Annotated in this window: 51 protein-coding genes, 3 tRNA genes and 1 other RNA gene (2 of these 55 cut by a window edge); 20 read left to right on the forward strand and 35 right to left on the reverse strand. The window is 67.2% G+C overall.

The features are described 5' to 3' along the window. Positions 1–472 carry the 3' portion of a phosphatase PAP2 family protein gene (locus tag ABV606_RS00250; protein ID WP_353987918.1) on the forward strand. 278 nt of this gene lie to the left of the window's left edge, so only the last 472 of its 750 coding nucleotides appear in the window; its start codon lies beyond the left edge, outside the window; it ends in the stop codon at positions 470–472. 19 nt (positions 473–491) lie between these two features. On the opposite strand, the gene ABV606_RS00255 is transcribed toward ABV606_RS00250, so the two are convergent. Continuing rightward, positions 492–3,419, reverse strand: a complete 2,928-nt coding sequence (locus ABV606_RS00255) for a bifunctional [glutamine synthetase] adenylyltransferase/[glutamine synthetase]-adenylyl-L-tyrosine phosphorylase (protein ID WP_353987919.1) — start codon at positions 3,417–3,419, stop codon at positions 492–494. A gap of 27 nt (positions 3,420–3,446) precedes the next feature. After that, on the reverse strand, positions 3,447–4,784 hold the full coding sequence (locus ABV606_RS00260) for a glutamine synthetase family protein (protein WP_281487758.1): 1,338 nt from the start codon (positions 4,782–4,784) through the stop codon (positions 3,447–3,449). Between the two features lie 58 nt (positions 4,785–4,842). Here ABV606_RS00260 and ABV606_RS00265 point away from each other — a divergent pair, with 58 nt between their 5' ends. From ABV606_RS00265 to gdhA, 3 genes are read left to right on the forward strand one after another with little or no spacing between them, the layout of a single operon-like run. Then, positions 4,843–6,564, forward strand: coding sequence for an NAD+ synthase (locus tag ABV606_RS00265; protein ID WP_353987920.1), 1,722 nt, complete (start codon positions 4,843–4,845; stop codon positions 6,562–6,564). 10 nt (positions 6,565–6,574) lie between these two features. Continuing rightward, the gene (gene panB / locus ABV606_RS00270; RefSeq protein WP_353987921.1) at positions 6,575–7,390 is read left to right on the forward strand and encodes a 3-methyl-2-oxobutanoate hydroxymethyltransferase; all 816 of its coding nucleotides are present in this window, start codon (positions 6,575–6,577) and stop codon (positions 7,388–7,390) included. A gap of 35 nt (positions 7,391–7,425) precedes the next feature. Next, positions 7,426–8,772, forward strand: a complete 1,347-nt coding sequence (gene gdhA / locus ABV606_RS00275; protein ID WP_353987922.1) for an NADP-specific glutamate dehydrogenase — start codon at positions 7,426–7,428, stop codon at positions 8,770–8,772. Between the two features lie 33 nt (positions 8,773–8,805). Here the strand turns inward: gdhA and ABV606_RS00280 are convergent, their stop codons facing one another. Further along, the gene (locus ABV606_RS00280) at positions 8,806–8,982 is read right to left on the reverse strand and encodes an SPOR domain-containing protein (RefSeq protein ID WP_281487754.1); all 177 of its coding nucleotides are present in this window, start codon (positions 8,980–8,982) and stop codon (positions 8,806–8,808) included. 32 nt (positions 8,983–9,014) lie between these two features. Between ABV606_RS00280 and map the strand changes: the two genes are divergently transcribed. From map to ABV606_RS00300, 4 genes are all read left to right on the forward strand, one after another. Further along, the gene (map, locus tag ABV606_RS00285) at positions 9,015–9,881 is read left to right on the forward strand and encodes a type I methionyl aminopeptidase (protein ID WP_353987923.1); all 867 of its coding nucleotides are present in this window, start codon (positions 9,015–9,017) and stop codon (positions 9,879–9,881) included. 52 nt (positions 9,882–9,933) lie between these two features. After that, positions 9,934–10,704: a polyphosphate--glucose phosphotransferase gene (gene ppgK / locus ABV606_RS00290; RefSeq protein ID WP_353987924.1), complete on the forward strand. Its 771-nt coding sequence runs from the start codon at positions 9,934–9,936 to the stop codon at positions 10,702–10,704. A gap of 41 nt (positions 10,705–10,745) precedes the next feature. After that, positions 10,746–11,115, forward strand: an RNA gene (rnpB, locus tag ABV606_RS00295) — RNase P RNA component class A. 321 nt (positions 11,116–11,436) lie between these two features. Continuing rightward, entirely contained in the window at positions 11,437–12,615 is a 1,179-nt protein-coding gene (locus ABV606_RS00300; RefSeq protein ID WP_353987925.1) for an NAD(P)-dependent malic enzyme, read from the forward strand. Positions 12,616–12,763: 148 nt separating this feature from the next. Here the strand turns inward: ABV606_RS00300 and ABV606_RS00305 are convergent, their stop codons facing one another. The 7 genes from ABV606_RS00305 to ABV606_RS00335 form a co-directional block, all read right to left on the reverse strand. Then, positions 12,764–13,174, reverse strand: coding sequence for a reverse transcriptase-like protein (locus ABV606_RS00305; RefSeq protein ID WP_353988743.1), 411 nt, complete (start codon positions 13,172–13,174; stop codon positions 12,764–12,766). A gap of 5 nt (positions 13,175–13,179) precedes the next feature. Continuing rightward, entirely contained in the window at positions 13,180–13,920 is a 741-nt protein-coding gene (locus ABV606_RS00310; protein WP_281487749.1) for a zinc ribbon domain-containing protein, read from the reverse strand. Between the two features lie 61 nt (positions 13,921–13,981). Beyond that, positions 13,982–14,812 (reverse strand): Nif3-like dinuclear metal center hexameric protein, encoded by an 831-nt coding sequence (locus ABV606_RS00315; RefSeq protein WP_353987926.1) that lies wholly within the window; start codon positions 14,810–14,812, stop codon positions 13,982–13,984. A 9-nt stretch (positions 14,813–14,821) separates the two neighbouring features. Beyond that, entirely contained in the window at positions 14,822–15,895 is a 1,074-nt protein-coding gene (locus ABV606_RS00320) for a glycosyltransferase (RefSeq protein WP_353987927.1), read from the reverse strand. Further along, entirely contained in the window at positions 15,892–18,036 is a 2,145-nt protein-coding gene (locus ABV606_RS00325) for an amylo-alpha-1,6-glucosidase (RefSeq protein ID WP_353987928.1), read from the reverse strand. The genes ABV606_RS00320 and ABV606_RS00325 overlap by 4 nt, the downstream gene beginning before the upstream one ends. A 205-nt stretch (positions 18,037–18,241) precedes the next feature. Next, positions 18,242–18,315, reverse strand: a tRNA-Val gene (locus ABV606_RS00330). 72 nt (positions 18,316–18,387) lie between these two features. Then, complete coding sequence (locus tag ABV606_RS00335) at positions 18,388–18,885, reverse strand: peroxiredoxin (RefSeq protein WP_353987929.1); 498 nt, start codon at positions 18,883–18,885, stop codon at positions 18,388–18,390. 168 nt (positions 18,886–19,053) lie between these two features. On the opposite strand from ABV606_RS00335, the gene aceE reads away from it, so the two are divergent. The 6 genes from aceE (at position 19,054) to fabF (ending at position 26,619) form a co-directional block, all read left to right on the forward strand. Continuing rightward, positions 19,054–21,780, forward strand: a complete 2,727-nt coding sequence (aceE, locus tag ABV606_RS00340; RefSeq protein ID WP_353987930.1) for a pyruvate dehydrogenase (acetyl-transferring), homodimeric type — start codon at positions 19,054–19,056, stop codon at positions 21,778–21,780. A 2-nt stretch (positions 21,781–21,782) separates the two neighbouring features. After that, complete coding sequence (locus ABV606_RS00345) at positions 21,783–23,012, forward strand: PucR family transcriptional regulator (RefSeq protein ID WP_353987931.1); 1,230 nt, start codon at positions 21,783–21,785, stop codon at positions 23,010–23,012. Between the two features lie 80 nt (positions 23,013–23,092). Continuing rightward, on the forward strand, positions 23,093–24,007 hold the full coding sequence (locus ABV606_RS00350) for an ACP S-malonyltransferase (RefSeq protein WP_353987932.1): 915 nt from the start codon (positions 23,093–23,095) through the stop codon (positions 24,005–24,007). Beyond that, positions 24,004–25,008: a beta-ketoacyl-ACP synthase III gene (locus tag ABV606_RS00355; RefSeq protein WP_353987933.1), complete on the forward strand. Its 1,005-nt coding sequence runs from the start codon at positions 24,004–24,006 to the stop codon at positions 25,006–25,008. Before ABV606_RS00350 ends, ABV606_RS00355 begins: the two co-directional genes overlap by 4 nt. Positions 25,009–25,049: 41 nt before the next feature. Next, positions 25,050–25,298, forward strand: a complete 249-nt coding sequence (locus ABV606_RS00360; protein ID WP_281487740.1) for an acyl carrier protein — start codon at positions 25,050–25,052, stop codon at positions 25,296–25,298. Positions 25,299–25,377: 79 nt separating this feature from the next. Continuing rightward, positions 25,378–26,619 (forward strand): beta-ketoacyl-ACP synthase II, encoded by a 1,242-nt coding sequence (gene fabF, locus ABV606_RS00365; protein WP_353987934.1) that lies wholly within the window; start codon positions 25,378–25,380, stop codon positions 26,617–26,619. A gap of 117 nt (positions 26,620–26,736) precedes the next feature. Here fabF and ABV606_RS00370 read toward each other — a convergent pair whose 3' ends face one another. Beyond that, a complete protein-coding gene (locus ABV606_RS00370) occupies positions 26,737–27,240 on the reverse strand; it encodes a DUF3145 domain-containing protein (protein ID WP_281487738.1) in 504 nt (167 codons plus the stop codon). Between the two features lie 179 nt (positions 27,241–27,419). On the opposite strand from ABV606_RS00370, the gene ABV606_RS00375 reads away from it, so the two are divergent. Continuing rightward, positions 27,420–27,935 (forward strand): PadR family transcriptional regulator, encoded by a 516-nt coding sequence (locus ABV606_RS00375; RefSeq protein ID WP_281487737.1) that lies wholly within the window; start codon positions 27,420–27,422, stop codon positions 27,933–27,935. Here the strand turns inward: ABV606_RS00375 and ABV606_RS00380 are convergent. Continuing rightward, a complete protein-coding gene (locus ABV606_RS00380; RefSeq protein ID WP_353987935.1) occupies positions 27,917–29,617 on the reverse strand; it encodes a bifunctional 3'-5' exonuclease/DNA polymerase in 1,701 nt (566 codons plus the stop codon). The genes ABV606_RS00375 and ABV606_RS00380 overlap by 19 nt on opposite strands. A gap of 106 nt (positions 29,618–29,723) precedes the next feature. Here ABV606_RS00380 and rlmN point away from each other — a divergent pair, with 106 nt between their 5' ends. Further along, positions 29,724–30,932, forward strand: a complete 1,209-nt coding sequence (gene rlmN / locus ABV606_RS00385; RefSeq protein ID WP_353987936.1) for a 23S rRNA (adenine(2503)-C(2))-methyltransferase RlmN — start codon at positions 29,724–29,726, stop codon at positions 30,930–30,932. Positions 30,933–30,946: 14 nt separating this feature from the next. On the opposite strand, the gene ABV606_RS00390 is transcribed toward rlmN, so the two are convergent. Beyond that, positions 30,947–32,167 (reverse strand): MFS transporter, encoded by a 1,221-nt coding sequence (locus ABV606_RS00390; RefSeq protein WP_353987937.1) that lies wholly within the window; start codon positions 32,165–32,167, stop codon positions 30,947–30,949. A gap of 105 nt (positions 32,168–32,272) precedes the next feature. Between ABV606_RS00390 and ABV606_RS00395 the strand changes: the two genes are divergently transcribed. After that, positions 32,273–33,259: a phosphodiesterase gene (locus ABV606_RS00395; RefSeq protein WP_353988744.1), complete on the forward strand. Its 987-nt coding sequence runs from the start codon at positions 32,273–32,275 to the stop codon at positions 33,257–33,259. Between the two features lie 77 nt (positions 33,260–33,336). Here ABV606_RS00395 and ABV606_RS00400 read toward each other — a convergent pair whose 3' ends face one another. Then, complete coding sequence (locus tag ABV606_RS00400; protein ID WP_353987938.1) at positions 33,337–34,938, reverse strand: stealth family protein; 1,602 nt, start codon at positions 34,936–34,938, stop codon at positions 33,337–33,339. Positions 34,939–35,262: 324 nt separating this feature from the next. On the opposite strand from ABV606_RS00400, the gene ABV606_RS00405 reads away from it, so the two are divergent. After that, complete coding sequence (locus ABV606_RS00405) at positions 35,263–35,568, forward strand: hypothetical protein (RefSeq protein WP_281487732.1); 306 nt, start codon at positions 35,263–35,265, stop codon at positions 35,566–35,568. Between the two features lie 190 nt (positions 35,569–35,758). Here ABV606_RS00405 and ABV606_RS00410 read toward each other — a convergent pair whose 3' ends face one another. The 4 genes from ABV606_RS00410 to ABV606_RS00425 all read right to left on the reverse strand — a co-directional run bounded on the left by ABV606_RS00410 (position 35,759) and on the right by ABV606_RS00425 (position 38,875). Further along, positions 35,759–36,580 (reverse strand): hypothetical protein, encoded by an 822-nt coding sequence (locus tag ABV606_RS00410; protein ID WP_353987939.1) that lies wholly within the window; start codon positions 36,578–36,580, stop codon positions 35,759–35,761. Between the two features lie 16 nt (positions 36,581–36,596). Next, positions 36,597–36,673: transfer RNA gene (locus ABV606_RS00415), tRNA-Ile, on the reverse strand. Continuing rightward, positions 36,664–37,875, reverse strand: coding sequence for a glycosyltransferase (locus ABV606_RS00420; RefSeq protein ID WP_353987940.1), 1,212 nt, complete (start codon positions 37,873–37,875; stop codon positions 36,664–36,666). Before ABV606_RS00420 ends, ABV606_RS00415 begins: the two co-directional genes overlap by 10 nt. A 94-nt stretch (positions 37,876–37,969) precedes the next feature. After that, positions 37,970–38,875, reverse strand: a complete 906-nt coding sequence (locus ABV606_RS00425; RefSeq protein ID WP_435415154.1) for a DMT family transporter — start codon at positions 38,873–38,875, stop codon at positions 37,970–37,972. 40 nt (positions 38,876–38,915) lie between these two features. Between ABV606_RS00425 and def the strand changes: the two genes are divergently transcribed. Then, complete coding sequence (gene def, locus ABV606_RS00430) at positions 38,916–39,500, forward strand: peptide deformylase (protein WP_353987941.1); 585 nt, start codon at positions 38,916–38,918, stop codon at positions 39,498–39,500. Between the two features lie 36 nt (positions 39,501–39,536). On the opposite strand, the gene ABV606_RS00435 is transcribed toward def, so the two are convergent. Beyond that, a complete protein-coding gene (locus tag ABV606_RS00435; RefSeq protein ID WP_353987942.1) occupies positions 39,537–40,064 on the reverse strand; it encodes a ferritin in 528 nt (175 codons plus the stop codon). A 116-nt stretch (positions 40,065–40,180) separates the two neighbouring features. Here ABV606_RS00435 and ABV606_RS00440 point away from each other — a divergent pair. After that, positions 40,181–40,253 (forward strand) — tRNA-Asn (locus ABV606_RS00440). A gap of 97 nt (positions 40,254–40,350) precedes the next feature. On the opposite strand, the gene ABV606_RS00445 is transcribed toward ABV606_RS00440, so the two are convergent. From ABV606_RS00445 to recO, 16 genes are all read right to left on the reverse strand, one after another. After that, positions 40,351–41,346, reverse strand: coding sequence for a D-isomer specific 2-hydroxyacid dehydrogenase family protein (locus tag ABV606_RS00445; RefSeq protein ID WP_353987943.1), 996 nt, complete (start codon positions 41,344–41,346; stop codon positions 40,351–40,353). Further along, positions 41,343–42,164, reverse strand: coding sequence for a dipeptide/oligopeptide/nickel ABC transporter ATP-binding protein (locus tag ABV606_RS00450; RefSeq protein ID WP_353987944.1), 822 nt, complete (start codon positions 42,162–42,164; stop codon positions 41,343–41,345). Before ABV606_RS00450 ends, ABV606_RS00445 begins: the two co-directional genes overlap by 4 nt. Positions 42,165–42,168: 4 nt before the next feature. Continuing rightward, a complete protein-coding gene (gene dnaG / locus ABV606_RS00455) occupies positions 42,169–44,166 on the reverse strand; it encodes a DNA primase (protein WP_353987945.1) in 1,998 nt (665 codons plus the stop codon). Between the two features lie 53 nt (positions 44,167–44,219). Continuing rightward, complete coding sequence (locus tag ABV606_RS00460) at positions 44,220–45,467, reverse strand: deoxyguanosinetriphosphate triphosphohydrolase (RefSeq protein WP_281487724.1); 1,248 nt, start codon at positions 45,465–45,467, stop codon at positions 44,220–44,222. Continuing rightward, the gene (gene dusB / locus ABV606_RS00465; RefSeq protein WP_281487723.1) at positions 45,460–46,611 is read right to left on the reverse strand and encodes a tRNA dihydrouridine synthase DusB; all 1,152 of its coding nucleotides are present in this window, start codon (positions 46,609–46,611) and stop codon (positions 45,460–45,462) included. Before dusB ends, ABV606_RS00460 begins: the two co-directional genes overlap by 8 nt. Positions 46,612–46,686: 75 nt before the next feature. Further along, positions 46,687–46,821, reverse strand: a complete 135-nt coding sequence (locus ABV606_RS00470) for a hypothetical protein (protein ID WP_281487722.1) — start codon at positions 46,819–46,821, stop codon at positions 46,687–46,689. Beyond that, entirely contained in the window at positions 46,818–47,549 is a 732-nt protein-coding gene (locus ABV606_RS00475) for a DsbA family oxidoreductase (protein ID WP_353987946.1), read from the reverse strand. Before ABV606_RS00475 ends, ABV606_RS00470 begins: the two co-directional genes overlap by 4 nt. Positions 47,550–47,650: 101 nt before the next feature. Next, positions 47,651–49,036 (reverse strand): glycine--tRNA ligase, encoded by a 1,386-nt coding sequence (locus ABV606_RS00480; protein WP_353987947.1) that lies wholly within the window; start codon positions 49,034–49,036, stop codon positions 47,651–47,653. Between the two features lie 109 nt (positions 49,037–49,145). Further along, positions 49,146–50,276, reverse strand: coding sequence for an aminotransferase class V-fold PLP-dependent enzyme (locus ABV606_RS00485; RefSeq protein ID WP_353987948.1), 1,131 nt, complete (start codon positions 50,274–50,276; stop codon positions 49,146–49,148). After that, positions 50,257–51,447 carry a cysteine desulfurase family protein gene (locus ABV606_RS00490; RefSeq protein ID WP_353987949.1) on the reverse strand — a complete coding sequence of 397 codons (1,191 nt, stop codon included), beginning with the start codon at positions 51,445–51,447 and terminating at the stop codon, positions 50,257–50,259. The genes ABV606_RS00485 and ABV606_RS00490 overlap by 20 nt, the downstream gene beginning before the upstream one ends. Positions 51,448–51,454: 7 nt before the next feature. Continuing rightward, positions 51,455–52,393, reverse strand: a complete 939-nt coding sequence (gene nadC, locus ABV606_RS00495; protein ID WP_435415159.1) for a carboxylating nicotinate-nucleotide diphosphorylase — start codon at positions 52,391–52,393, stop codon at positions 51,455–51,457. After that, complete coding sequence (gene nadB, locus ABV606_RS00500) at positions 52,393–54,057, reverse strand: L-aspartate oxidase (RefSeq protein WP_353987950.1); 1,665 nt, start codon at positions 54,055–54,057, stop codon at positions 52,393–52,395. The genes nadC and nadB overlap by 1 nt, the downstream gene beginning before the upstream one ends. A 69-nt stretch (positions 54,058–54,126) precedes the next feature. After that, positions 54,127–55,389: a quinolinate synthase NadA gene (gene nadA, locus ABV606_RS00505; RefSeq protein WP_353987951.1), complete on the reverse strand. Its 1,263-nt coding sequence runs from the start codon at positions 55,387–55,389 to the stop codon at positions 54,127–54,129. Further along, positions 55,386–56,177, reverse strand: a complete 792-nt coding sequence (locus ABV606_RS00510; protein ID WP_353987952.1) for an NUDIX hydrolase — start codon at positions 56,175–56,177, stop codon at positions 55,386–55,388. The genes nadA and ABV606_RS00510 overlap by 4 nt, the downstream gene beginning before the upstream one ends. Positions 56,178–56,306: 129 nt before the next feature. After that, positions 56,307–57,104, reverse strand: a complete 798-nt coding sequence (locus tag ABV606_RS00515; protein WP_353987953.1) for an isoprenyl transferase — start codon at positions 57,102–57,104, stop codon at positions 56,307–56,309. Beyond that, positions 57,101–57,545, reverse strand: the 3' portion of a protein-coding gene (gene recO, locus ABV606_RS00520) for a DNA repair protein RecO (protein ID WP_353987954.1). Its footprint extends 317 nt past the window's final position; only the last 445 of its 762 coding nucleotides appear in the window; its start codon lies off the right edge, out of view — the gene reads right to left on this strand; its stop codon occupies positions 57,101–57,103. The genes ABV606_RS00515 and recO overlap by 4 nt, the downstream gene beginning before the upstream one ends.

A 57,545-nucleotide genomic window follows, 5' to 3' on the forward strand; every position in this document is an offset into this window, starting at 1 on the left:
GATTGCCGTCGCGACCGCCGTCGCGGCAGCGACGCGCGACATCGCTCGCGCTGCCACCTTCGCGCTCACCGTGCTCGTCTCCTGGCGGACCGGTGAACTGGTGAAGCTCCTCGTGCAGCGCGCCCGTCCTGACGTGCTCGACAACGGGCACTCGCATGCCGACCTCGTGAGCTCCACCGCGTATCCGAGCGGACACGTGGGGTTCGCCACGGCGCTCAGCATCGGCATCCTGGTGCTTGCACGCGACCACCGTCGGCGATCGACGATCGTCTCGCCCGCGTGCGTTCTGTTCGTCGCGGTCGTCGCCTACTCGCGCATGTATCTGGGGCTGCACTACCCCACGGATGTGCTCGCGGGCGCAGTGCTCGCCATGTGCGTCGCCGGCGTGTTCCTGGCCTGGTGGCTGAATCGCGCACTCCCGGTGCTCACGATGGCGGCAGGGTGGCTCCGGCCGCCGTCATGGCGACCCTGACCGCTGAACCGCGGACCAGTCACTCGCCGTAGAACTCCCGCTCGAAGACGCGGCGGGCGAGCCGGGTGGCGCGCAGATAGTCGTGCTCGAGCTCTGCCGCGTGGCCAGGCGGGTACCCCATGACGCGAGCCACACCCTCGAGCTCATTCCAGTCGATGGGCAGGATGTCGGATGCGGCCCCGCTCCAGAGGGTCGTGGCCGACCGCGCGCGGGTGGCGATCATCCAGGCATCACGGAGCACGTCGGCATCGGCGTGCTGCACGAGACGCGCGTCAAGAGCCGCGCTGAGGGCATCGAGCGTGCTGGTCGTGCGAAGCGCGGGGAGCCCGTGCCCGTACTGGAGTTGCAGCAACTGCACGAACCATTCCACATCGCTGAGCGATCCGCGGCCGAGCTTCAAGTGACGCGACGGGTCTGCCGCCTGCGGAAGGCGCTCCGCCTCCACACGAGCCTTCACGCGCTTCACCTCGCGCACCTCGTGCTCCGTCAGTCGCGCCGGGTAGCGAACCTCGTCTGCGAGAGCCTCGAAGTCGTCGATCAACTCCTGGTCTCCTGCGACGCCACGGGCGCGCAGCAGCGCCTGAGCCTCCCAGGTGAGCGACCAGCGCGCGTAGTACGCACGATACGAGTCGAGCGAGCGGACGATGGGGCCGTTCTTCCCTTCTGGTCGCAGTGATGCGTCGAGGTCGAGCGGCAAGCGCAAGTCGTCGCTCGCCTCGACAAGCGCGCGCACCAGTCGCTCCGCCATTCGGCGGCTGCCGGGGCCGTCCGCTCCGTCACCGCTGCCGGAGACTTCCGAGCGATACACGTACATCACATCGGCGTCCGACCCGAAGCCCAGCTCTGCCCCGCCGAACCGACCCATGGCGATCACCGCGAACTGGATGCCGTCGACACCGCGCCTGGCGCTCGCGAGTGCGCCCTGCAGGAACGCGGTGTTGATGTCAGCGATCGCGCGGCCCACCTCCTTCGTGCTGATCACGCCGAGCAACGAGGCCAGGGCCACCCTGAGCATCTCTCTTCGTCGAGCGGCGCGAAGGGCGTTCACGGCCGCCCCAGACGACTCGTGCCTCGCGGTGGTGGCCAGCGCTTCGTCGAGCAGCGACTGCGCGGCGCGGGGGCGAAGCTCGCTGTCGTTCTCGAGCCATGCGGCGGCATCCGGCGTTCGCTCGAGCAGTCTCGTGGCGTAGCGCGACCCTGAGAGCACCTGCGCAAGGCGGTGCGCCGCGGCAGTCGAATCGCGCAGCATCCGGAGATACCAGTACGCCTCTCCGAGGTCTTCGCTGACCCTGCGGAAGGCGAGGAGCCCGTGGTCAGGGTCGGCGCCCTCTGAGAGCCACTCGAGCATGACTGGCAGCAGCGTGCGTTGGATCGCGGCGCGTCGCGAGACGCCGGCCGTGAGCGCCGCGATGTGCCGCAACGCCCCGACCGGGTCGACGAACCCGATCACCGCGAGACGAGCTGCCGCCTGCTCGCCGGAGAGCGCCGCGCCTTCCTCCGGCAGCGCGGCCACGGCCGACAGCAGCGTTCGGTAGAACAGCCGAAGATGCAACGAGCGCACCGCCCGCTTCACCCGCTCCCACGCGGCGATCAGCTCGTCGGCGTTGGCGAACATGCCGGTGGCCCGTGCGAGCACGCGCAGCGCCTCGGCATCGGTCGGCATGAGGTGCGTGCGCCGCAGCTTCGCCAACTGCAGCCTGTGCTCGAGCAGTCGGAGCAGCCGGTAGTCCTCGGAGAACTCCACGGCCTCCGCCCGCCCCACGTACCCACCCTCCGCAAGCGCCGCGAGGGCCGAGAGCGTCGAGCCCTGGCGGATGCCGTCGTCGTACTGCCCGTGCACCAACTGCAGCAACTGCACCGTGAACTCGATATCGCGAAGCCCGCCCGGCCCCAGCTTCAACTGCACATCGCGCTGCTCGCTCGGCACATGCTCGGTCACGCGCTCCCGCATGCCCTGTACCGAAGCCACGAAGCCCTCACGACCAGCACTCGCCCAGACGAGGGGCGCGAGGGTCTCCACGTAGCGCCTGCCGAGGTCGGCATCCCCTGCCAGAGGCCGCGCCTTCAGCAGCGCCTGGAACTCCCAGATCTTGGCCCAGCGCTCGTAGTACGCCAGGTGCGATTCGAGGGTCCGCACGAGCGCGCCGTCCTTGCCCTCGGGACGGAGGTTCGCGTCGACCTCCCACAGCGGCGGTTCGACCGATGGCTCGCTGATGATGGCGATGGCGGATCGTGCGAGCGACGTCGCGATCGACAGCATCCGCGTGTCGTCGATCGCGTCATCGCGGCGCTCGGCGACGAAGATCACATCGACGTCGCTCAGGTAGTTGAGCTCGCGGCCGCCCGCCTTGCCCATGCCGATGATCGCGAGGGAGGTTGCCGCGAGGGCCTCGGGTGCCGCCCGCGAATCGCGCCGGGCCAGCTGCAATGCGACGTGCAGCGCCGCTCCGGCGAGATCGGCCAGCGCGGCTGCGACGGGCTCGACGGCATCTCTCGGGTCTGCCTGCTCGAGGTCCCACGCTGCGAGCGAGAGAACCGCACGTCGATAGGCGACCCTCAGCGCATCCTGTGCCGCAACTCCTGTCGATGCTGCTGCGGCCGCGGCGAACTCGGCCTCGTACTCGAGCTGGCTGCGGGGGCCAGGGGCGTCGAACAGCACTTCGGCATGCTCGGGATGCCGCATGAGGAACTGCGCGAGCCCGCTGGAGGCGCCGAGCACTCGGATGAGACTCGCCGTTGCCTGCTCATCGGCGAGCAGCCGGTCGAACATCTCGGGGTCTTTGTCTCGGAGCTGCTCGACTTCGCGAAGCGCCTGATCGGGGTCGGCAGCGCCCGCGAACAGCGGCACCGATTCGGGCGGCAACTCCTGCAGACGATCGCGCGCAGCAGAGAGCTCGGTGAACCCCAGCCGCGCGAGTTCAGCGAGCGTGCTCGGGATGCGAGACATCGTGCTGGGGCTCCGAATCTACTCGGCTCAGAGCAGCGACAGGTTCTTCTCGAGCTCGTACGGCGTCACCTGGTCGCGGTAGTCGGCCCAGTCCTTGCGCTTGTTGAGCAGCACGTAGTTGAAGACCCGCTCGCCGAGCGTCTCGGCAACGAGCTCCGATTCCTCCATCAGCGCGACGGCACGGTCGAGGCTCGCCGGCAGCGGCTTGTAGCCGAGGGCGCGGCGCTCGGCATCCGTCATGCTCCACACGTCTTCGACCGCCTCAGGCGGCAGCTCGTAGCCCTCCTCGATGCCCTTGAGCCCCGCGGCAAGCAGCAGCGCATAGGCGAGGTAGGGATTCGCTGCAGAGTCGATGGCGCGGTACTCGACCCGCGCACTGGTGCCCTTGCCCGGCTTGTAGAGCGGAACGCGCACGAGCGCCGACCGGTTGTTGTGCCCCCACACGACATAGCTGGGGGCCTCATCGCCGCCCCAGAGCCGCTTGTACGAGTTCACGAACTGGTTCGTGACCGCCGTGATCTCGGGAGCGTGCGTGAGCAGGCCCGCGATGAACTGCCGCCCGATGCGGGAGAGCTGGTACTGCGCGCCGGGTTCGTGGAATGCGTTGGTGTCGCCTTCGAAGAGCGACATGTGCGTGTGCATGCCGGAGCCGGGGTGACCGGCGAGCGGCTTCGGCATGAACGTGGCGTACACGCCCTGCTCGATGGCCACCTCCTTGATCACGGCTCGGAACGTCATGATGTTGTCGGCGGTGGTCAGCGCGTCGGCGTAGCGCAGATCGATCTCGTTCTGCCCGGGGCCGACCTCGTGGTGGCTGAACTCGACCGAGATGCCGAGATCCTCCAGCATCCGCACCGACTGGCGACGGAAGTCGTGCGCTGTGCCGCCCGGCACGTTGTCGAAGTAGCCGGCCTGGTCCACTGGCACGGGCCGTCCGTCGACGAGTTCGCTCGACTTCAGCAGATAGAACTCGATCTCCGGATGCGTGTAGAAGCTGAAGCCCTGATCGGCAGCCTTGGCGAGCACTCGCTTGAGCACGTTGCGCGGGTCGGCGACGGCGGGCTGCCCGTCAGGCGTGAGCACGTCGCAGAACATGCGCGCGGTGGCGTCGACTTCGCCCCGCCAGGGCAGGATCTGGAACGTCGCAGGGTCGGGCTGCACGAGCACATCCGCCTCGTACGACCTGGTGAGCCCCTCGATGGCTGACCCGTCGATGCCGATGCCCTCGTTGAAGGCACCCTCGACCTCGGCCGGTGCGATCGCGACGCTCTTCAACGTGCCGAGCACGTCGGTGAACCAGAGCCGCACGAACTTCACACCACGTTCCTCGATCGTTCGAAGCACGAAGTCGCGTTGCTTGTCCATCTGGCTCCTCGTCGACCACCCCTGGGGAGCCCTCCCCAGCGCTATTAGGGTACTTCGTATGCCCCGCCTGCGCGTCGCACTAGCCCAGTTGAACCCGGTGCTCGGAGACCTCGAAGGGAATTCCGACCGCATCCTCGATGCCGCCCAGCGAGCGGCTGAACAGGGCGCGCAGGTGCTCGCCGTCGGCGAGTGCGCGCTCTCCGGCTATCCGATCGAGGATCTCGCCGGCCGCGCCTCCTTCTTGCGTGCGTGTGGGCAGCAGGTGGAGGAACTCGCCGTGCGGCTGACGGAGCGCGGTCTCGGTGAGCTGATCGTCATCGTCGGCCACCCTGACGGCCCCCACGAAGCGTCGGGACTCGCGGGCGACCGCACGCCGAGCGCCATCGCGCAGAATGCCGCGAGCGTGCTGCAGCACGGCCGAGTGCAGGCGCGCTACGCCAAGCATCACCTTCCGAACTACGCGGTCTTCGACGAGTACCGCACGTTCATTCCTGGCCGCGACCACGTGGTGCTCGACATCGGCGGATGCCGCGTCGCCGTGCTGATCTGCGAGGACCTCTGGCGTGACGCCGGACCGGTGGCGGAACTCAAGAACGTCAAGCCCGGACTGATCCTGACCATCAATGCGTCGCCCTTCGAACGCGACAAGCAGCAGGTGAGGCTCCCGCTCGTGCAGCAGCGAGCGAGAGAGGCGAACGCGCCGCTGGCGTACGTGAACATCGTCGGCGGTCAAGACGATCTGGTCTTCGACGGCGACAGCCTGGTGGTCGACGCCTCGGGCACCGTCGTCGCCCGTGCGCCCCAGTTCGAGGAGCATGTGCTCGTCACCGATATCGACGTCGTCGAAGCGGCCGCAGACGCTCCCCCGGCGACCGTCACGCTCGAACCGCGTACCGTCGCCGGCGACGTCCTCGAGCCGACGATCAACGAGCCGGGGCCGGTCGAGCAGCAGGTCTGGAACGCGCTCGTGCTCGGCACGCGCGACTACGTGAACAAGAACCGGTTCCCCTCGGTGGTGCTGGGGCTGTCGGGCGGCATCGACTCAGCCGTCTGTGCCGTAATTGCGGCCGACGCCATCGGGGCCGACCGCGTCCACGCCATCTCGCTGCCCAGCCGGTACTCGAGCGAGCATTCTCGAACGGATGCCGACGAGCTGGCCGAACGCGTCGGCATCCGGTACTCGATCGAGCCCATCGCCGACCTGGTATCCCCCATCGAGCAGCAGTTGGAACTCAGCGGGGTGGCCGCCGAGAACCTGCAGGCGCGGGTGCGCGCGATCGTGCTGATGGCTGCGTCGAACATGCACGGTCATCTCCTGCTGACGACCGGGAACAAGAGCGAGATCTCTGTGGGCTACTCGACCATCTACGGAGACTCCGCCGGCGGATTCGCCCCGATCCGTGACGTGCCGAAGAGCCTGGTCTGGAAGCTCGCCACCTGGCGGAACGAGTACGCCGCCGCGCACGGCCGCACACCGCCCATCCCGGAGAACAGCATCACGAAACCGCCGAGCGCCGAGTTGCGGCCCGACCAGACTGACCAGGACTCGCTGCCGCCGTATGAGGTGCTCGACCCGATTCTCGATGCATACGTGACCCGCAATCTCGGCGTGGATGAGATCGTCGCCCTCGGATACGACGCCGGGATCGTCTCGGATGTGGTGCGGCTCGTCGACCACAGCGAGTGGAAGCGTCGACAGGGCGCGATCGGCCCCAAGATCAGCGCCGTCGCCTTCGGCAGGGATCGCAGGCTTCCGATCACGTATCGTCCGTCGCAGTAGGGTGTGCTGCATGACCCAGCAGCCGCCCAAGCGGGTACGAACGCGCCATTTCCAGAACGCCAAGCGCGAAGGGATCAAGATCATCGGGCTCACGAGCTACGACCAGCTCACCGCCCAGATCTTCGACGCCGCCGGTATCGACTTCATCCTGGTGGGCGATTCCGCAGGCAATAACGTGCTCGGGTTCGACACCACGCTGCCGGTCACGGTCGATGAGCTCATTCCGCTGACCCGCGCCGTCGCGAATGCCGTGCAGCGCGCGTTCGTCATCGCCGACCTTCCCTTCGGCAGCTATGAGACGAGCGCGGACGAGGCACTGCACACCGCCTTCCGATTCATGAAGGAGACCCAGGCTCACGCCGTCAAGCTCGAGGGCGGCGAACGCAGCGCGGAGCAGATCCGGCGCATCGTTCAAGCAGGCATCCCCGTCATGGCTCACATCGGTTTCACTCCGCAGAGCGAGCACGGCCTCGGAGGGCACCTCGTGCAAGGCCGGGGCGAGCAGGCGGAGCAACTGCTGCGAGACGCGCGTGCCGTTGAGCAGGCGGGTGCGTTTGCGGTGGTCCTCGAGATGGTAAGTTCGGATGCGGCTCGCCGCGTGACTGAAGAGCTGCGTATCCCCACCATCAGTGTCGGAGCCGGCCCTCACGCAGACGGGCAGCTCCTGGTCTGGACCGATTGGGCAGGGCTGTCTACGGGGCGCATCCCGAAGTTCGTCAAGCAGTACGCCGATCTCAAAGGCATCTTGACCGACGCGGTGCACGCCTTTCGCGAAGATGTGGCGACCGGGGCGTACCCCGGCCCCGAGCATTCCTACGACGACTGACCAGCGCTCCTCGCGCCGCTGAAGTAAGGCAGATCATGTCCTTGACCCATCCCGCACTGCTCGACGTCTACGAGACTGCCTACTCGCGCAACCCCGGCGAACCGGAATTCCACCAGGCCCTGTACGAAGTGCTCGAATCGCTCGGGCCCGTCATCGACCAGCACCCCGAATACACCGAGGCGGGCGTGCTCGAAGCGCTCGTCGAGCCGGAGCGGCAGGTGATCTTCCGCGTGCCGTGGGTCGACGACAACGGCAAGGTGCAGGTCAACCGCGGATTCCGGGTGCAGTTCAACTCGGCGCTCGGTCCCTACAAGGGCGGCCTGCGGTTCCACCCCAGCGTGAACCTCAGCGTCATCAAGTTCCTCGGGTTCGAGCAGATCTTCAAGAACGCACTCACCGGCCAGGGCATCGGCGGCGCGAAGGGCGGCTCCGACTTCGACCCCCACGGCCGCAGCGAACGCGAAGTGATGCGGTTCTGCCAGAGCTTCATGACGGAGCTCTACCGGCACCTCGGAGAGCACACCGACGTTCCGGCAGGCGACATCGGGGTCGGAACCCGCGAGATCGGCTACCTGTTCGGCCAGTATCGCAAGATCACCAACCGTCACGAGTCGGGCATGTTCACCGGCAAGGGCGTGCTGTGGGGCGGCGCCCAGGTTCGCACCGAGGCGACCGGCTACGGCGCGGTCTACTTCGCGAAGGAGATGCTCGCCACTCGCGGCATGCAGCTCGATGGGATGACCTCGGTCGTCTCGGGTTCGGGCAACGTCGCGATCTACACGATCAAGAAGCTGCAGGAGCTCGGAGCTCGCCCGATCACGGCATCCGACTCCTCCGGCTTCGTCGTCGACGAGGCGGGCATCGACCTCGAACTGCTTCGGCAGATCAAGGAGGTCGAGCGCGGCCGGATCTCCGAGTACGCGACCCGTAACCCTCGCGCCGAATTCGTCAAGGGCGGCAATGTGTGGGAAGTTCCGGCACAACTCGCCTTTCCCAGCGCGACTCAGAACGAACTGGATGCCGACAGCGCCTCGTCGCTCGTCGAGAACGGCGTCATCGCAGTCGCAGAGGGCGCGAATATGCCGTCGACACCGGGCGCCGTGCGCGTGTTCCAGTCGAACGACGTGCTCTTCGCACCTGGCAAGGCGGCCAACGCCGGCGGCGTTGCGACGTCAGCGCTCGAGATGAGCCAGAACGCCTCGCGGCAGCGGTGGGGCTTCAACGAGAGCGAAGACCGCCTGCACGAGATCATGGTCGACGTGCACCAGGCCGCCTTCGAGGCCGCTGAGCGCTACGGGAGCCCGGGCGACTACGTGGTGGGCGCGAACTGCGCCGGCTTCGTGCGCGTCGCCGACGCGATGCTCGCACAGGGCGTCATCTAGACGGCTCCTCCCCGCACGGAGCGCCGCGGAGCGTCACTCGGCGTCTTCCGCGGCCTCCTCGGCCGCCCAGCGGCGAGAGCGCTCAGCGATGATCTCCGGAGCACGGGCCGCTTCCTCGGCTGTCTCGAACGGTCCCGCCCGATCCACCGACGGCGAGAGCTTGCCCTCCTCGACTTCGTGGGTGCGGGTGTTGTACCAGAACTCAGCCATCGTGCTTCTCCTTGCTCGGTAGACTCGATCGTATGCCCAGGGATAAGAACGGACACCTCATCCCCGGGCGGATCTCCCCCCGGCGGACCGTGCCATCGTCGATCGACCGCCCTAGCTATGTCGGCAGGCCTGCACCCGAGGCCTACGACGGCGGCGACCGCTACAGCCCGAAGGAGATCGAACTCGTTCGTGAGTCAGGCCGCATCGCCGCCCAGGCGATCGAGGCCGTCGCTGCCGCGATCAGGCCCGGCGTGACCACCGACGAGCTCGACGAGATCGGCCACGAGTTCGTGATCGGCCAGGATGCCTACCCGTCGTGCCTCGGCTATCGCGGGTTCCCCAAGAGCATCTGCACCTCAGTGAACGAGGTCATCTGCCACGGCATCCCCGACGACACCGTCCTCGAAGAGGGCGACATCATCAATATCGACATCACGGCCTACAAGAACGGTGTCCACGGCGATCTCAATGCGACGTTCACGGTCGGCGAGCCGAAGGCTGAGGTCGGCGAACTCGTAGAGCGCACGCGCACCGCCCTGCAGCGGGGCATGAAGGCGGTCGCGCCCGGACGCGAGATCAACGTGATCGGGCGGGCGATCGAGAGCTACGCCAAACGCTTCGGCTACGGCGTGGTGCGCGACTTCACCGGGCACGGTGTGGGACGCGCATTCCACACCGGACTCGTGATTCCGCACTACGACGCAGCTCCGGCATTCGACACGGTGATCGAACCCGGCATGATCTTCACGATCGAGCCCATGCTCACGCTCGGCACCCATGAATGGGATATGTGGGACGACGGCTGGACCGTGGTCACTCGAGACAAGAGCATCACCGCCCAGTTCGAGCACACACTGGTTGTCGGGGAACGAGGCGTCGAGGTGCTGACGCTCCCCTGACGCGGAGCACTCCGCCGAAAGCGCAGCGCTCGACGACAGAAGGAGTGAGGGGATGACCAGAGCGATCGGTGTCGACATCGGGGGCACCGGGATCAAAGCGGCGTCGGTCGACCTCGAGACCGGCGAACTGGTCTCGGAGCGTCTCAAGGTCGCGACGCCGGAGGGCGGATCCCCCGGAGCGATCGTGCGCGAGGTCGTCGAACTCGTCGAACAGCTCGAGGCGGATCACGCCACCCCACTCGGGGTCTGCTTCCCAGCGGTCGTGGTGCACGGTCGCACCATGTCGGCAGCGAACGTGAGCCACGAGTGGATCGGTCTCGAGGCTGAACGCCTCTTCGAAGACCACCTGGGCCGCGACATCCATTTCGTGAACGATGCGGATGCTGCTGGGTTCGCCGAGGTCAAGTACGGCGTCGCGAACCACCCCGGCCTCGTCATCGTGACCACCCTCGGTACCGGCATCGGGTCAGCGATGATCTACAACGGCGTTCTCGTGCCGAACTCGGAGCTGGGGCACCTCGAACTCGATGGTCACGACGCCGAGAAGCGCGCCTCCAACCGCGCACGGGAGAGCGAAGGCCTCAGCTGGGAGGAGTGGGCAGTGCGGCTGCAGCGCTACTACGACCATCTCGAGATGCTCTTCTCCCCCGAGCTCTTCGTGGTGGGAGGCGGCGTGTCCAAGCAGGCCGAGGAGTTCCTGCCATTGCTCAACCTTCGCACTCCCATCGTCGCAGCGAGCCTGCGCAACAACGCCGGCATCATGGGTTCCGCCGCTCTTGCTGCCGGATGGACCGTGCCGCTGAGCTCGGGCCGGACCGGGTGACAGCCCCATCTGAAGCGACGTCACTAGACTGGATCCGCGAATGGGTCGGCAAGACGGCCGCGTCGATCGAGAGATCGCCGAGGAACGTCCGGGCTCCGTAGAGCAGGGCGGTGGGTAACACCCACCCGGAGCAATCCGCGAGAAAGTGCAACAGAGAGCAGACCGCCTCCGGCCCCGGCCGGCGGTAAGGGTGAAACGGTGGTGTAAGAGACCACCAGGGGCCCGAGTGATCGGGCTCGCTGGGTAAACCTCGCCCGGAGCAAGGTCAGACAGGGGACGATGAGGCGGCTCGCCGAGTCCCCGGGTAGACCGCTAGAGGGCTGCGGCAACGCAGCTCCGAGAGAGATGGCCGTCCAGCATCCGCCTCACGGCTGATGTGAACAGAACCCGGCGTATCAGCCGGCCCATTCGCTTCGCCCCAGCCGTCAAGACCGACTGCCCGATGAGGGCGCGGTGTTGCGGAGTGCAAAAGAATCGGGATTCTTTCGTGTCGGGCCACACGGAAGTCGTAGCATGCCGGCAGTTACGCTTGACGGCAGGCACAACGACGGATGCTTCCACACCCTGAGATCATCCGTCTCGCGACCAGGCGTGACCGCATCCCGTCCTGTCCTCCGAGTCAAGCCGCCGAACAAGGCGCCATCTCGTGAGAGCTCCCGCCTCGCTGTCGCTTCAGCCGCACGACGACGATCGTCGCCGTCCGTCGACGACCCCTTATCGGAGAGGCTTCCCATGCCCCAGACCACGACTTCCGGCCCAGCCACGCGACCCTCGCTCGAGGAGGTGTTCGAAGCGCACGAGGGCGGCAAGCTCACTGCGCTCAGCCGTGTCGAACTGAACTCGATCCGCGACCTGTCGATCGCCTACACCCCCGGCGTGGCTGAGGTGAGCCGAGCAATTGCGGCCGAGCCCGGACTCGCGAAGCGGTACACCTGGACGGGGCGCCTCGTCGCGGTGATCAGCGATGGCAGCGCCGTGCTCGGCCTCGGAGACATCGGCCCCGCCGCGTCGCTGCCCGTCATGGAGGGAAAGGCGGCGTTGTTCAAGGCGTTCTCGGGCCTCGACTCGATTCCGATCGTGCTCGACACGCACGATGTCGATGAGATCGTGGACACGGTAGTTCGCCTGCGACACACCTTCGGCGCAGTGAACCTCGAGGACATCTCGGCTCCTCGCTGCTTTGAGATCGAACGGCGCCTGATCGAAGCACTCGACATGCCGGTCATGCATGACGACCAGCACGGCACCGCGGTCGTGGTGCTTGCCGCGCTGTTCGGGGCCACGAAGGTCGTCGAACGCGAGCTCAGCAGCCTTCGTGTCGTGATCTCGGGCGCCGGCGCCGCCGGCATCGCGTGCGCGAACATCCTTCTTGCTGCGGGCGTCGAGCACGTGGTTCTGGTCGACTCGCGTGGAATCATCCACCGCGACCGACCCGGACTCGATGGCATCAAGGCCGAGTACGCCGCGCTCACGAACCCCGACGGGCGCACTGGCACGCTGCAAGACGCACTCGTCGGCGCCGACGTCTTCATCGGTGTGTCCTCCGCCCAGGTGCCGACAGAGTGGCTCGAAGGCATGTCGGACGACGCCATCGTGTTCGCTCTCTCGAACCCGACGCCAGAGGTCGATCCGGATGTCGCGGCGGACTACGCGCGCGTCGTGGCGACCGGTCGCAGCGACTACCCCAACCAGATCAACAACGTGCTCGCGTTCCCGGGCATCTTCCGGGGAGCGCTCGATTCAGGGGCCACGCGCATCACGCTCGAGATGAAGATCGCGGCGGCTCGTGCACTGGCAGACCTCGCGGAGCCGGATTTGAGCCCCGAGTATGTCATCCCCAGCCCTCTCGACCCCCGAGTGGCCGACGCGGTGGCTGCAGCGGTCGCTGATGCCGCGATCGGTCTCGACTGATCGATCACGTACGTGCCAAAGGGCGGCTCGGATCACTCCGGGCCGCCCTTTCGCATTGATAGTCGAACACTGATCAGTCAGGCGCTGATCAGTCAGGCGCTGATCAGTCAGACGCTGATCGGTCGAGCGCTGATGAGCGAAACGTTGATCAGTCGAACGAGGCTCTGAGGTCCATTGCGCGGTTGGCGAGCTTGTCGGCGCGAGAGTTCTGCTCTCGCGGGATCCACTCGAAGCGCACGGGTGTGCCGATGAGCAGTGCTCGGGCCTGAGCAGCCAATTCCGCCATGTCCGGATGCTTGATCTTCCAGCGCCCGCTCATCTGCTCGACCACGAGCTTCGAATCCATGCGCACGTGCAACTCGGCATCCGGGTCGATGGCGAGGGCGCGCGTCACTCCGGCGATCATGCCCTTGTACTCGGCGACGTTGTTCGAGGCGACGCCCACATAGAGCCCGAGCTCTGCGAGGATCTCGCCGGATGAACCGTCGATGACCACCGCGCCCGAGCCCGCCTCCCCCGGGTTCCCTCGCGAGCCGCCGTCGGCCTCGATGATGAGCATGCGGCTCACAGCCCTGACTCCGCAGTGCGCACGAGGACCGCGTTCGAGTCCGGGCAGAGCAGCACGTCGTCGGGTGCAGCATTGCGGATTTGCGCCATGTCGGATTCGTTGAGCCGTACACCGCTGGCCGTTGTCACGCCGCCCTGCAGGAGGCTGGCACCGAAGCCGTACCGTTCACGCTGACGCTCGTAGAGCGCGAGCAGCTCAGCAGGCACACGACTCGCGATGGTGGCTCGGTTGGCTGCCGCGTGCTGCAGTTCGCTCTGAAGGCGCGCGGTCTCGGCATCACGGGCCGCGCGCACTTCGGCCGCACGCGCATCAACCGCCGCCAGCTCGGTCGCCACGGCATCCCGCTCCGCTCGCAGCGCGTCGACCCGCTCCATGAGCTCGAGCTCGATGTCCTCGAGGTCGGAACGGCGCTTGCGCAGCGACACCAGTTCATGCTCGAGCCCTTGGGCGTCCTTGGCCGACTGGGTCTGCTGCAGCCGATCCTCATCACGCTTGATCCGGGCCTCCACGAGTTCCACATCCGACTCGGATCGACGCAGTTCCGCCTCGGCGTCTTCGAGCGCGCCGGCGCGCTCGGCGAGAGTTCTGCGCACCGCGTCGCCCTGCTTCGTCACCTCGGCGAGTTCGGCGTGCTCGGGCAGGGTCTTGAGGCGATGGTTGAGCTGCTGCGCTCGCGTGTCGCTCGCCTGCAGGTCGAGCAGCAGCGCCTGCTCATCGGGGCTCGCCTTGATCGTCATCGGGTCTCCTCCTGGTCGGTTGCTTCAGCGGTGACGCGTCAGTGACGCGGCCGGGTGGCGTTCAGTGCTCGGTCGAGCCGACGACGAAATCCCATGGATCGGTGCTCAGCTCGCTGATCGTGACGGTGAGTCGCGGGAGTTCGGCCCTCAGTTGCTCGGCTGCGGCGGGCAGCCACAGCCACTCGCTCGCCCAGTGCGAGAGATCGATCAGCGCCGGTCCGCCGCCGATCATCGCCTGCTCCCGTGCCTCTGACGCCGGGTGATGTCGCAGATCGGCCGTGATGTACACGTCGGCTGCGGTGACAGCCGGGTGCGAGAGCAGCGAATCGCCGGCACCGCCGCAGAGCGCGACGGTGCGCACCGGCTGCGTCGCGTCGCCTGCGACACGGATGCCGGCACGAGTGGCGGGGATCGTCGAGGCCACACGCTGCGCCAGCTCGCGCAGCGCAATGGGCGCAGGCAGCGTGCCAACGCGCCCCAGTCCGGTGTCCTGGCTCCCCGCTGACGGGACGATGGGACGCGTATCGACGAGCCCGAGGGCCTCGGCGAGCATCGCCGATGTACCGCGCTCGACGATGTCGGCGTTCGTGTGCGCGGCGGTGAGCGCGCAACCACCTCGGATGAGTCGAGCAAGGAGAGCGCCCTTGTAGCGGTCCTCGCTGACTGAGGTCACGCCCCGGAGCAGCAGCGGGTGATGCACGAGCAACAGATCGGCGCCCAGCTCAAGCGCTTCGTCGACGGTTGCCGAGACCGCATCGACCGCAAGGTGAACGTGCTCGACCCGCTCGTCGGGTGACCCTGCCAGGAAGCCCGGGGCGTCCCACGCCTCAGCCGTCTCGAGCGGCCACAGCCGATGGATCACTGCGTTCACTTCGGCGGCGGTATAGGGCACCCGCCCAGTCTACGAGCGAGGCTCGAGCTCACCGGCAGCATCCACCTCGGTGAAGGGATCCATGTCGTCTCGGCGCGCCGTCAGTCGAGCGAACAGCGATGCGTAGTCGGACGCCATGCGTCGCCCGCTGAAGCGGACGCGAGCATCCGCCCTGCAGGTACTTCTCGCCAGCGAGGAAGCGCGCTGCAAGGCCTCTGCGAGCTCGTCCGGGTCGTCTCTGATGAACCCGGTTTCGCCCTCGACGACGATCTCGGGTGCCGACCCGCGGCCAGTGGCGACCACAGGCGTTCCGGTGGCGAGCGATTCGATCATTGCGAGACCGAACGGCTCGTCCCATTGAATGGGGTTGAGCAGGGCGCACGAGGAGCCCATCAGCTCGAACTTCTCCGAGGCGCTCAGTTCACCCAGGTACTCCACGCGCGGGCCGAGCAACGGCCGCACGGCACTCTCGAAGTACTCGCACTCAGACGCCTCCCGCATCTTGGCCGCAATACGAAGGCGGATGCCGGCGGACCTCGCTGCGCTGATCGCTTGCACCACGCCCTTGTCCGGGCTCATCCGTCCCACGAAGCAGGCTTCTTCCCCGCCGGGGCCGACGGGCACAGCGTCGACATCGATGCCGTGATGGATCACCTCGGCGAAACGAAACTGTCGTGCTGTGGACGCCTGGTGATGCGAGATCGCGACGAAGGACATGGTGGTTCCGGCCGCGGCGAAGATCTCCTGCAGCCGGGGCACAAGCGCGCCATGAGCAACCGTCACCCCGGCTCTGAGCCGCACGCTCCGCGCGATCACCGGGCCGGCGATCGTGTTGTCGACGACGACATCGACATGTGCCACGGCCTCATATGCCCGAAGCACATGCGAGAGCTCATGGGCCGTATGGCCCATTCCGGCCGCGTCGGCCGCCGGAAAGCCGGGCAGGCGCCGAACAGGACAGGTGCTGTCACCCGATGCCGCGAGCACCACGTCGTGACCTGCTGCGGCGAGTTCCCGTGCCAGGAGGTCGATGAAGTACTCGATGCCCCCGTAGGCGGGCGGAGGGATCGGAATCCAGGGCGGCGCGATGATGCCGATCTTCATGATCGCGTGTCACCTGCCATGCCGAACGCACGTGGACGAGGCTCGCGGCGCAGGGTCAAACCCTCCGGCACGCCGGTGATCGATACGCCGCGGCCGGACACGTCAAGGGACACGCGAGACCCCGCCAGAGGGATATCCCGCAACTGCACCGCGCCCAGAGTCTCCTGCACGGTCGGTGCAAGCCAGACCTCCTTCCGCGGCAGGCAGGGATCGAACCGGAGCAGCGTGCGCATCATCATGATGGGTGCTGCCGCGGCCCAAGCCTGTGGCGAGCAGGATGCCGGATAGGGCACCGGCTCGGCATACTCGCTGCGATCGAACCCGCAGAACAGCTCGGGCAGACGCGAGTCGAACCGCGCCGCTGCCTCGAACAGCGCGTAGATGACGCGCTGCGCTTCTTCGACGAACCCGTAGCGCATGAGGCCGGCCGCGATGATCGCGTTGTCGTGCGGCCAAACGGAGCCGTTGTGGTAGCTGGCGGGGTTGTAGGCACCCATGTCGGAGGCGAGTGTTCGGATCCCCCACCCGGTGAACATCTCCCGCGACAGCAGCTTCTCTGCCACGTGCGCTGCCTTATCGTCGTCGACGATGCCGCTCCAAAGGCAATGGCCCATGTTCGAAGCGCACGCGTCGACCGGACGCTTGTCCTTGTCGAGCGCGATCGCGAAGTATCCCCGGTCTGGAAGCCAGAATCGGGCGTTGAACTCTGCCTTGAGTGCGGCAGCTCGCTGCTCGAGGTCGCTAGCCTGGTCCAATTGTCCGGCGAAGCTCGCGAGTTCCGCCCGCGAGCGGTACGCCGAGTAGACATAGCCCTGCACCTCGCAGAGGGCGATCGGTGCCTCGGCCAGGGAGCCGTTCGCGAAGTTGATGCCATCCCAGGAGTCCTTCCAGCCCTGATTGATGAGCCCGTGCTCGTTGAGCCGGGCGTACTCCACGAAGCCGTCGCCGTCGCGGTCGCCGAACTCCTCGACCCACTCGAGAGCGTTATCCGCCGCACGCAGGAGGTCCGCGTGGTCTTCAGGCAGACCGCCCCATCGAGCGAGTTCGGCGAGCGTGTCGACGAACAGGGGCGTCGCGTCGATCGATCCGAAGTACACGGACTTGCCGCCGAGTGCGAGATTCGTGGTGGCGCCCAGGCGCACTTCATGCAGGATGCGGCCAGGCTGCTCCTCTGACGCCGGTTCCGTCGCAGTGCCCTGCAGCTCTGCGAGTGTGCGCAGTGTCCCGAGCGCGAGCGATGGATCCAGCGGAAGCGACATGAAGGACGTGAGCAGCGAATCTCTCCCGAAGAGCGCCATGAACCACGGCACGCCCGCCGCGACCACCTGTCGCTCCCTGTGCACTGGGTCTTCGATCCGCAGCGCGCCGAGGTCGCGATGGCTCTGCAGGAGAACCTTCTCGATCGCCCCGTCTTCGAGCGCGGGCCGCGGAATATTGGCGTGCCAATCCAAGTATTTTTCAGAGGAGGAGAGCATGTCCGCGATCCCCTCCTGGTGCGGACGGAACGTGATCTCCTCACCCGCTCGGGTCGGATTCAGCCGTAACTCCTCCGACCAAGTGCCGTGGGGCGGAAGCGTGACGTCGAAGATCACCCGATCGGCGGCGAGGGTCGAGCGCGCCGCCGAAACGGCGAGCCCCAACCGCTCGGGGTGGGATGCCGACTCGATCAGCATCCGACCTCTCGGCTCGCTCACCCTCGGCTGGGCGACGCCCGCTGCGCGGCCCTCTTTCACCTCGAAGATGTCGGCGAAGTCCGCCTCCAAGACGACTTCGACGCGACATTTCAGCTCGGTTCTCGAGAAGCTGCGGAGTGTAACGAGTTCTCTGAGATGCCCGTCCAGGCGTCGGTCGCGTTCCACGATGACCGGCGTGTCGGCCTGCCCTGGGACATGTGCCGCTCGGCCAATCATGACGGCCCGGTGCGGTTCGGGCGTCATCGCGGCGAGCGACTCCACCGGCATCCCGTCGACCAGCAAGGTCCAGCGCGAGACGAGCCGGGTGTCGCGCACGAAGACGCCGTGCGGAAGCGTCGGCACCATGTCGCCATTCGCAGCCGAGATGCAGAACGATGAACCCTCGACGATCGTCACTGCGCCTTCGCCCGCCGGGCGCGCGAGCGTGTCGGCGTTCCATCCAGCCATGAGCGTCCCTTCGGGATTCGCTTCGGCATCGACCGCACACCGCGATCGGTGTGGCACCACGTTAACCACTTCACCGCTCGCGCAGTAGGGGCCTCTCGGCGAACTCGCATCAGGCGCCGAGCGGGCGGCGCTGCAGACGATCGCAGCGCGCACGAAGGGGCGACGGCGAAGGAACGGCAGCCAGAGAGCGACCGCGTGTTTCTTGTGGGCCCTGAGGGACTCGAACCCCCGACATCCACGGTGTAAGCGTGGCGCTCTAACCAACTGAGCTAAAGGCCCCAGCCGGCGGCTGGCCGGCGGCACAATGTTACGGCATAGCGGAACGGGCTACCGTCCGGGGCGACAAGGCGATCAACTGCCGAGCAGCGCGAGCGCAGCCTGGTACTCCTCGAAGCTCCGCGCTTGGCCCGGTTCGTTGACGAAGGATGAGACGATCCGGCCGTCCTGCCCGATGACGAAGCTCCCACGAGTCGCGATCCCCCTGTCATCGCGGAACACTCCGTACTGCCTCGCCACCTCGCCGTGCGGCCAGAAGTCTGCGAGCAGCGAGAACTCGTACCCCTCGCGGTCGGCGAAGGCTCGCAGCGTCGCCTTCGAGTCGACCGAAACGCCGAGAAGGGTCGCTCCCGCGCGCTCGAAGAGGGCGAGGTTGTCGCGCAGTTCGCAGAGCTCTTGCGTGCAGATGCCGGTGAACGCCAAGGGGAAGAACACGAGCACAACAGGCGTCTTCTCGAGAACCTCCGCAAGGCTCACCACCTCGCCGAACTGGTTCTCAAGCGAGAAGTCGGGTGCCGTAGACCCGGGAACCGGCGCGGTCGAGACGGAAGCGGATGCCGAAGAGATCGTCATGGAGGTCCTTATCGAAGGGGCGGCGTGCAGCGGCAGCCACTCTAGTGCGATGCTGCTGACCGCCGGAGGAGCGGCAACTAGACTCGGCTCTGGGTCGTCTGGCCGCCTTGCGTGAGCGAACCTCCGTGCGGCCACCCGGTTATCCGTCAGCTCCAGAAAGAGGAAGACGTGGCTGTACACGATCAGGATCCGTATTCGAGCAACTACGTCGACTCGGATCCGGAGGAGACCGCAGAGTGGCGGGAGTCGCTCGACGCGGTGGCCGCAAGCCACGGGCGTGGACGCGCCCGCGAGGTGATGCTGAACCTGCTGAAGCGCTCGAAAGAGCTGCAGCTCGGTGTCCCGATGGTGCCGGTCACCGACTACATCAACACCATCGCGCCCGAGAACGAGGCTCAGTTCCCCGGCGATGAGGAGATCGAACGCCGCTACCGCCGGTGGATCCGCTGGAACGCTGCGATCACCGTGCACCGGGCACAGCGGCCCGGAATCTCGGTGGGTGGCCACATCTCGACGTATGCCTCGTCGGCATCCCTCTATGAAGTCGGGCTCAACCACTTCTTCCGCGGCCAGGACCACCCCGGCGGCGGCGACCAGATCTTCTACCAGGGTCACGCCTCGCCGGGGATGTACGCCCGCGCCTTCCTCGAGGGTCGGATGACGGAGGAAGACCTCGACGGCTTCCGCCAGGAGAAGTCGCACTTCGGCGGCGGCATCAGCTCATACCCGCATCCGCGGATGATGCCCGAGTTCTGGCAGTTCCCGACCGTGTCGATGGGCATCGGCCCGATCAACGCGATCTGGCAGGCACAGACCAACCGGTACCTCCACAACCGCGGCATCAAGGACACCTCGCAGCAGCACGTGTGGGCGTTCCTCGGTGATGGCGAGATGGATGAGGTCGAGAGCCGTGGCGCGCTGCAGTGGGCAGCGAACGAGGGACTCGACAACCTGACGTTCGTCGTCAACTGCAACCTCCAGCGGCTCGACGGCCCGGTGCGCGGCAATGGCAAGATCATCCAGGAGCTCGAGAGCTTCTTCCGCGGTGCCGGCTGGAACGTCATCAAGGTCATCTGGGGCCGGGAGTGGGACGAGCTCCTCGCCCGCGACGACGACGGCGCCCTGGTGAACCTGATGAACGTGACGCCCGACGGCGATTACCAGACGTACAAGGCCGAGAGCGGCGCCTTCGTGCGCGAGAACTTCTTCGGCCGAGACCCGCGCACGCTCGAGCTCGTCAAGGACTACAGCGACGACGAGATCTGGGGATTGCGGCGCGGCGGCCACGACTATCGCAAGGTCTATGCCGCGTTCAAGGCGGCCATGGAGCAGACCGGCAAGCCGACCGTGATCCTCGCCAAGACGATCAAGGGCTACGGGCTCGGCGCCTCGTTCGAGGGCCGGAACGCGACGCACCAGATGAAGAAGCTCACACTTCCCGACCTCAAGCGGTTCCGCGACGAGATGCGAGTGCCGATCACCGACGCGCAGCTCGAGGAGAACCCCTACCTGGCCCCGTTCTACCACCCGGGACCCGACGACGAGGCGATCGATTACCTGCGTGAGCGCCGCCGCCAGCTGGGCGGCTTCACGCCGGAGCGTCGTTCGAAGTACACGCACATCACCCTGCCGGAGGCGGCGACCTACGACTCCGCTCGAAAGGGATCGGGCAAGCACGAGGCGGCCACCACCATGGCCTTCGCGCGACTGCTGAAGGACCTGCTGCGCTCGAAGGACTTCGGTCACCGAATCGTGCCGATCATCCCTGACGAGGCACGGACCTTCGGCATGGATGCGTACTTCCCGACGTCGAAGATCTACAACCCGCACGGCCAGAACTACACCTCGGTCGACCGCGAACTGCTGCTCGCCTACAAGGAGAGCCCGCAGGGGCAGATCATGCATGTCGGCATCAACGAGGCCGGCGCGGTGGCAGCGATGACTGCGGTCGGGTCGTCGTACTCGACGCACGGCGAGCCGCTCATTCCGATCTACGTGTTCTATTCCATGTTCGGATTCCAGCGCACCGGCGACGCCATCTGGGCTGCTGCTGACCAGTTGACGCGCGGATTCCTCATCGGTGCGACCGCCGGCAAGACCACGCTGACAGGCGAAGGCACCCAGCACGCGGACGGCCACTCGCCGCTGCTCGCGTCGACGAACCCTGCGGTGGTCTGGTACGACCCCGCCTACGGCTACGAGATCGCTCACGTCATGCGCGCGGGGCTCGAGCGGATGTACGGCGGCGCCCACCCGGACCCGAACGTCATCTACTACCTCACGGTCTACAACGAGCCGATCGTGCAGCCGTCCGAACCAGACGGGCTCGACGTCGACGGCCTGCTCCGCGGCATCTACCTGCTGAAGAAGAACGACGCGGAAGGCCCGAAGGCTCAGCTGCTCGCCTCCGGGGTCTCGGTGCCGTGGGCTCTCGAAGCGCAACAACTGCTCCAGGATGACTGGGGCGTGTCGGCGGATGTCTGGTCGGTGACCTCGTGGACGGAACTGCGCCGCGATGGTCTGGCAGCCGAGGAGCACAACTTCCTCAAGCCCGAAGCGGAGCCGAAGGTGCCGTACATCACCGCGAAGCTGAAGGGCGCCGAGGGACCGTTCATCGCAACGACGGATTACATGCACGCCGTTCCCGACCAGATCCGACAGTTCGTACCAGGCGACTTCGCCACGCTGGGCGCTGACGGCTTCGGATTCGCGGACACCCGCGCTGCGGCTCGACGGTTCTTCAAGATCGACGGCCCCTCGATGGTCGTCCGCGCCCTCGAACTGCTCGCGCGACGCGGCGAGATCGACGCTTCAGTGCCGGCACGGGCGATCGAGAAGTACCGCCTGCACGATGTCACCGCCGGCACAACCGGGAACACGGGCGGCGAGAGCTGACGGTGACGCCGGCGAAGTCGAAGGAGCAGACGCTCTCCTGGCTCCGGGCGATCTCCGGCGAGCTCGCGACCGCGACGTTGAAACGCCTCGACGAGACGCTGCCCTGGTATGGCGACATGCCTCCAGGGCGGCGCTCGGCCGTCGGGCTCGTCGCCCAAGCGGGAATCACCTCGTTCATCTCCTGGTACGACGATCCGTCGACCACGCCATGGATCGCGGCCGATGTATTCGGAGTGGCTCCGCGCGAGCTGTTGCGATCCGTCAGTCTTCAACAGACGCTGCAACTGATCCGCGTCGTGGTCGAAGTCGTTGAGGAACGCGTCAACGACAGCCCGTATGAACTGCGAGAGGCGGTGCTCCTCTACTCGCGCGAGATCGCCTTCTCGGCGGCAGACGTCTACGCTCGCGCGGCCGAGGCGCGCGGGCTCTGGGACGCACGCCTCGAGGCGCTCGTCGTCGACTCGATCTTGAGCGGCGAGTACGACAATGAGTTGCCGAGCCGCATCGCCGCGCTCGGCTGGAATGGCCACGGCGAGGTGAGCGTGCTCGTCGGCACGGCGCCGCGCATGCTGGATGTCGACCAGCTGAGGCGCACGGCGCGGCACCTCGACGCCGACCTGCTGATCGGTGTACAAGGCAATCGGCTGGTGGTCGTGATCGGGCGGGCGCAACCCGCGAGCGAAGAGCGCGACGACAGCCAACTCGTGGCGTTCATCGACATCGCCCGCCAATTGGAGCCGAGCTTCGGCGAAGGGCACCTCGTGCTGGGGCCCGAGGTCGACGGACTCGTCGACGCTTCGAAGAGCGCCAAGGCCGCGCTCGCAGGGTTCGCGGTCGCGCGCGCGTGGCGAAACGCACAGCGCCCGACGCATGCGGACGACCTTCTGCCGGAGCGAGCGCTCGCCGGCGACCCGATCGCACGGTCGGCCCTCGTCGGGCGCATCTATCGCCCACTCAAGAACCACTCGACGGAGCTGCTCACCACGCTCTGGTGCTACCTCGACAACGGCCGCTCGCTCGAGGCGACCGCGCGAGAGCTGTTCGTGCATCCCAACACTGTGCGGTACCGGCTGAAGCGCATCAGCGAGGTGATCGGATGGGACGCGACCGGGTCGCGAGAGGCGCTCATCCTGCAGACCGCGCTCGTGCTCGGTTCGATCGCCGAGCCTGACGGCCCTCGCGCCGAGCCCGGTAAGCGCGGCGCACAGCGAGGACCTTCGGGCCGCGCGTAGTTCACAAACGACAAACGTTTCGGCGCTATTTTGTGGAACGTTCACCGAGGACACCACGGCTCGATTGCAAGACTGGTTCGGTGATTGTCGTCGTCGCGCCCGGACAGGGCTCTCAGACCCCCGGTTTTCTCGAGCCCTGGCTCTCCGATCCCCGATTCGAAGAGCAGTTGCGGCGCCTTTCGGATGCTGCGGGCCTCGACCTCGTCGAGCACGGCACGGTGTCGGACGCCGAGACGATCAAAGACACGGCCGTAGCCCAACCCCTCATCGTGGCCGCGGGTGTCCTGACGCTGACAGCGCTGCTCCGTGATGGCCGCGACTCGAGGATCGGCGGCATCGCCGGACACTCGGTGGGCGAGATCACTGCGGCGATCGGCGCCGGCGTGCTCGGCGAAGCCGACGGGATGCGGTTCGTCGCCGAGCGGGGCCGCGCAATGGCGCAGGCTGCAGCAGCCGTGCCGACAGGCATGAGCGCCGTGCTCGGGGGTGACCAGGACGTCGTCACGTCGCGTCTCGACGAGCTGGGACTCGAACCCGCCAACTACAACGGCGGCGGCCAGATCGTCGCTGCAGGCGAGCTCGGCGCGCTGGAGACGCTGAAGACCGAGCCTCCGGCCGGCGCGCGGATCATTCCCCTGCAAGTGGCGGGCGCATTCCACACCCGGTACATGGCCCCCGCCGTCGAACGACTCACTCAGGTGGCAGAGACGCTGACCCCGGCTGACCCCCGAATCACGCTGTGGACGAACCGCGACGGCAGCCCCGTGGCATCCGGTGCCCGGTTCCTCGATCTCCTCGTGGGGCAGGTGTCGTCTCCTGTGCGGTGGGACCTCGTCATGGAGCAGTTCTCGAACGATGGCGTGACAGGGATCATCGAGCTTGCGCCGGCTGGTGCGCTTGTCGGCCTGGCGAAGCGGGGGCTCAAGGGAGTGCCGTCGGTGGCGATCAAGACGCCGGACGACCTCGCAGCGGCCTACGAGATGATTGACGCATGAATTCCCCGACGCTCACACAGTCCACCGGCGTGCCATTCACGCGCATCTACGCGTACGGAGCGGCTCGCGGCGACCAGATCGTTCCGAACGATGACCTGATCGGACCCATCGACTCCAGCGATGAGTGGATCAGACAGCGCACAGGCATCGTGACACGCACACGCGCGTCGGAAGGCATCCTCGCGCTCGACCTCGCGACCGACGCAGCGCGCGAGGCGATCGAACGGTCGGGAGTGCCCGCCGAGAAGATCGATCTCGTGATCGTGGCCACCATCAGCAACGTGCAGCAGACCCCCTCCATGGCAGCGGTGGTCGCCGACCGCGTGGGCGCCAACCCGGCCGCCGCGTACGACACGAACGCGGCGTGCGCCGGGTACAGCTACGCGATCACCCAAGCCGACGCGCTGATCCGCAGCGGTGCCGCCCACTACGCGCTCGTGATCGGCGCCGAGAAGCTCTCGGACATCGTCGACCCCGCCGATCGCTCGATCTCGTTCTTGCTCGGCGACGGCGCGGGCGCCGCAGTGATCGGTCCGAGCGACTTCCCCGGGATCGCAGCGCCGGTCTGGGGCTCGGACGGTTCCAAAGCGCACGCCGTGGGCATGAACGCCACGCTGGTCGACTACCGCGACGGCGACGCCCAGTGGCCCACGCTTCGCCAGGAGGGCCAGACCGTCTTCCGCTGGGCGGTATGGGACATGGCGAAGGTCGCCAAGCGCGCGCTCGAGGTGGCCGGCGTGACAGCCGATGACCTCGCGGCGTTCATCCCCCACCAGGCGAACATGCGCATCATCGACGAGTTCGCGAAGCAGTTGAAGCTGCCGGAGAGCGTCGTGATCGCCCGTGATATCGAGACGACCGGCAACACGTCGGCCGCGTCGATCCCCCTGGCCACGCACCGGTTGCTCGATGAGCATCCCGAGCTCAGCGGCGGCCTCGCGCTGCAGATCGGCTTCGGTGCAGGCCTCGTGTTCGGCGCTCAGGTCGTCGTTCTTCCGTAAACTGTCCCTCGGTCACAACGACACCCCCAAGGAGATAACCAATGGCATTGTCCAAGGATGAAGTTCTCGCCGGTCTGGCGGAACTCGTGAACGACGAGACGGGCATCGCCGTCGAGACCGTCGAGCTCGACAAGTCGTTCACCGACGACCTCGACATCGACTCGATCTCGATGATGACCATCGTCGTCAACGCTGAAGAGAAGTTCGACGTCAAGATCCCCGACGAAGAAGTGAAGAACCTCAAGACTGTCGGCGATGCCGTGGACTTCATCGTCAACGCGCAGGGCTGATGTTTCGACCGGTGGGGGCGCGAGCCCCCATCGGCCCCCGTCCGGTTCCCCCTTGTTGTGACCACCTGGAGTCGTTGAAATGACCTCGAAGAAGATCGTCGTGACCGGTATCGGCGCGACTACTCCGCTGGGCGGCACCTCGCCCGACAGTTGGCGCGCGCTGCTCGCCGGCGAGTCCGGCATCCGCGCCATCGAAGCGGACTGGGTGGAGCGGTACGAACTCCCCGTCACGTTCGCCGGCCAGGCCCGCGTGCCCGCAGCCGAAGTGCTGGAGCGCCCCGAGGCGAAGCGTCTCGATCCTTCGAGCCAGTTCGCGCTCGTGGCAGCGCGAGAGGCCTGGGCGGATGCCGGCGCCCCCGACGTCGACCCCGTGCGCGTCGGCGTCGACTACTCGACTGGCATCGGTGGTCTCTGGACCCTCCTCGACGCGTACGACACGCTCAAGGAGAAGGGACCGCGTCGCGTGATGCCGATGACGATCCCGATGCTGATGCCGAACGCGGCTGCCGCCGCGATCAGCATGAACATTCCCTCGCGGGCATATGCCCGGACCGTCGTGTCCGCTTGCGCCTCAGGCACCGAGGCCCTGGTGAACGCGTACGAGCACCTGCAGGCGGGTCTCGCCGACGTCGTCATCGCCGGCGGCACGGAAGCCGTCGTGCACCCGCTGCCGATCGCCGCCTTCGCGTCGATGCAGGCTCTTTCGCGCCGCAATGACGATCCAGCATCCGCATCACGGCCCTACGACGTGAACCGCGACGGTTTCGTGCTCAGCGAAGGCGCCGGTGCGCTGGTGCTCGAGACCGAAGAGCACGCTCTCGCTCGAGGAGCCCGGATCTACGCGGAGCTCGCAGGCGGCAGCGTCACCAGTGACTCGTACCACATCACCGCGCCTGACCCCGAGGGGTCGGCCGCTGCTCGCGCGATGAAGGCTGCAATCGAGGTCGCCGGTGCAAAGCCCAGCGATGTGACGCACATCAACGCGCACGCGACCAGCACCCCGGTCGGCGACATCGCCGAGTACAACGCCATCCGTCGCATCTTCGGCGATCACACCTCGAACATCGCGGTGTCGGCAACCAAGGCTGCTACCGGGCACCTGCTCGGCGGCACCGGAGCGCTCGAAGCCATCTTCACCGTGCTCGCCCTGAAGGAGCGCACCGCTCCCCCGACGATCAACCTCGACGACCAGGACCCGGAGATCCCGCTCGAGGTGGTGACCTCGCCTCGGGCGCTCGGTGACGGGCCGCAGCTCGCGCTCAGCAATTCCTTCGGCTTCGGCGGTCACAACGCCGTGGTGGCGTTCCGCGACTACCGCTGACCGATCGCTCGCGAAGGCGGCGGGTGGTCAGCCACCCGCCGCTGCACCGGGCAGCCAGCGTCCAGCGGTTACGGTCCGCGCAGGCCAAGCGATCAGCCGCCGGGCTATAGGCCGGATTCAACCGACCTTGTGCAACCAGACCACGGGGCTGCCTTCACCCGCGTGGCGGAACGGCTCCAGCTCGTCGTCCCACGCCTGCCCCAGGGCGAGCCGCAGTTCGCGGTGCAGTTCGAGCGCGTTCGAGCCGGCGACCTCCATCGCCGCGCGAACGCGGTCCTCGGGCACGACCACATTGCCTGCTGAGTCGAGCTGCGCGTGGAAGATGCCGAGATCAGGGGTGTGCATCCATCGCCCACCGTCCGCTCCGTGACTGGCATCCTCGGTTACCTCGTAGCGCAGGTGCTCCCATCCGCGTAGCGCCGAGGCGAGCCGGGCGCCGGTGCCGGCGGCGCCCTCCCAGCTGAACTCGGTGCGAAGGGCGCGCTTCAGCGCCGGCTGATCTATCCAGTCGAAGTTGATGGCACGACCAAGGGCGCGCCCTGCGGCCCACTCGATGTGCGGGCAGAGCGCGCGAGGCGCAGAGTGAACGTAAATCACTCCGCGTGCGGTTGCAGCAGCCACTTTCACTCCATTTCCTCCGATGCGACTTCCCCATCGACCGGTAGAGCCGGAGTTATTGCGACTGACGAGCATTATCGCTGATCTCAGAGCGAATCACAAGCATGTCATTCCCTCGGTCTCAATGCGCTGGCGTGTGTCACACGCTGTGCCGTGCGGCATTGGCGCGATACAGTCTGCTCATGTCCACGCGTTCCGCGCTGCTCGCCGTGCTGAGTCTCGGCCCTGCCTACGGCCACCAGTTGCAGGCCGAGTTGATGGAGCGAACCGGCCGCGATCGCCCGATCAACTCAGGTCAGATCTATGCGACGCTCGACCGGCTGCGCCGCGATGAGCTGGTGAAGGATGCCGGCACGACCGACGACGGCCTGCCGCTGTATGAGCTCACCGAGCTCGGCCAGATCGAGGCAGCCACGTGGCTGACCTCGCCGGATGGTCCCTCCTGGGACTCGATGGTGCAGCAGGTGCTGCTCGCCCGCTCGATCCCTGGCGCTGATTGGCCCGCGCTGGTGCGCGGCTATCGAACGCTCTGGATCACGCAGGGCGCAGAGGCGAGCGGCCTCGCATCAGGGGCGACACGGATCCTCGGTGAAGCGGCGTTGCGCTGGCTGAGCGAACTGCCTCCCGCCAAGGCGTGGGAGTTCCGTGCCGACCGGCCGAAGCGTGGACGGCGCCGGGCTCACTTCGCCTCGTCGTAGCCGTCGACCACCACCGCATTCACTGGGAACGCCACCGCTGATTCTCCGAACAGGAGCCTCGCGGCATCCGCAGCGGTTCGATGCATGAGCTCGCGCACATCCTCCGCGTGGTGTGCGGGAGCGTGCACGATCAACTCGTCGTGCACGAAGAAGACCAGGTGCGGCGACGTCGTGTGATCGGCACCGTACCGCTGGCGCAAGGCACCGCGCAGGAGCGCGATCCATGCGAGCGCCCATTCCGCCGCAGTCGCCTGCACGACGAAATTCCTCGTGAACCGCCCCTGCGAGCGCGCCGCGGAGCGCGCGCGTCTCACCGTGACCGGATCGGGCGACTCGGCGGATGCCGCAGCCTGCAACTCGCGCCACGCCTCGCTCGGCTCGGGCGAACCGCGGCCGAGGAGGCTGCTCACCGGCATCCCTCGCTCTCCGCGCTGAGCCGCCGCCTCGACGAAACCGATGGCGCGGGGAAACGCACGGGCAATTCGCGGAAGAACCTTCGCGCTCTCCCCCGTAGTGCCGCCGTACATGGCGCCGAGCATCCCGTACTTCGCCTGCGCTCTTGTCTCAACAGCTCCGACGTCGACCATGCCCTGGTAGAGGTCTCCACTGGAAGAGGCGCGAGCCATGGCGGAGTCGCCTGACATCGCCGCCAGTACACGTGGCTCGAGTTGCGCGGCGTCGGCGACTATGAGTTTCCAACCCTCGTCCGCTCGCACCGCGGAACGCACCACGGCGGGCAGTTGCAGCGCGCCCCCGCCCTCGCTGGACCAGCGGCCCGAGACGACTCCCGCGGGAACGAAGACGGGGTGGAAGCGGCCCTGGTGCACCCACTGATCGAGCCAGTGCCAACCGTTGGCCGACCAGAGACGCGAGAGCGTCTTATACTCGAGCAGTGGCGCGATGGCGGGATGCCGCAATCGCTGCAGCTCATGCGAGCGCGTGGTCTCGACCGCGAGTCCAGCAGAGCGCAGGGTGCGAAGCAGTTCTGCCGGCGAATCCAGGTTGATGGTCGGCGCGCCGAGCGCATCAGCCACCGCGAGAGCGAGTCGCTCGAGGCGCTCGGGGCGGTAGCCCTCGGCAGGGCGGGCGCCCAGCATCGACGCAAGCAGTCGTTCGTGCTCGTCGCGCCGCCAGGGAAGACCCGCGTGACCCATCTCCGCCGCTGCCAGCGCGCCGGCGGACTCGGCTGCCACCAGCAGGCGCAGACGGGCAGGCGATGTCTCGAGCGCGCTCTGCTGGCGCTGGAGTGCGGCTACGGGCGCCATGGACGGCGGTGCCGGTTGCTCGAGGTGGAAGAGCGCGGCATCCGCGCTGTCGTGGTGACGCCGGTGCTGCACCGCAGGCAGTGCCGAGTAGCCCGCGGCGGTGTGCGGGCTGTTGCGAAGCAGCGCGTCGGTGAGGCGCAGATCGAAACAGCGCTCGATCGTCACGCCGGCCCGCAGCAACTCGGGGTACCAGACGGCGGTGTCGTCCCAGACCCACCGTGGCGGTTGGGCGTGTGCTCGTTGCTCGGATACCACTGGCTCGGATGCCGCTTCCCCGCGCCCCGCGTGCTCGCGCGCCGCCACGAAGGCGGGCAGTTGCTCGCGGGCCACCCTCTCGATGGCCTTCTCGTTGCCCGTGCCGTCGATCTCGGTCGCCCCGATCGCGCCGCCGTCGAGTTGTTCGAGCACGATCTGCACCAGACAAGTCTGCCGTGGGCCGCCGACATCCACTCCGCAGACGCTCCTCTCAGGTGGGGCTCCTCTCGCAGGCTGCCCCAGCGCGTCGCATGAGACCATGGACTCCATGCCCGCCCAAGCCCTTCCGAGCACGACGGCGCCGCGCCCGCAGGTGCGCCCAACCCCCGAGGGATGGGTGCAGCCGATGGGGCCCGATGGCCGCCCCATGCTGCGCTTCGCCTCTCCGCGCGTAAAGCAGCCGCCGCAGCACTTCGCCGACCTGTCACTCGAGGAACGCCAGGCGAAGGTCTCTGAGTTGGGCCTGCCGGGATTCCGTGCGAAGCAGCTGTCGAAGCACTACTTCGAGCACTACACGGCCGACGCGGAACGCATGACCGACCTGCCGAAAGACGGACGGTCGGAACTCGTCGGCGAACTGTTCCCGACTCTGCTCACCGAAGTGAAGCGGCTCAGCACCGATCGCGGCGACACCATCAAGTTCCTGTGGCGCCTGTTCGATGGAGCGCTCGTCGAGTCGGTGCTCATGCGCTACCCCGGCCGGATCACCCTGTGCGTCTCTTCACAGGCAGGATGCGGCATGAATTGCCCATTCTGCGCTACCGGTCAGGCCGGGCTCACCCGGAACCTCTCGACCGCCGAGATCGTCGACCAGGTGGTGCAGGCGAACCGCGTGATCGCTGCCGGCGAGCTGGGCGGTGGCCGCGGCACGGACGGACCCACCCGCGTCGGCAACATCGTGTTCATGGGAATGGGCGAACCGCTTGCCAACTACAAGCGAGTGATGGCGGCCGTGCACCGTATGGTCGACCCCGCGCCCGCGGGCCTCGGCATGTCGGCGCGCAACATCACGGTGTCGACGGTCGGCCTGGTGCCCGCGATCCGAAAGCTGGCCGACGAGTCGCTTCCCGTCACGTTCGCCCTCTCCCTGCATGCGCCCGACGATGAACTGCGCGATGAGCTGATTCCGGTCAACACTCGCTGGAAGGTCGACGAAGCTCTGGATGCGGCCCGCGAGTACTTCGAGAAGACCGGCCGCCGCGTGAGCATCGAGTACGCGCTCATCAAAGACATGAACGACCATGCCTGGCGCGCGCAACTTCTCGCCGACAAGCTCAACGCCCGCGGCCGCGGGTGGGTGCATGTGAACCCGATTCCGCTGAACCCCACGCCCGGGTCGATCTGGACCTCGTCAGAGCGCGAGGTCGAACAGCAGTTCGTCGAGACCCTGCTGGCCAACGGCATCCCCACCACTCTTCGAGACACCCGCGGCAAGGAGATCGACGGCGCCTGCGGCCAGCTCGCCGCCGCCGAGTAGCAGGGCCGAGCGGCTCAGTCGCCTGCCGACTCCGATCGGCGCGCGACCTCTCGCTCTGACGGCATCCGGAATGCGGCGTAGCCGGCCGTCACGAGCAGGAACAGCACTGCCGTGGCGAACGCCGCCGGGAACGAGACCGCGTCGGCGAGTACCCCGACGACGAGCGGGCCGAGGATCGAACCGATGTCGGACGTCGCCGAGAACACCGCGACAGGCTGACCGCCGCGTCCGCCGGCAGCGTCGCCCACCGCTGCCGCAGGCGCTGTACCCATGAAGGCTGCTGCCGCACCGTAGACGCACAGCAGGGCGATGAGCTGCCAGATCTCGCTGGCGAAGGGCATGAATGCCATGCACAGAGCACCCACTGCGAAGGCCATGGCGATCGCAGGGCGCCTGCCGACCTTGTCGACGAACCTTCCCGCAGGCCACAGCATCGCGGTCTGCGCGACAGCGGCGACCGCGAGCGCGATGCCTGTCCAGAGCTCGGTCTTGTGCAGCACCTCGACCACCAGCACCGGGATGAGCGCCGAACGCACGCCGAGGCTCGCCCAGCCCGATGAGAAGTTGGCGATGAGCGCAGCCCGATAGCGCTGATCGCGGAGCACGACTCGCATCGGCAGGATGCCGCTGGCAGCCCCACCGCGACCGGCTCCGTCGCCGCGGTGAAGCAGTACGAGCCCGACGGCACCAGCGACCACGAGAGTGCCCGCGTAGAAGAAGAACGGCGCTCGGATCGAGATCGCCGCGAGCAAACCGCCCACGGCGGGCCCCGCCATCCCTCCGATGAGGAAGCCGCCCTGATACATGCCCACCGCCCTGCCGCGCATGCTGGGCGGCGATGCAGAGATCAGCAGAGACATCGCCGAGATGGAGAACATGGCCGAACCGATGCCGCCAGCGCCCCGCATGAGCAGCACTTCCAGATAGGAGTTGGCGAGCCCGGTCAAGGCCGTCGAGATGGCGACGATACCGATTCCCAGCGACAGGATGATCCGCTCCCCCGTCCGGTCGATCATGCGACCGACGAAGGGACTCGCGAGGAGGCGCATGAGCGCGAACGCCGAGACGACCATGCCTACCTCGAGGTAGCCCACCTCGAACGTCCGCACGAACACGGGGAGCACAGGGATCACGACGCCGAAACCGACCATCACGAAGAACGCGATCATCGCGAGCACGTACACGTCACGGCTGAAGCGCGGCACCGTCTCGCGTTCATGGGTCGGAATCGTCACCACCCCAGGTTAGGCGCGTGCGATGCGACGTCGTTTCCGAGTCGTTACCGAGACATGCGGCATTTGTTCATGATTCGGCCAAGAACGTCTGGTTCCATGTTCGTCATGTCCCTGCGTGAGGCCGAATATCCGCGGCCCGATCACACACTGGTACACATCAGCGACACCCATCTGCTGGGTGGCGATCGAAGGCTCTACGGCTCGGTCGACAGCGAGGAGCACCTTCGCGAGTTGCTGGAGGCGCTCGAGTCGACCGGGCGAAGACCCGATGCGCTGATCTTCACGGGCGACCTCGCCGACCTCGGTGAACCGGAAGCCTACGAGCGCCTCCGCGCGCTCGTCGACCCGGTGGCGGAGCGCCTGGGAGCGAAGGTCATCTGGGCGATGGGCAACCATGACGAGCGCGTCGCGTTCCGGGTGGGCCTGCTCGGCGAAGACCTCAACAGTGAGTCGGCGGATGCCGCGAGTTCGCCCGTCTACCGGGTCGACCACCTGGATGGGCTCCGCGTGATCACGCTCGACAGCACGGTGCCCGACTACCATCACGGCGAGCTCTCGGACGAGCAACTGAAGTGGCTTGCGGAGGAGCTTCGCACTCCTGCCATCGACGGCACGATCCTCGTGATGCACCACCCGCCGGTACCGAGCTTGCTCGACCTCGCGGTCTCGGTCGAGTTGAGGGACCAGGCCCGGCTGGCCGAAGTGGTCCAAGGGACGGATGTGAGGACGATCCTCGCCGGGCATCTGCACTACTCGTCGACTGCGACGTTCGCAGGCATCCCGGTCTCCGTCGCTTCAGCGAGCTGCTACACCCAGGATCTCCTCGTGCCCGAAGGCGGCACTCGCAGCCGCGCTGGCGCGAGGTCGTTCAACCTCGTGCAGGTCTACCCTCAGACTGTGCTCCACGCGGTCGTGCCCCTTGAGCAGACCGAGGCCCTTGCCTACGTCGATGCGGAGGAGAGCGAGCGCCGGCTGCGCGAACTGGGCCTGCGTATTCCCGAGTCCGCCACGGCACGGTCGCGCGCCGCTACCCCGCACGATGACGAAGACACCATGACTCGACCGCTCGACCTGGTCGGCGCGGGCACCTGACGCAGGCGCTGCCCAGTATCGCCTGCACCAGCCTTCATGCCGGGTTCGACACAAGCGCTGCACCGCCGACCTGGTGGTCAGGCAGTTGTGGCGGTCGAGGCTTCGAGCTGCCGTTCCCACGGTCCGGCGACTGGAAAGTACCGGTCCAGGAAGCTGGTCACGAGCTCCACGCGCGTCGATTCGTCGAGTTCGGGCTCGCTGCCGTCGTTGAGACAAAACATATCGAAGCGTCGCCCTCTGCGTAACCCGTTCAAGGCAGACGGGGTCGAGGCGAGCGTCGTCTCCACGTATCGGACCCGTGCGTCGGGCTGCTGCAGCGCGCGCCCGGTGAGCAGGGCGTAGTACGGATAGAGGGAGTTCGTCACGGAGATATCACTGGGCGAACGAAAGCGTGAGGCGGCTGTTCGAGCGAAATCCTGCGGAAACGCCGTCTCGAGCTCGTGCATCACGCTCTTGCGCATCGGTACTGCGCAGTGCTCGAGGTGACGGGTGATGGTTCTGCCGAACCGGTTGCGCAGCAGCGCTCGATTCACCCGCATCGCGTTGTCGTGCCCGGTCCGGTCAGGGTGCGTGTCTCCAAGGCCGATGCGGACCGTCGCCTCGACGAACCGTGTGATGCCACCTGGCGAGAAGAACATGGAGGGCGAAACAGGGCGCCCGAAGAACATGTCGTCATTCGAGTAGAGGAAATGCTCTGAGAGCCCGGGGATGCGGTGCAACTGAGACTCAACCGCGTGTGAGTTGTAGGTCGGCAGCACGCTCGTGTCGGCGAAGAACTCATCGCTTCGCACGACGGTGACGTCCGGGTGCTCGGTGTCGAGCCAGGCCGGCGGCTTCGAGTCGGTGGCGATGAAAATGCGCCGAACCCATGGCGCGAAGGCCTTCACGCTTCGAAGGGCGTACTTCAGTTCATCGATCTGGCGGTATCGGGTCGCGCCGGCATCCGCCGGGTTCAGTTGGTGCTGCGCAAGGTATCGAGACCGCTCCGCAAGGTAATCGGGGTCGGAGCCATCGACCCAGGAGAACACGATGTCGATCGGGAAATCCACGTCATCGACGTGGTCGTCGAACATGCCAGCCAGGGTCGGCCAGGCGTACCCGTACCGGTCGACGGTGGTGATGACCGCGTCTTGTCGATCGATACGTCGGCGGGTGAGGGCGTTCGGCCGCGGAGCAAGTATCTCGGTCTCACCGAACGACCACAGCTCGAGGCACACCGCTGCTTCTCTGATCCGCCAGGCGGCGCGGGACGATCTGGTGCGCCTGCGGTACAACAGGAACAGTTCGTCTTCCTCGTCGCCGGGAAGTCGGCCGAGCGCAAGCAATCGCTCCGACCGCTTGTCGCCATCGAGCCGTGCATAGAACGGCTCGGCCGCGAACTCGCTCGCCAACTGCCGCTCCAGCTCCTGCCTCCTGGAGCGGTCGACCGCGATGATTGGCCGATCGTCATCGCCTCGGACGAGGAGATAGTCGATCGAGACCCGCTCGAGAGCGCCTCGGACGAGCGCGAGATCTGCCACCATCGCGTCATGGCGGTTGATCGGCGGCCCCGCCAACGCCAGTCTGCGCCCTTCGCGAACGATGTCGGTGCGCTGCGCGAGTGCGACTGGCGCTTCGGAGCGCGGCATCGGGCCGCCGTTGAGCGCGCTTCGCAGCGGGTCTTCGATCTCTTGGTACAAATGGCCCCCTTGAACATCGTGTGCGGTTGACGTCGATGAACGAGCAGGCGAGCGACGCCGGGATAGCCGCTGGATGAGCGGGTCGGCGTTGCGCCAGCTGACGCGCCGAGTGACGCGCCGTGCGTCCGAGAGTAGCAGCGCCGGTTCAGAGTTCCCTGTTGTCGTGCGTCAGTCATCAACTACCGCTGCAGGCGAGAAACGTCGCGGCTCGAGACGGCCAATCGGCCTGTTCGCAGCCCGCCTCTGAGCGTAGGGTGCGCTCAATGACGGCCCACCGGGCGTGGTTCAGCGCTACGAGGCCGACCCGATCAGGAAGAAGAACCGATGAAACGAATGGCCATCAGCTGCTTAGTCGCGCTCGGACTTGCCCTCGGCGGTGCGGCAGCAGCACAAGCAGGAGAGATCAACGGCAACGGTGACCCGATCCCGGGCGCCCACAAGGCGAGTTCAGCGTGTGCGTTCTCAGGGCGTGACTTGCCTGACGACCAGGAGAACCAGCCCAACATCCCGGATGACTTCGTCACGGGCGGACACGTGCAGAACTACGGGATGTACGTGAAGGCGGGGCTGAAAGCGATGGTGCCGAGCCCCGGAATGGCGTGCCGAGGCAACGTCTCTTTCGAGGGCTGACGGCAGCGCTTGGCGGGCGCTCTCGCTGCGGGTCTGTCGGTTCTAATCACTGATTCAGTAGAGCGCCCGAACCGCCGACACGTGGAAGGCTGTAGAGCCGATGCTCTCGCCGACCCCGGCCTAGTCAAGAGCGAGCAGCCCTCCGGCACTTGCGACGCCGGTGGGCTGCTCGCAGTCACGCGCGAAGCGCTCAGCCCTCACGAATCTGGCGGCCGACCATCGACTTCTCAACGTCGAAGCCCCAACCCTTGCCACGTTCACCGAAGATGCCGTGCTTACCAGCGAGCGCAACGATGTCCCACCAGCGTTCGATCGACGCTGCAAGGTGCGCTTCCAACTCGTGCACGAAGGCGTCGAATACCTCTGGGTCACGATTGCCCGACGCAGCCTCGAACTTCGCCTTCATAGCCGGGTCGAGCCGCAGGGCGATGTTCTCCGCCTCACTCCACATGTGGCCAGGGTCTTCGCCAGTCTGCGGACTTAGCGCAAGTTCATCGAGATGACAAAAGCGCCCACTCTGGCCGTAGCGCGAGAGGGCCGCCATGAGCGCAGGAAGAACCGGGTCGTTCTCGACTTCAAGCAGTTGCGATTCGACGTTGGCAGGATGAGTGGCCTCCGGCAGCCGCCGCCTCATGGTCTGCATCAGCGAGTCATGCATGGTCACGATGTTGTGCCGCCAGGTGTCCCTGAAAGTGGCGAGTGGAGGCCACTCGCCCTCCTCCGCAACGTGTGTCAGCCCGAGCGACATCTTTAGCAACTTCTCGACGCCGATAGAAAGCATCGTGAGGATTGGATCGCGCGTCGTCTCCCAGAAACGCGCGTGCCGCAGCGCCCAGATCCCGTATCCGAGCAAGTTCCGCGTCGAGGTCGTCTCGAAGATGAGCGAGAACGCCTGAGTCTGATTGAGCCCGTCCTGAACCTGCGCCATGGGGCAGATTCTGTCGCGACCCGCCGACACTTGGAGTGTTTCTTGGAGTGGTTTCGCTTCTGGAGGCTCCAGCGGAACACCCAAAGTCGCCCGGAATCATTGGTAGGGCGGACGGGACTTGAACCCGTGACCGACGGATTATGAGTCCGCTGCTCTAACCAGCTGAGCTACCGCCCCGCTCCGGCCTCGTCGCTCTCGCGCTCCGGTGCCAGATCGGTGACCGGGTCGGTCACCGTTTCACCACGATACAGTCTCTCGAACGTGTCGATCGTGCGGTCGATGTCGTGCGCGGCGACGATTCTGAGGCTGTGCTTCTGCATGCGCTCACGCTCGCGATCACTGGCGGTGAGCACATCGGTGAGGCGTCGCGCGAACTCCTCGATGTTGCCCGGCTGGTATAGGTAGCCGTTCTCGCCGTGGTGCACGAGATGGGGCAGCGCCATGGCGTCCGCCGCCACCACGGGCAGCCCTGAAGCCATCGCCTCCATGGTCGCGATGCTCTGGAGCTCGGCGATGGACGGCATTGCGAAGACGCTCGCGCGGCGCAGCTGCTCCTTCAGGTACTCCTCGGAGACCCGTCCGGCGAGGTGCACGCGGTCTCGGATCCCGAGGCTCACCGCGAGGTCTTCCAGGTGCTTCACCTGGTCGCCGTGGCCGACGAGTTCGAGCTTGGCCCCGATCGAGGGGTCCATCGAGGCGAACGCCTTGAGCAACTCGTCGAGGTTCTTCTCTGCCTCGATCCGGCCGACGAAGAGCACGACCTTCTCGTCGCGCGGCTCGAGGTTCGGCGTGTAGTTCGAGACCTGCAGACCGCACGAGATGGCGTGGACGCCGGTGAAGCCGGTCGACTGCTCGAAGAAGTCGGCGGCACGACGCGTGGGGGTCGTGATCGCGTCCGCGCGCTCGAAAGTGTTGCGCACTGCCGACCACGCGGCCTTCAGGAAGATTTTGTGGAAGATCTTCGGCACCAGCGTGAACTGCATCATGTTCTCAGGCATCGTGTGGTTGGTGCCGATCACCCGGATGTGCCGTTCACGGGCCTCGATCGACAACCCGCGGCCGACAACGAAGTGCGACTGGAAGTGAACCACGTCGGGCTTCACCTCGTCGAGCACTCGCGCACTGTTCTTGACGATCCTCCAGGGCAGCGCGAAACGCAGCCACGGGTGCGGATACCAGCGCCAGCTCTTCAGCCGGTGCATGACGAGCGTCGCACCCTCGTGCTCTTCGGTCCACGTCCCTGACCGGGAGTCGGCCGAAGGCGCCATCACATGCACCTCGTGGCCGCGGGCCACGAGTCCGGCCGCGAGGCGCTCCGCGAACTTGGCGGCACCGTTCACGTCTGGGCCGAAGGTGTCGGCGCCGATCAGGATGCGCATTGGTTTCGTATCGGTATCGTCAGGCAACTCAGGCAATTCCTGTTCGTCTGGGCGTGCTGGTGAACAACCCTCCGCAAGGCTACCGCAGGCCGCGTCAACGGTGCGTTTGCGGATGGTGTTTCGCGAGCCTGAACACGCCAACGATGGCGATCACCGCCGCCAACACGAACACCGCGACGGCCCAGAGCGGCGCCGTGGCCGCCTCACCGAGCACGATCACGCCGATCGCTACGGCGACCATCGGGTCGATCACGGTGAGCCCCGCGATCACAAGGTCAGGCGAGCCCACCGCATACGCGTTCTGCACGAAATAGGCGCCGAGAGCCGTGCCGCCGATGAGAATCGCGACCGCGAAGAGCGTCAGTCCCTCGAAGTTCCCGTTGACCAGCCGATTGAGCACGACCTTGGCAAGGGTGGCGACGAAGCCGTAGATCACGCCGGCGGCGATGATGTACGAGACCGCCCGCATCCGCTTCCGCAAGAAGACGAACACGATCGAGTAGACAACGATCACGCCCGCGAGGATGCCGAGGATCGTCGTCAACTGACCGGCGGTGATCACGCGTTCCGTGGCGGTGAGCGCGGCGACGGTGACGAAGAGGCCGATGCCGCCGACGCACAGCGCAATCGCGACGATCGCCTTGCGGTCGAGCTTGAGGTGGCTGACTCGGGCGTTGACCACGGCGGTGATGACGAGCGCGATCACGCCCAGAGGCTGCACGACGATGAGCGGCGCGAACGCGAGGCTCACGAGCTGCAGCACGATGGCGAGCCCGAGCATGACGGTGCCCACGACCCACGAAGGACGCATGAGCAGCGCGCGCACCTGGGTGATCGACAGCCCAGCCTTCTGCCCCGAGCCGAGACGGTCCTCGACCTTGTGCACTCCCCGATGCTGGAACTGGGCGCCGAGTGCCAAGAACACGCCGCCAAGCAGCGCGATTGGGATTCCGAGCGCTTGATACGGCGTGAGCGTCACCACGTCGAGCTGCTCGATCACCCTAGAAATCTACCCGGTGCGCCGCCGATATCCTTGACGGATGGCCGTTCTCCCGATCGTGATCACCGGAAATCCAGTCCTGCACACGCCTGCGAAGCCCGTCGAACGGTTCGATGACGAGCTCCGGCGACTGGTCGACGACATGTTCGAGACGATGGACGAAGCGCCGGGCGTCGGGCTCGCCGCGCCGCAGGTCGGCGTCGGGCTGCGCGTGTTCGTCTACGGGTGGGAAGACGAAGACGGCTATCTGTGGCGGGGCGTCGCCATCAACCCCGAGCTCTGGCAGAGTCCGCTCGATCTCGGGCCTGCCGATGAGGACGAGGAGAGCGAAGGATGCCTGTCGATCCCGGGCGAGCGCTTTCCGCTTCGTCGCGCAGAACGGGTGATCCTGCGAGCGGTGGATCTTGATCAGGAACCGTTCGAGATCGTCGCCGAGGGATGGTTGGCCCGCATCTTCCAGCACGAATACGACCACCTCGACGGAGTGCTGTACGCGGACCGGCTCGGGCACGTGTACGCGAAGGCGATTCAGAAGGCCATCAAGAAGAGCGGATGGGGAAAGCCGGGCGACTCATGGATGCCTGGCGTCGATCACCTGGAGGGCGAGCACCCCGCGCGGGGCTGAGCGGGAGAACCTGAGCCGGGCGGCGGCGGCCGCCTCTCAGACTGCGCCGCCGGCGGCCGGCGGAGCACCGGCATCCAGGCCGTCGTCTCCGACAGCCTCTCGCGCCATGAAGTTCTCGAGGTCGAAGAGGTTGTCTGCCCGTTCCGCGACATTCAGCAGCGTCGTCATGGCGGCGACCTCTTCGACCTGCTCTTTCAGGAACCAGAGCATGAACTGCTCACCCAGCGCGTCGGTCTCAGCCCGCGCCGCCGCGAACAGCGCCTCGATCTGGCGCGTGACCGCTCGTTCCTGCTCCAGTGCCAGCGCGATGGGCTCGCGCACGTCTGCGAAGTCGTTCCGCACTGCCGGAATTCCCGGGATCTCGACCCGCACATCGCGGTCGAGCCGATACTGCACCAGCATCATCGCGTGGTTCCGCTCTTCGAGCGACTGCCGGTAGAAGTGCTTGGCCAGTTGCGGCAAGTCATGGTCGTCGAACCAGACGGCGATGGCGATGTACTGCTGGGATGCCGCGAACTCGTGCCCGATCTGCTCAGCGAGAAGGGTGTCGAACGTGCTGGTCATGGCTCCTCCGATCGTGCCCGACGCGGGATGCTCCGGCGGGTGTCACCAGCGTAGCGAGCACCGGTGACAGGTCGACCGCAAAAACTTTGGTAGAGTTGTCTTCGCTGTTCCAGCGATCCTCGATAGCTCAATTGGCAGAGCAGCCGGCTGTTAACCGGCAGGTTGATGGTTCGAGTCCATCTCGGGGAGCAGCACCGGCCCGGTCTCTTCGGAGACCGGGCCGTTTCACATTTCGCAGGTTCGGATACCACCAAGAGGCGGTACGGCGTTGCGTCGCGCGTCCGAGTCAGTAGCCGTGCTCGGGATCAACCACGCCGATGAAGTCACCGTCGCCGAGGAACGCGCGTACGTTGTGCTCGATCCGTGCTGCGAGCAACGGCCTGGTCATCTCAGGCGTGTCAGCCGAGTGCATGGTGACAACGGTGTTCGGGGCACTGAACAACGGATGCCCGTGGGGCAGCGGTTCGGGGTCGGTGACGTCGATGCCGGCGCCCGCGATAGCGCCGCGCTCGAGCGCAGCGACAAGTGCGTCAGTGTCGATGAGCGGGCCCCGCGCGATGTTCACGACGACAGCGCTGGGCTTGAGGAGGCCCAGCTCGTGCTCGCCCAGCATCCCGCTCGTGCGCTCCGATTGCGCTGCGGCGAGAACCACCACTTCGGCATCGGGCAAGACATCAGCGAGGTGCTCCCCCGTCACGGTGCGCTCGGCGCCCTCGACAGGTACATCACGCCGGCGCACCACCGTCACCCGGGTATCGAACGGCGCGAGCAGCCGGAGCAGCTCTTGAGCGATGCCGCCGGCGCCGACGATGACCACATTGCGGCCGTACAGCGAGGTGCCCCGGCGAACCGGATCCCACTCGCTCGCGCGGCTCTTCTGCGGTATGAAGCGCAGCGTGGCCAGCGTCAGCGCGAAGGCGTGCTCAGCGACCGGTTCTGAGTAGGCACCCTTCGCGCTCGTCCAGAGCGGCCACTCCTCCCCCGCGCGCGCCTTGAAGAGTTCAAGGAACGCATCGACGCCGGCCCAGGGCAACTGCACCCAATGGATGTCGGGATGCTCATCGAGCGCCGCGGCCAGGCCACTGCTCTCGCGCGCTGAGAGCCACACGACACCCCGCGTGCGCTCGCTCAGCGGTTCGACGGTGCCGCCTGCCGCCTCGATCGCCTCGACGAAGACCGGATCGGCGTGGGGCAGGACAGCGATCGGTCCGGGTTCGGGGCGACGTCGCGTGTGGTCGCCTTCAACGGGCACGGTGCGGTCGATGTGACCCCTGGCGTTCAACGAGCGACCTCTCCTAGCTTGCGCACGTAGGGGTGCAGAGGCTGGTCGAGCACCTCATCGACATTGCCGAGACCCACGATCGCGCCGCCCTGCATGATGGCGACGCGGCTGGTGAACCGGCGAACCTCCGGCAGATCATGGGCGATGACCACCGCAGTGAACTCGCGGTCGAGCCGAAGCTCGCGAATGGAGTCGAGCAGCGGGCCGCGCACGATCGCGTCGACGCCCATCGTCGGGTCGTCGGCGACAAGCACCTTGGGCTCGAGCACCAGTGCGCGAGCAAGCGCCACCCGTTGCCGCTGTCCGCGGCTGAGCTCATGCGGGAACCGGTCCATGAACCCCAGCGGCAGGTGCAACCGATCGAGCAGCCCTGCGACTGCGGCGCCCGCCTCGCGTCGGTCGAACTTCTGGTCGCGCAAGTAGATCGGCTCGGCGACGTTCTCGGCGATGGTGAGTCGTGGGTGAAGTCGTTCGCCGGCGTCTTGCGCGAGGTATCCGACATCGAACTGCCAGCGTGCGCGTTCGCGCCGGCCGGGCTTCGGGCGGCTGTGGCCGGCCACCCGAAGCGAGCCGCCGTCGACCAGCGGGCTGCTGCTCTTGCGGAGCCCCGCGCGGCCGGCGAGGGCGCGGGCGAGCGTCGTCTTGCCGCACCCGGCTTCTCCGACGATGGCGAGGGTCTGTCCGCGCGGCACCGAGAAGGTGACGCCGGTCACCGCGAGGGTCGACTGGCCCGGATAACGCAATGCGAGATCGGTGACCTCGATCACTGGCGGGGCAGGGGCGGGGGCGGGGGCGGGGAGTGCTGACGGCTGCGGCATCCGCTCAATCCTCCCTCAATCGACGGCGTTCCTGTTCGAGCTGCACGAGGTCGCGGTTCAACTGCGAGAACCGTTCCGGCTCCGCGGCAGCGTCGGTGCGCTGCAGCGCCCCGAGCAATTCCGTCTTGCGGCGCAGCAGGTCGCGCTCGATCAACCCCGCGGTGACCCCATTGCAGTATGCGACGAGTTGCTCCGCGTGACCGGGCAGCGGTGCCACGCTCAACTGCTGCACCAGCGCGGAGAACGCTCGCGGCGCCTCCTCGCCCACCGCGCCGACCCAGTCCGGTTCTCCGAACCGGTCGAGCGACGCCGCGATGGCGTCGCGCACCACGGCCAGTACCGGGTTGTGGAAGACGCTCGCAACGGTTCTGCTCACGCGCTCGAGACCCAGCTCACCAGGATGCTGCAGCACCGCCATGAGCGCATCCCGCTCAACGCGCGTGACGGGGTCGGCGGGCAGTTGCACGAGGGTGGGCACGGGTGCCGCCTGCGGCATGGCCTGAGCGCCGCCCGCGGCTGGTGCGCTCGGCACATCGCGCGACCCGAGCTCCCTTCGCCCGTGCACGCCTCGCGCGGCCTGGTCGGGCCCTTGCCGAGACTGGCTCGGATCGCGGCGCGGGCCGGCGCTTACGCTTCGCTGATCGCCTGCTGCGGCCCGTGCCTCGCTGGCTCGCCCGGCGGCGCTCACGGCTCGGTTGATCTCGCCGGGGTCCATGCCCAGCCACTTGGCAAGCGTTCGGGCATACCCGACGGCAAGCGCCCGGTCGCGGATGCCGGCGACGATCGGTGCCGACTGGCGCAGCGCCGCGACGCGCCCCTCGACGGTGTCGAGGTCGTGTTCGCCGAGCGCGCGACGGAGCATGAACTCGAACATCGGCCGCCGGCCAGCGATGAGCTGACGCACGGCATCATCGCCGCGCTCGAGGCGGAGGTCGCACGGGTCGAGACCTTCAGGGGGCGTGGCCACGTAGGTGCGAGCAGCGAACCGCTGCTCTTCGGCGAACGCGCGGCTCGCCGCCTTCTGCCCCGCTTCGTCGGGATCGAAGGTGAAGACGACCTCTCCGGTGCTGCCCGTGTCGGCGGTGTCGTAGTCACCGAGGACGCGGCGGATGATCTTGATGTGGTCGACGCCGAACGCGGTACCGCAGGTCGCGACGGCAGTGGTCACGCCCGCGAGGTGACAGGCCATCACATCCGTGTAGCCCTCGACGATGACCACCCGCTTGCCGCGCGCGATGTCGCGCTTGGCCAGATCGAGACCGTACAGCACCTGGCTCTTGTGGTAGACGGCAGTATCGGGGGTGTTGAGGTACTTCGGACCTTGGTCGTCATCGAAGAGACGCCTCGCGCCGAAGCCGAGCGTCTGCCCTGTGACGTCTCTGATCGGCCAGACCACACGCCCTCGGAACCGGTCGTAGCTGCCCCGCTCCCCCGAGCTGAGCAGCCCCGCTGCGACGAGCTCGTTCTCGGTGAACCCCTGGGCCATGAGCGCCTTGCTGAGCGCCGAGAACGACTTCGGCGCGTAGCCGACGCCGAAGCGCTCGGCCGCCGCCGGATCGAACCCGCGCTGGCCGAGGAACTGCCTGGCGGGCGCGGCGTCTGCTGTGAGCAATTGCTCGATGAAGAACTGCTCAGCCGCACGGTTGGCGGCCAGCAGGCGCGCCCGGTTCCCGTGTTCGCGAGCCGGACCGCCGCCGTCTTCGTAGTGCAGCTCATAGCCGATCCTGGCCGCCAGTCGCTCGACCGCCTCGCTGAAGGTCGTGTGGTCCATGCGCTGCAGGAAGGTGAAGACATCGCCGCCTTCGCCGCAGCCGAAGCAGTGGTAGAAGCCCACCTGCGGCCGGACGTGGAAGCTCGGGGTGCGCTCGTCGTGGAACGGGCAGAGCCCCTTCATCGATCCGACGCCGGCAGACTTCAGCGTGACGTAGTCGCCGACGATGTCGGCGATGTTCGTACGAGACCTCACCTCATCGATGTCTGATCGTCGGATGAGGCCTGCCATGACAGCATCCTAGGAGCACCCGCCGTGCCGCAGCCCGCGAGCGGTGATGGCTGTCAGCCCGTGATGCCGCCGTGGAGCACCAACGCCGACTGATCGGTGAGGCTCGCGACCTGATCGACGATGACTCGCCGGCGCTCGGCATCCGTCTGGGCGCGCGCGAAGTCTGCGGCGAAGCCCGTGTCGAGCGAGCCCGGGCCGGCACGCCAGAGACCGTCAGCCAGCTCCGTGAGGACTTCGCGCTGTTGCACGTAGATCGGCTGACGCTGATCGTTGGCCATCACGAAGGCCGCGACGATGCCCTTCAGCACGGCGATCTCGGCTTCGATCTCGCGCGGCACCACCACGCTCGCGGCGAACCGCACCAGGCTGCCCGAGGGGTAGTGCTCACGGGTCGCGCGTGTTGCGGCCTGCGCGAAACGACCGATGAGCTGGCTCGTCAGGTCTTTGAGCTTCGCGAGCGACTTCCGGCTGCCGTCCCACTCGTCGAGCCATTCGTCGAGCGAGTCGAGCCGGTCGAACGCCGCGATCAGCTCGTCATGGCTGAACGCGCCTCCAACCCAAGCCGACATCTGGTCGACAAGCGCGTCGTGGTCGACCCGCGCTCCGAGTGCGTACACGTCGACGTAGCCCGACACGATCGCGTCTTCGAAGTCGTGCACCGAGTATGCGATGTCGTCGCTCAGGTCCATGACCTGCGCCTCGATGCACCGCTGCCTCTCCGGGGCACCCTGTCGTAGCCACTCGAATGCGGGCGTGTCGTCGAGGTAGAACCCGAACTTGCTGCGGCCGCTCGGGTCGGGCACGCCGTACTGCTCGGGCCACGGATACTTGCAGCTCGCGTCGAGGCTCGCCCGGGTGAGGTTCAGCCCGTAGCTCGCGCCGTCGGGTCCGATGACCTTCGGCTCGAGCCGGGTCAGCAGTCGCAGCGTCTGCGCGTTCCCCTCGAAGCCGCCGATGTCGGCCGCCCAGTCATTCAGCGCGCGCTCGCCGTTGTGACCGAACGGCGGGTGGCCGAGGTCATGTGCGAGGCAAGCGGTATCGACCACATCCGGGTCGAGACCGAGGCTGGCGGCGAGCTCACGGCCCACCTGCGCTACCTCGAGGGAGTGCGTGAGTCGGTTCCTGGCGAAGTCCGTGCCGGCCGTCGGGCTCAGCACCTGAGTCTTCGCCGCGAGCCTGCGCAGCGCGCTCGAATGCAGAAGCCGGGCGCGATCGCGCGCGAAGTCACTGCGGCGATGCTCGTGCGTCTCTGGGAACCAGCGCTCGGTATCTGCGGGACCGTACCCGGGGTTGTCAACCACCCGTCGTGTCCGCTTCGGTCTCGGTGAGGTGCGCACGCTGCGCCTCGCCGAGCGAACGGTCGTCGAGCCATCCCTCGGGCAGCGCGGGACGCTTGGGTGACCCTGCACGACCACGGGGGCCTTCGACCGCCTCGCCCGGGTAGGGCATCGACCAATCGAGCGTCGCGAGGAGTTCGTCGATGCGTTCCAAGCTCTCGACCATCGCCAGGCTCGAGCGGAACTCTCCACCGACTGGGTACCCCTTGAAGTACCAGGCGACGTGCTTTCGGATGTCGCGGCAGGCGCGGTCCTCGTCATCGAAGAACTCCACGAGCAGCTCGGCGTGCCGTTTGAAGGCTGACGCCACTTCTCCGAGCGTTGGCTGCGCCTTGCGCTGCTCTCCACGGAACGCCGCGGCGAGATCGCCGAAGAGCCACGGGCGGCCAAGGCAACCCCGACCCACCACGACGCCGTCGCAGCCGGTCTCGGCCACCATCCGGATGGCATCGTCCGCGCTCCAGATGTCACCATTGCCGAGCACGGGAACGCTCGACACCGCGTTCTTCAGCTCGGCGATCGCGGACCAGTCGGCGTTCCCCGAGTAGAACTGAGCGGCGGTGCGCGCATGCAGCGCGATCGAGGCGACTCCCGCGTCTTCCGCCGACTTCGCCGCGTCGAGGAACGTGATGTGATCGTCGTCGATGCCCTTGCGCATCTTCACTGTGAGGGGCACGCGCCCCGCTGCCTTGACGGCCGACTGCACGATCGACCGGAAGAGGTCGGCCTTCCAGGGAAGCGCCGCGCCGCCGCCCTTGCGCGTCACCTTCGGGACGGGGCATCCGAAGTTCAGGTCGATGTGATCGGCCCGGTCCTCGGCCACGAGGATCGTGATGGCCTCGCTGATCGTCTTCGGATCCACACCGTAGAGCTGGATGCTGCGCGGGGTCTCCGACTCATGATGCGTGATGAGTCGCATCGTCTCCGGCGTGCGCTCCACGAGGGCACGGCTCGTGATCATCTCGCTGACGTAGAGCCCCGCACCGTACTCTCGGCACAGTCGACGGAATGCCGTATTCGTGATGCCTGCCATGGGCGCGAGCACGACGGGCGCGTCGAGCTCGATCGAGCCGATGCGAAGTGTCGGGGCAGCCGTGAGCGTTGTCATCGTCTCGATTCTTCCAGATCCGCGTTGCGCTCCTGCTGGACGGGCGCCACTCGGCGTCAGTGGGTCGCGCAGGTGTCAGTCGGTGACGACAGCATCGATGACGGATGCGGTCGCCTGGGCGTCGTCCGCGTCGCGCATGGGCACGGCGCACACGCCGCCCTCACAGGCAGCCGCGTCGGCAGCGCCCAGCATGGTGAAGCCGCCGCTCATCGGGAAGCCCCGTCCGCTGTCTCCGGTGCTGCTGCGATACCGGTCTTCTCGGCCCGCACCTGGTCGAGCACCTGCTTGAACGTCAGGCTCTCCTGCGCACCCGAGACTCCGTACTTGTCTTCGAAGACGAAGAACGGGACCCCGTTGATGCCGTACTGACGAGCCTGATCGATATCGGCCTGCACGGCCGGCAGATACCGCTCATCGCTCAGCGCCTCGAGCACTTCGGCGCGGTCGAGACCTGCCTCAGCCGCAAGTTCGGCGAGTTCCTCGTCGTGGCCGATGTGACGCCCCTGCTCGAAGTAAGCCTTGAGCAGTCGCTCCTTCACCTGTGGCTGCACACCGCGTTCCTTGGCGAGGTGCAGCACCTGGTGGGCCTTCAGCGTCTTGGTGTGCCGAAGTGCATCCCAGTCGTAGTCGAGTCCCTCGGATGCCGCGATGCCGCCGACGCGCTCGAGCATGCCTCGCACCTGGTCGGGAGCCATCCCCTTGTGTCCCGCCAGGAAGTCGACCTCGCTTCCCTCGAAGTCGACCGGCGTATCGGGCGCGAGCTCGAACGAGTGGTACTCGATGTCGACCTCGCCGCCGAACTCCGCGACGGCCTTCTCGAAGCGCCGTTTGCCGATGTAGCACCATGGGCACGCGATATCCGACCAGATGTCGACCTTGATCGGGCCGCTGGAGGCGCTCTGAGGAGTGTTGTCGGGCAAGTGCTGTTGATCGCTCACGATCGCTTCAACCTTCCGACCCCCCTGTGTATTCCGCTGGACGCGCTGGATTCCACTGGAGGCATGATCGAGCCGGTGACCCGGCGTTCCCCGAGGCCTGCTCAGGCGCCGATGAGCCGCTCACCGAGGTAGCCGCGCAGCTTGTCGAGCGACACGCGCTCCTGCTGCATCGTGTCGCGCTCGCGCACTGTGACGGCTTGATCCTCGAGAGTGTCGAAGTCGACGGTGACGCAGAACGGCGTGCCGATCTCGTCTTGGCGACGGTAGCGACGTCCGATGGCGCCCGCGTCGTCGAAGTCGATGTTCCAGAACCCGCGCAGCTCGGCGGCGAGGTTGCGTGCCACCGGCGAGAGCTGCTCGTTGCGCGAGAGCGGCAGCACTGCCGCCTTGACCGGGGCGAGCCTGCGGTCGAGACGAAGCACCGTGCGCTTGTCGACGCCGCCCTTGGTGTTGGGCGCCTCGTCCTCGGCGTACGCATCGACGAGGAAGGCCATCACCGACCTCGTGAGGCCTGCGGCCGGCTCGATCACGTACGGCACCCAGCGCTCCTGCTTGTTCTGGTCGAAGTACGAGAGATCGGTGCCAGAGTGCTGCGAGTGCGTGGTCAGATCGAAGTCTGTGCGGTTCGCGATGCCCTCGAGCTCGCCGAACTCGCTGCCCGAGAAGCCGAAGCGGTACTCGATGTCGACAGTGCGCTTGGCGTAGTGCGACAGCTTCTCCTTCGGGTGCTCGAAGAGGCGCAGGTTGTCGGCGTCGATGCCGAGATCGACGTACCAGTTGAATCGCTGATCGATCCAGTACTGGTGCCATTCCTCATCGGTGCCCGGCTCGACGAAGAACTCCATCTCCATCTGCTCGAACTCGCGTGTGCGGAAGATGAAGTTGCCCGGGGTGATCTCGTTGCGGAAGCTCTTGCCGATCTGACCGATGCCGAACGGCGGGCGCATGCGCGCGGCCGAGAGCACATTCGCGAAGTTGACGAAGATGCCCTGCGCGGTCTCGGGTCGCAGGTAGTGCAGCCCCGCTTCGTCGTCGACGGGGCCGAGGAAGGTCTTGAGCAGGCCTGAGAACTCCTTGGGCTCCGTCCACTTGCCCTTGGTGCCGCAGTTCACGCAGACGATATCGACGAGCCCGTTCTCCGGCGCCCGGCCCTTCTTCTCCTCGTATTCCTCTTCGAGGTGATCTGCGCGATACCGCTTGTGGCAGTTCAGGCACTCGACGAGCGGATCGCTGAAGACCTCGACGTGGCCGGATGCCTCCCACACGCGGCGCGGCAGGATCACCGACGAGTCGAGTCCCACGACGTCTTCACGGCCGGTGACCATGGTGCGCCACCACTGCCGCTTGATGTTCTCCTTGAGCTCGACGCCCAGCGGCCCGTAGTCCCAAGCGGAACGCGACCCGCCGTAGATCTCACCCGCCTGGAACACGAATCCGCGGCGCTTGGCCAGCGAGATGACGGAATCGAGACGAGACGGTGCGGCCACGAAAGAGCTCCCTGGGTCAGCCGAGCTGGGTGCCCGGTCGATCGAATACAAACCACGATCCTACCGGCGCCCGCCTTGCATGAGGATTCCTCGCGATCAGATGCCCCGACTAGGGGCGCAGGGCGTGGACCACTGCCTCCACGTCGTCCTCGGTATTCCAGAGATGAAAGGAGGCGCGCAGTCGGCCTGCTCTGCTTGACACTCGGATGCCGGCGGCGATGAGCCGATGCAGATCGTCACCCTCGGTATCCGGCCAGGTCACGATCGCCTGATGCTGTTCGGGCAGTTCGAGCGCCTCGCAGAGGGCGGACCCGAGGCTCGCGGTTCGCTGCCACACCTCGTCGAGGTCGAGACCGGCGAACATTCCGATCGACTGCTCGGCGCCGATCCATGCCTGCCAGGCGGGCGACACATCGAAGCGGTGCGCGTCGGCTGCGAGTTCCACTCGCGGCCAGTAGCAGCTCTCCCACACATCAGCACCCGCGTACCATCCGGCCTGCACCGGTGTGAGCAGGTCGGCGAAGCGCTCGCGAAGCGTCATGAAGGCGACGCCGCGCGGACTGCACAGCCACTTGTAGGCATGGCAGATGGTCGCGTCGAACAGCGCGGCGTCGACCGGCATTACCCCTGCCGCCTGAGTCGTGTCGCACAGCGTGTACGCGCCCATCATGCGCGCGGCGCTCAGGACCGATGGCACGTCGGCGATGGCACCCGTCGCCGATTGCACCAGCGAGAACGCCACGAGCCAGGTGCGGTCGCCGATGGCGTCCGCGAGCGCCTCGAGGGGCACGGCTCTGAGGTGAATATCGCTGCGCATGCTGAACGGGGCGACGAGCGAACTGAAGTCGCCTTGGACGCACAGCACCTCGGCCCCTGGCGGCACGGCCGCTGCGATGACGCTCGCCATGACCGAGGTCTGAGAGCCGATCGCCACTCGGCTGGGCGCCACTCCCACGAGCCTTGCGTAATGCTCGCGCGTGCGTCCTACTGCCTCGTCGTAGCCCTGAGGGTCGCGGTCGGCCCTCGCCCACGCATCGAGATCGCGGCGCATCGCGCTGACGGCGTCTCTCGGAGGAATGCCGATCGACGCGACAGCCAGATAGCCGGCGGTGTCTTCGAACTGAGCGATCGCTGACTCGAGCGACGGGGAGAGCTGCAAGGCCGGCATGTCCCCATCGTGGCGCATCGCATAGCCGTTGGCACCGGCGTCGATCGCACGTTCATTGCGCTCGGGCGACATGCACGCCGATCTCTTGCACCGAAGCGACGGCTTGGTGCAGCAGCGCCGCGGCGCGGTCGAGCTCGCGCTCGGTGGTCTCGGCCGAGAACGTGAAGCGCACAGCGGTGTGGGCGATCTCGGCAGGGATGCCCATCGCGGTGAGCACCGAAGACGGTTCCGTGCTGCCGGCCGCGCACGCGGAGCCGCTGGAGCAGATGACCGCCCTTCGCTCGAGCTCGAGCAGCACCGCCTCGCCCGCGGTGCCCTCGAAGCAGAATGATGCGTTGTTCGGCAGCCGCTGGGAAGGGTGACCGGTCAGTCGGGCGCCAGGCACTGTGTCGAGCACGGTGCGGATGAACCGGTCGCGCGCGCCCGCCAAGCGCTCCGCGTGCTCGACTCGCTCGGCGGTGGCGAGCCGAAGCGCCATGGCGAGCCCGACCGCGGCTGCCACGTCTTCCGTGCCAGAGCGACGGTCTCGCTGCTGGCCGCCGCCGTGCATCAGCGGCTCCAGGCGGATGCCGCGACGAACGAACAGCAGGCCGGCGCCCCGTGGCGTGCCGAGCTTGTGACCTGCGATGGAGAGGGCGTCTACGCCGAGCTCAGGCATGTGGAGAGGCAGCATCCCGGCGGCCTGGACGGCATCCGTGTGCAGGGGGACGCCAAGACTCCTGGTGATCTCTGCCAGCTCGGCGAGGGGCTGCACGGTGCCGACCTCGTTGTTCGCCAACATCACCGAGACGAGGGTGGTTCCGCGAGTCGCAACCTCGCGCAGCCTCTCGGCATCGACGAGCGCATGCTCATCGACCTCCAGTAGCGCGAGGTCGAACCCGTGCAGGCGCTGCAGGTAGCGGGCGCTCTCGAGCACCGCGGGATGCTCGATCGCTGTGGTGACGATCCTGCGCCCGCGCGGAGCGGCGAGCGCGATGCCTTTGATCGCCAGGTTGTCTGCCTCTGTGCCGCCCGAGGTGACGATGAGTTCGGAGGGGCGGCAGCCGAGCAGCGCTGCGAGCTCTTCGAGTGCCGCGTCCAGGGCACGACGCGCGCGCTCCCCCACGCCATGACGACTCGCCGGATTGCCGAACACCGAAGTGAGGTACGGCCACATGGCTTCGACGACCTCACGACGTGGAGGTGCGGTCGCGGCGGCATCGAGGTACAGCGGACGAGTCTCCGCATCTCGAAGAGCTGACATCGTGCTCCTAGCCGCGGTCGGCGCCTGGCTCGAGCTCGATGTCGAGCCCGAGGTCGATCGCGGGCGCGCTGTGCGTGAGCGCACCGACCGAGATCACGTCGACGCCCGTGGCGGCGATATCGGCCACGGTCTGAAGGCTCACGCCGCCGCTCGCCTCGACCACCGCTCGTCCGCCGATAAGTGCGACACCGCGTCGCAGTTCGTCGAGCGTGAAGTTATCGAGCATGATCGTGTCGGCGCCGCCGGCGAGCACCGGCTGGATCTGATCCAGTCGGTCGACCTCGACTTCGAGGTGCGTCGTGTGTCCGAGACGGGAGCGAGCATCGCGCAGCGCTTCGGTGAGGTCACGACCGCCGGCTGTGAGCACGGCAAGGTGGTTGTCTTTCGCGAGCACGGCGTCCGACAGCGAGTAGCGGTGGTTGTGGCCGCCGCCGCAGCGCACCGCGTGGCGCTCGAGCAGGCGAAGCCCGGGGGTGGTCTTCCGGGTGTCGACGATGCGGGCTGAAGTGCCCGACACCGCCTCCACATACTGAGCGGTGAGCGTTGCGATGCCGCTCATTCGCTGCACGAGGTTGAGCGCGATGCGCTCTGCGCGCAGAATCGCCCGCGCGTCGCCCTCGACCGAGGCGATCGCCATCCCGGCGTCGAAGCGATCACCGTCACGGAGGGCGTGCTCCACGACGGCCAGCGGGTCTGTGGCTCGCATCGTCGAGTCGAACACCTGCATGCCGGCGAGTACCCCGGGCTGTCGCGCGGCGAACACGGCACGAGCGCGAGTGCCCGGCGGGATGAGCGTCTCGCTCGTGATGTCTCCCCACGGAGCGTCTTCCGCGAGGGCCATTCGCACGATGCCCTCCACGGCGTGCGGGTCGAGCGGCTGCAGGTGACGGAGCCCGGCCGACTCGGAGCCGGACGCGCTCGGCATGCTCGTGGTGGTGGTTGTCATCAGGCTGCCTCTCGTGGATTGTCGCGTGGGTGGTCTTGAGGGTCGTTTCGCGGTCGACTGCGCCGCTCTTCTTGCCGTGAGCCGCTCGGGTCGTGTCGCGATCCGTCTGCGGTGGCGGACGCGTCGGTGCGGAAATGCGCCCCCAGCGAGCCCTTCCTCGCCATGGCAGCAGCGGTCATCGCCCGCGCCAGTTGCAGCAGGTTTGCGTCTTCCCGCTCCGCGAAGGAGCTCGGCGCCGGGGGCGCAGTCCATGCCGAGAACAGCTCGGCCGCCGACTCGAGGCCGACGGCATTCCGATGAAGGCCGACCAACTCCCACATGGCTCGGCGCAGTGCGAGTCGGTCGACCGGTGTGGCAGCGACGCCGGCCGCTGCATCCCCGAGGCTGTCGTGCGGCGGGAGCGGCGTCGCATTCGCGGAGGACGGGCTGCCGTGCGGCCATGGTGCGTCGACGGCTGTGGCAGCGCGGCGTGCGAAGACGAGCGCCTCGAGCAGCGAGTTCGATGCGAGCCGGTTCGCTCCGTGCACTCCCGTGCACGCTGCCTCGCCCACCGCGAAGAGCCCCTGGACGCTCGAACGCCCGTCGAGGTCGGTGTGGATGCCTCCCATGAGGTAGTGGGCGGCCGGGGTCACGGGCACCGGTTCGGACGTCCAATCGAACCCGTGACGCGCGCATGCGGCGGTGAGCCCAGGGAAGCGTTCGACAAGACGATCAGCACCGATCGATGTGGCATCGAGCATCACCGGCACGTCGGGCTGGCGTCGCTGGCACTCGGCGATCGCGCGGGCGACGACGTCTCGCGGTGCGAGTTCCGCGTCGGGGTGCACCTCCATCATGAAGCGACGTCCCGCGCGATCGAGGAGCACGGCGCCTTCGCCACGCACGGCCTCTGAGATGAGCGGCGTGCCCGGCACCGCGAGGGCAGTGGGGTGGAACTGCATGAACTCCAGGTCGGCGAGGACGGCGCCGGCCCGTGCAGCGGCCGCGATGCCATCCCCCGTGGCCCCAGATGGATTGGTCGTGTGCTCGAACAGCATGCCCGCGCCGCCGGTGGCGATGATCACCGCATCGCCCTCCACAGAGTGCTCACTGCCGTCGGGCACAGCGAGCCGGACGCCGCGGGTACGACCGTTCTCGATCTCGATGTCGACGAGGAAGCGCTCCTCGACGAGTTCGATGTTCCTGGCGCGCACAGCAGCGACCAGGGTCTGCACCATCACGCGGCCGGTCGCGTCGCCGCTCGCATGCAGGATCCGTGGGCGCGAATGCGCGCCTTCCTGCGCCCGCGCTAGATCGTCACCGGCTCCCGAGCCGGTGTCGCCCTCGATGGCACGGTCGAACGGCATTCCGAGCTCGATGAGGCGTCGGATGCTGTCGGCGCCCTCCCGGCAGAGCACCTCGACCGCAGCCGAGTGGCACCAGCCGTCGCCGGCCGCGAGCGTGTCAGCGATGTGCGCCGCCGCACTGTCGTCGTGGCCGAGCGCGACAGCGACCCCTCCCTGGGCGAACCAGGAGTTGCTGTCGCCGATGCGCTGCTTCGTGACGAGGGTGACCCTGTGGTGCGCCGTCGCGGTGAGTGCAGCGGTGAGGCCGGCGACGCCGCTGCCGACCACGATGACGTGCCCCATCTCAAGCACGACCGACGGCGAAGGCGACCACGGCAACGGCCGCGCCGCGAGGAGTGCTGCGTACTGCCCCGGCGCGACCAGCCTGTTCGAAGATCATCCGCGGCATCAGCCTTGGGGCAGCGCCGCGAGCATGCGCTCGAGCGCCAGCCGCGCCGGCTCGGCGACGGATTCTTCCACCGTGATGCGGTTGAGCACCTCGCCCCGTTCGAACGCCTCCATGACCCAGGCGAGGTAGCCGGGGTGAATGCGGTACATGGTCGAGCACGGGCAGATGACGGGGTCGAGGCAGAAGATCCTGTGCTGGGGGAATTCGGCGGCGAGTCGGTTCACGAGGTTGATCTCGGTGCCGATCGCGAACGTCGTGGGCTCGGTCGCGGAGGCCACGGCGCGCCGGATGAAGTCGGTCGAGCCGATCTCATCGGCGGCGTCGACGACGGGCATGGGGCATTCGGGGTGCACGAGCACCCGCACTCCCGGGTACTCGGCGCGAGCCTTTTCGATCTGCTCGACGGTGAAGCGGCGATGCACCGAGCAGAAGCCGTGCCACAGCAGTACCTGCGCGTCGAGCAGTTCCTTGGGCGAGTTGCCGCCCAGCGGGAGCCGAGGGTTCCACATGGGCATGCGCTCCAGCGGCACCCCCATTCGCTTGGCCGTGTTGCGCCCGAGGTGCTGGTCGGGGAAGAACAGCACGCGCTGGCCGCGCTCGAACGCCCACTCGAGCACCGTCGATGCGTTCGAGGAGGTGCAGACGATGCCACCGCGTTCGCCGACGAAGCCTTTGAGCGCGGCCGAGCAGTTCATGTAGGTGACGGGAAGGATCGGCATCCGCCCGCGCTCGTCGGTCTCAGTGCCATACAGCTCCTCGAGCTGCTCCCAGCACTCGGTGACCGAGTCGATGTCGGCCATATCCGCCATGGAGCAACCGGCCGCAAGATTCGGCAGGATGACCGCTTGATCGTCGCGGGTGAGGATGTCGGCGGTCTCGGCCATGAAGTGCACGCCGCAGAAGAAGATCGCCTCGGCATCCGGCTTCGTGAGCGCCGCGTTCGCAAGCTGGTAGGAATCGCCGATGAAGTCGGCGTGCTCCACGATCTCGTCGCGCTGGTAGTAGTGCCCGAGCACCACGGCGCGGTCTCCGAGCCGCTGCTTCACAGCACGGATGCGCTGGTCGAGCTCCTCGGCGGAGGCGGAGCGGTACTCTTCAGGAAGCTGCCCCTGACGCGGGGAGCCGACCGGGATGACATCCCCCATCGAGGCGCCGGGACCGTAGCCCGGTGCCGGGTCGAAGGTCCAAGTGGGCATCGCGAGCTCCGGCGTGCACGACTCGGCTTCGCCGTCGCGCGTCAGCAGAGTGTCGATCGAGGTCACAGGTCGCTCCTGTCGGTCGGGTCATTGAGAGGTGTCGGATCGGTTGGATCGGGGAGGTCTGCGGAGCCGGCGCCGTGCGGCGGCGGATGCTGCGGGATGTCCGTGAGCGGACCGTTGTCGGTCATGTCGACCGCGTCGTTGTAGCGGTAGAGGCGCGGGGGGCGGTGGCGACCGCCGGTCACCACTGAGTCGGTTGCGACCAGAGCACCCGATGCCTCGACCTGTCGCCGGAAGTTCGCAGGGTCGAGAGGCTTGCGCAGCACGGCCTCGTACACCTGTCGGAGTTCGGAGAGCGTGAACGTCTCACCGAGCATCGCGTGCGCGATGCGGCTGTATTCCATCTTGTTTCGCAGGCGCCAGAGCGCGTACTCGACGATCAGGTTGTGATCGAAGGCGAGGCTCGGGAGGTCATCGGCCGCGAACCACCGCACGTTCTCATCGCTCGACGTGTCGGTGACGGCATCCGCGTGCACCAGCGCCCAATAGACGACGGAGACCATCCGCCCGGCGGAGGGAGAACGATCCGGGTCACCGAATGCGTAAAGCTGCTCGAGGTAGCCGGGGCGAAGCCCCGTCGTCTGCTGCAGATTGCGGGCGGCGGCGGCACTGAGGCCCTCCTGCGGCAGAAGAGGGCCACCGGGCAGCGCCCAACGCCCCGCGAAGGGCTCCCGGATGCGGCGGACCAGCGGGAGGTGCAGCGACGGGCGCGCTTGAGGTGCTTCGGCGTGCAGCGCGAAGATCACGGTCGACACCGCGAGCGCGATGTCTTCGCTCTTGCCTGCCGCCATGGAAAGCCTCTCCTGGAGTGTCACGGCAAGCAGTCGGACGCTGCTGGATCGAAGCTGTAAAGGTCACCGTGACCATAAGACATTCTAGAGGACGATCACGGCCGCGGTGAACGCCCGCGCGTGGGCCGCTCAGCTTGCGGTGGGCGCGTCGACGGCGCCACCGAATCTGCGGCTGCGTCCGGTGTAGATGTCGATCGCGTTCCACAGATCGACCCGCGTGAAGTCGGGCCACAGCGTGTCGAGGAACACGAATTCGGCGTATGCGCTCTGCCAGAGCATGAAGTTGCTGGTGCGCTGTTCGCCCGAACTCCGCACGAAGAGGTCCACGTCGGGAAGCTCCGGAACGTACAGGTGGCGGGCGATGGTCTGCTCCGTGATGCCGCTCGGTTTGATCCGCCCGGACTGCGCATCGGCCGCGATCCTTCGAACAGCGTCGACGAGTTCGACCCGCCCGCCGTAGTTGATGCACATGGTCAGCGTGAGCACGTCGTTGCCTGCGGTCAGCCGCTCGGCGTACTCCAGCTCGCTGATCACCGAGCGCCACAGGCGTGGCCGTCGGCCCGCCCACCGGATGCGCACTCCCCAGGCGTTCAACTGATCGCGTCGGCGGTGCAGCACGGAGCGATTGAACCCCATGAGGAATCGAACCTCATCGGGAGAGCGGCGCCAGTTCTCGGTCGAGAACGCGTACACACTGAGGTGCTTCACGCCGGCCTGGATGGCACCCGCCACGACGTCGAGCAGCGCCGACTCTCCGGCCTTGTGCCCCTCGACACGGGTGAGGCCACGGAGATTCGCCCAGCGGCCGTTGCCGTCCATGACGAGGGCGACGTGCTCCGGCACCGCACCCGCCGGGTAGGGAGGAGGAGTCAGGCCCGTCCAGTCGAGGGGGCGGTAGTCCACTGCATCCGGATGCGTCTTCTTCATGCCCCGCTCTCGCTCTGCGCTGCGTCGTGCCGAGCCGCCGGGTCGACGTGCTGGAGTGAGCGCAGCCCGCGCTCGAGGTGGTACTGCGTGTAGGCCGCGATCACGCCGCCCGCCTGGGCGCGCGTGCCCTCGGCCGACGCCTCAGCCGTGACCCAATCGCCGGTGAGCAGCGCGCCGAGCAGGGTGAGCGTCTGCTCATCGAGCCGCGGCGTGCCCGGCGGCGCGACCTCGTCGGCGACGACTCCCCCGAGTTGCACGACGAACGCCCGGTGCGGTCCCGGGGCACCGGTCACCGCGCAATCGACGAAGCTCGGGGCCCAACCTGCGATCGACAGGGCGCGCAGCAGATAGGAATCGAGGATCAGCCCCGGGGGGCGCTCGTGGCGAGACAACGATCGCAGCGCGCCGACGAGGAGCAGATACTGCTGCACACTGCTGTCG

The organism is Ruicaihuangia caeni, assembly GCF_040536845.1.
In the GTDB taxonomy this organism is placed as follows: Bacteria; Actinomycetota; Actinomycetes; order Actinomycetales; family Microbacteriaceae; genus Ruicaihuangia; species Ruicaihuangia caeni.

Excerpts from the sequence above, each read along its gene's own strand:
- ABV606_RS00255 (WP_353987919.1), bottom strand. The coding sequence starts at position 3,419 with ATGTCTCGCATCCCGAGCACGCTCGCTGAACTCGCGCGGCTGGGGTTC.
- ABV606_RS00320 (WP_353987927.1), bottom strand. The coding sequence starts at position 15,895 with ATGAAGATCGGCATCATCGCGCCGCCCTGGATTCCGATCCCTCCGCCC.
- ABV606_RS00305 (WP_353988743.1), bottom strand. The coding sequence starts at position 13,174 with ATGCTCATCATCGAGGCCGACGGCGGCTCGCGAGGGAACCCGGGGGAG.
- ABV606_RS00360 (WP_281487740.1), top strand. The coding sequence starts at position 25,050 with ATGGCATTGTCCAAGGATGAAGTTCTCGCCGGTCTGGCGGAACTCGTG.
- ppgK (WP_353987924.1), top strand. The coding sequence starts at position 9,934 with ATGACCAGAGCGATCGGTGTCGACATCGGGGGCACCGGGATCAAAGCG.
- nadC (WP_435415159.1), bottom strand. The coding sequence starts at position 52,393 with ATGACAACCACCACCACGAGCATGCCGAGCGCGTCCGGCTCCGAGTCG.
- ABV606_RS00490 (WP_353987949.1), bottom strand. The coding sequence starts at position 51,447 with ATGTCAGCTCTTCGAGATGCGGAGACTCGTCCGCTGTACCTCGATGCC.
- ABV606_RS00515 (WP_353987953.1), bottom strand. The coding sequence starts at position 57,104 with ATGAAGAAGACGCATCCGGATGCAGTGGACTACCGCCCCCTCGACTGG.
- ABV606_RS00300 (WP_353987925.1), top strand. The coding sequence starts at position 11,437 with ATGCCCCAGACCACGACTTCCGGCCCAGCCACGCGACCCTCGCTCGAG.
- ABV606_RS00510 (WP_353987952.1), bottom strand. The coding sequence starts at position 56,177 with ATGGCGGCAGGCAAGAGCGAAGACATCGCGCTCGCGGTGTCGACCGTG.
- ABV606_RS00325 (WP_353987928.1), bottom strand. The coding sequence starts at position 18,036 with ATGGCTGGATGGAACGCCGACACGCTCGCGCGCCCGGCGGGCGAAGGC.
- ABV606_RS00435 (WP_353987942.1), bottom strand. The coding sequence starts at position 40,064 with ATGACCAGCACGTTCGACACCCTTCTCGCTGAGCAGATCGGGCACGAG.
- ABV606_RS00265 (WP_353987920.1), top strand. The coding sequence starts at position 4,843 with ATGCCCCGCCTGCGCGTCGCACTAGCCCAGTTGAACCCGGTGCTCGGA.
- ABV606_RS00470 (WP_281487722.1), bottom strand. The coding sequence starts at position 46,821 with ATGAGCGGCGGCTTCACCATGCTGGGCGCTGCCGACGCGGCTGCCTGT.
- map (WP_353987923.1), top strand. The coding sequence starts at position 9,015 with ATGCCCAGGGATAAGAACGGACACCTCATCCCCGGGCGGATCTCCCCC.
- rlmN (WP_353987936.1), top strand. The coding sequence starts at position 29,724 with ATGCCCGCCCAAGCCCTTCCGAGCACGACGGCGCCGCGCCCGCAGGTG.
- ABV606_RS00485 (WP_353987948.1), bottom strand. The coding sequence starts at position 50,276 with ATGTCGCCCGAGCGCAATGAACGTGCGATCGACGCCGGTGCCAACGGC.
- ABV606_RS00395 (WP_353988744.1), top strand. The coding sequence starts at position 32,273 with ATGTCCCTGCGTGAGGCCGAATATCCGCGGCCCGATCACACACTGGTA.
- def (WP_353987941.1), top strand. The coding sequence starts at position 38,916 with ATGGCCGTTCTCCCGATCGTGATCACCGGAAATCCAGTCCTGCACACG.
- ABV606_RS00420 (WP_353987940.1), bottom strand. The coding sequence starts at position 37,875 with ATGCGCATCCTGATCGGCGCCGACACCTTCGGCCCAGACGTGAACGGT.
- ABV606_RS00260 (WP_281487758.1), bottom strand. The coding sequence starts at position 4,784 with ATGGACAAGCAACGCGACTTCGTGCTTCGAACGATCGAGGAACGTGGT.
- dnaG (WP_353987945.1), bottom strand. The coding sequence starts at position 44,166 with ATGGCAGGCCTCATCCGACGATCAGACATCGATGAGGTGAGGTCTCGT.
- fabF (WP_353987934.1), top strand. The coding sequence starts at position 25,378 with ATGACCTCGAAGAAGATCGTCGTGACCGGTATCGGCGCGACTACTCCG.
- ABV606_RS00355 (WP_353987933.1), top strand. The coding sequence starts at position 24,004 with ATGAATTCCCCGACGCTCACACAGTCCACCGGCGTGCCATTCACGCGC.
- ABV606_RS00450 (WP_353987944.1), bottom strand. The coding sequence starts at position 42,164 with ATGCCGCAGCCGTCAGCACTCCCCGCCCCCGCCCCCGCCCCTGCCCCG.
- ABV606_RS00405 (WP_281487732.1), top strand. The coding sequence starts at position 35,263 with ATGAAACGAATGGCCATCAGCTGCTTAGTCGCGCTCGGACTTGCCCTC.
- ABV606_RS00335 (WP_353987929.1), bottom strand. The coding sequence starts at position 18,885 with ATGACGATCTCTTCGGCATCCGCTTCCGTCTCGACCGCGCCGGTTCCC.
- ABV606_RS00375 (WP_281487737.1), top strand. The coding sequence starts at position 27,420 with ATGTCCACGCGTTCCGCGCTGCTCGCCGTGCTGAGTCTCGGCCCTGCC.
- panB (WP_353987921.1), top strand. The coding sequence starts at position 6,575 with ATGACCCAGCAGCCGCCCAAGCGGGTACGAACGCGCCATTTCCAGAAC.
- dusB (WP_281487723.1), bottom strand. The coding sequence starts at position 46,611 with ATGACAACGCTCACGGCTGCCCCGACACTTCGCATCGGCTCGATCGAG.
- ABV606_RS00310 (WP_281487749.1), bottom strand. The coding sequence starts at position 13,920 with ATGACGATCAAGGCGAGCCCCGATGAGCAGGCGCTGCTGCTCGACCTG.
- gdhA (WP_353987922.1), top strand. The coding sequence starts at position 7,426 with ATGTCCTTGACCCATCCCGCACTGCTCGACGTCTACGAGACTGCCTAC.
- ABV606_RS00280 (WP_281487754.1), bottom strand. The coding sequence starts at position 8,982 with ATGGCTGAGTTCTGGTACAACACCCGCACCCACGAAGTCGAGGAGGGC.